Here is a 57671-nt window from a genome sequence, read left to right on the forward strand (position 1 = left end):
GCCGGAGGAATTCCAGGCTTGCACGGCCTGTACGACAAAATCAATGTTATGATCACGGTTGAAGGCGACATCAGCCTGCTCCACGATCTGGACGATTCGCGTTTGCCAGTCGCTGTATTTGGCGCGGTATTCAGCGTCCGCCACCGCCAGTACTCTGACCTTCTGAGAGCCCGTGCTGGCTTTAGTTGAGGCTTTATCCTGATTGACATTGGCATCGAATCGTTTCGTGCCGACCTGCTTACCGTTTTCATCCAGAATTTTTGTATCAACCGTCTGTTCAATCTGAACCGGGCCTTTCAGATCTTTAAAATGATCGGCTTTCGGAAGCGGGTCCGTATACACCGTTTTGGCCGGCTCCGCGTGAGTGTGCGAATGCGTATGGTTTTCGGCTGACGGCAGGCCGGGAATTAATCCGGCGGCCAGTAAAACTGGAAAAACAAGTGAACTGATTTTCATCTTATAACCCCCCTTTTTTGTTAAGAGAAGGTATTCAATGTAACTTCCAATAAACCTCCTAATATAGTATAAAATAGGAAAATATTCTCGCCTCCAGATATGCTGATTGCAGTTGTCCCGATTTTGGGATCAGAATCTTTCAAAAATAAGGTTGATTTTAAGAGAAAGCGATTATAAAATCTAATGGTCGTCAGAAAATTTAACAAATAAAAAGGAGCATATGGAATGGCCTGGGAGCTGCTTAGTGTAATCGGCATCATTGCGTTTGCGGTCAGCGGAGCGATTGTTGCGATGGAAGAGGAGTATGATATTTTAGGCGTGTATATCTTGGGGATTGTAACGGCGTTCGGCGGCGGAGCCATCCGAAACCTGCTGATCGGTGTTCCGGTCTCCGCCTTGTGGGAGCAAGGCGCATTTTTTCAAATCGCTCTCGCATCAGTTACGATTGTCTTTTTATTTCCGAAGCTGCTGTTAAGACATTGGAGTAAATGGGGCAACTTATCCGATGCCATCGGGCTTTCGGCGTTTGCCATCCAAGGCGCTTTGTATGCCGTAAAAATGGGCCATCCGCTCAGTGCAGTGGTTGCGGCCGCGGTGCTGACCGGAAGCGGGGGCGGCATCATACGGGATCTGCTCGCGGGCAGGAAGCCCCTTGTGCTCAAGTCGGAAATTTATGCAGTCTGGGCCGCACTCGGAGGATTAATCGTGGGCCTCGGCTGGGCCGGGAATGCCGCAGGTTTGTATGTGCTGTTCCTAGTGCTTGTGGCATGCCGCATCTGCAGTTATGTTTTCAGGTGGCGCCTGCCGATTCGTTCCTATCATATAGATCAGTAAAAAACCGATTTCATAAAAGAAATCGGTTTTTTTGCATAACGGATAAAAAGACGCCCGATATGATAAGAAAAAGGGTATTTGACTATAATGATGAATAATATGTTTGTGTAAAGAAAGCCGGATTTGTCAGCTTGATGTCGGAGGTGCCGCTGATGGCAAAACGTGATGAAGAATGGAAAGAAGAGCAGGAAAGAATCAATTTTGTCATGAAGGAACTGGATCAGAAACAAACGCGTCTTGAAGCATCATCGGGCGGATTGAAGCAGGATATTGTCGGTTTGAGAAAAACGTTTTGGGATGATGTCACGGTTAATTTGGATGATGCCCATGAAGCGGCGGAAACATTTTCAAGCATTAAACAGCAGGCTGAAATGCTTTCAGAACGTGAACGGACGCATCGGCTTCAATACCGGCAGCTTCAAAAAATCCAAAAGCTGAAAGCCTCTCCTTACTTCGGCCGTGTCGATTTTACGGAAAAAGGGGAGTCCTCTGCCGAGCAGATTTATATCGGGCTGACTTCTTTAATGGATGAAAACAATGAGCATTTTCTCATTTACGATTGGCGTGCGCCCATTTCATCTCTTTACTATCAATATTCCCCGGGAAAAGCCCGCTATGAAGTTCCGGAAGAAACGATAGAAGGGGACATCACACTGAAGCGGCAGTTTATCATTAAAAACGGGACGCTTAAAGCGATGTTTAACACGGATATGACGATTGGTGACGAAATGCTGCAAGAGGTGCTGAGCGGCCATTCCGGCCAGCAGATGAAAAACATCGTGTCAACCATCCAAAAAGAACAGAATGAAATCATTCGTGATGAAAAAAGCAAATATCTCATCGTTCAGGGAGCTGCCGGAAGCGGGAAAACATCCGCGGCGCTTCAGCGGGCCGCTTACTTGCTGTACCGCGGGCGCGGTGTGCTTGACGCCCGTCAGATCGTGCTGTTTTCTCCGAACATTTTATTCAACAGTTACGTTTCCGCCGTATTGCCGGAACTGGGAGAAGAAAATATGGAGCAGGCCACGTTTCAGGAATATATCGCCCGCCGGCTCGGACGAAAGTTTAAATGTGAAAGCCCGTACGAACAGCTCGAATATTGCCTGACTGAGCAGAATCAGGACGCCCTTTCCGTAAGACTCGCAGCCATTGCTTACAAAGCGTCACCAGCTTTTCAGGCCATGATTGACCGTTATGCCGGGTCGCTTTCGGTCTCCGGTCTGATATGTAAACAGATCAGCTTCCGGGGAGACATCCTGATTTCAAAAGAGCGGATTGAAACCTATTTTTATTCGCTTGATAAGCAGCTGCCGATTCCGAACAGAGCGGAGCTGACGGCGGAATGGCTTCTTACGGAAATCAGCGCACTCGAAAAAAAGGAGCGTAAGAAGGAATGGGTACTGCAGGAGAGTGAGCTGCTTGATAAGGAAGATTATGCTGAGGTTTATCAAAAACTTAAGAAGCAAGCTGCGGATGACGAACCTGCATTTGACGACCATCAGCGTGAACAGCGCCTGCTTGGCGCCATTATTGTCCGCAAAGCCTTTAAACCGATTAAACAGGCCGTCAGACAGCTCGGCTTTCTCGATATAAAACGGATGTACCTCCGGCTGTTTTCAGACTGGGGAGCTGATGAAAAGCCCGATCATTGGCAGAGCATCGGGGCTTTAACCCGCAGCGCATTTGCAGAACGGTCGCTCCCATATGAAGATGCTGCTCCGTATCTGTATTTGCAGGACCTGATAGAAGGAAAAAGAATAAACACACAAATGAAGCACGTTTTCATTGATGAAGCGCAGGATTATTCCTCTTTTCAGCTCACGTATATTCAAAGCATCTTCCCGGCTGCAAAAATGACGGTGCTCGGTGATGTCAGCCAGTCGATTTATGCACACACCATTACCGGTCCTTCTTCACTCGCCGGCTGCTTCCGCAATGGCGCAGAAAAGTATGTCAGCCTGAAGAGGACTTACAGATCGACGCGGCAGATTGTTGAATTTACGAAAGCGCTGCTGGCTGAAGGTGATGACATTGAGCCTTTTAACCGGAACGGGGAAAAACCGCGGGTTCTGCGGGCGGATACTGAAAAAGAGCGCCGCGAGCAATTGACTCAAACAATACGGGAGCTCAGGCAAAAAGGCCGGGAGACGATCGCTGTCATCTGCAAAACGGCCGCGGAAGCGGAAAAAGTGTTTCAGACAGTCAGCGCCGGGAGCGGTGTCCGTTTAATCAATAAAGAAAACCAGCCTTTTCAAAAAGGGGTATGCGTCATTCCCGTGTATTTGGCAAAAGGCATTGAGTTTGACGCCGTCATTGTCGCTGACGCCTCTGCTGCTCAGTATAAAAGCGGGCATGACCGCAAGCTGTTATATACGGCCTGCACGCGGGCGATGCATCATCTGACCGTGCTGTCTCGGGGAGAACTCTCTCCTTTTATAAACGAAGTGCCCGCCGGCTTATTCGTGTAAGCCCTTTGCCCAAGTGCAAAGGGCTTTTTATCATTAGTAATCTTAATCATTATCATCATGATTATATATTTTACTTACACACAAACTTTCGGTAAAGTTTCAATTAGAATATTATTTTGACAATTCCTATAGAAATAACGTACGTTACGTTTAATTCCTTGTGAGGTGGATATCGTTGCAACTTCAGGTCATGAACAGTCCGTTTAATCAGGAGCAGGCAGAGCTCCTTAACCGCCTTCTGCCGACCTTGACAGAATCACAGAAAATCTGGCTGAGCGGTTATTTGGCTGCGGCCCGGTCCGAGTCCGGTGAAGCAGCCGCACCCGCTCCCCAGGCTGCGGCAGAAAGCCCGGCAGTCTCGAAAGAAGTGACCGTATTATACGGATCGCAAACGGGAAATGCGGAAGGTCTTGCGAAACAGACGGTAAAGACGCTTGAGGAACGGGGATTCCAAGTCACCGTCGCGTCGATGAACGATTTTAAGCCGAATAATCTGAAAAAAATAAACAATTTACTGATCGTGGTGAGCACGCACGGAGAGGGCGATCCGCCGGATAACGCGCTGGCTTTTCATGAATTTCTTCACGGCAGACGCGCGCCGAAGCTTGAAGCGCTCCGTTTTTCCGTTTTGGCGCTCGGGGACAGCTCGTATGAATTTTTCTGCCAGACGGGCAAAGAGTTCGACGAGCGTCTTAAAGAGCTCGGCGGCACGCAGCTTGCGCCCCGGGTTGATTGCGATCTTGATTATGATGAACCGTTTTCAGAATGGCTTGATGCGGTTATCGGCGGCCTGAACGAAGGTGCGGGAAACCAAACAGCCGAAGCGCCTGCCGAGACGCCTGCTCTCGGTGAATCCGTTTATTCCAGAACGAACCCGTTTCGGGCGGAGGTTCTTGAGAACATCAATCTGAACGGGCGCGGTTCGAATAAAGAAACACGCCATCTGGAGCTTTCGCTTGAAGGATCCGGCCTCGCGTATCAGCCCGGAGACAGCCTCGGCATCTATCCGGAAAATGATCCGGCGCTCGTGGATGAGCTGATCAATGAGCTGAAATGGGACCCGAAACAGGAAGTGGCGGTGAATAAGCAAGGAGAGACCCGTCCGCTGAAAGACGCGCTCACTTCTCATTTTGAAATTACAGTGTTAACAAAACCGCTCTTGCAAAAGGCCGCACAGTTTACGACTGACAAAAAGCTGAGTGAACTTCTGGCCGAAGGAAATGAAGAGCAGGTGAAAGCATACATCAACGGCCGTGACCTGCTTGATCTCGTCCGGGATTTCGGTCCGTGGGAAGCGTCCGCGGAAGACTTTCTTTCCATCCTGCGTAAAATGCCGGCCCGGCTCTATTCGATCGCAAGCAGTTTAGAAGCGAATCCGGAAGAAGTGCATCTGACCATCGGAGCGGTCAGATATGACGCGCACGGCAGAGAACGAAAGGGCGTCTGCAGCATTCTGTGTGCGGAAAGACTCCAGCCGGGAGATACGCTTCCGATTTACATTCAGCACAACCAAAACTTCAAGCTGCCGGAAAACCCGGATACACCAATTATTATGGTCGGACCGGGGACAGGCATCGCGCCGTTCCGTTCCTTTATGCAGGAACGTGAAGAAACCGGTTCTGAAGGGAAAACATGGCTGTTTTTCGGAGATCAGCACTTTGTCACTGATTTTCTGTATCAGACGGAATGGCAAAAATGGCTGCAAAACGGTGTACTCACAAAAATGGACGTCGCTTTTTCCCGGGATTCGGAGGAAAAAGTATATGTGCAGCACCGTATGAAAGAACAAAGCAAAGAGCTGTATGAATGGCTGCAGCAGGGAGCCGCCGTATATATCTGCGGTGATGAACAGCATATGGCGCATGACGTGCACCAGGCGCTTCTCGATATCATTCAGGAAGAAGGCGGCATGAGCCGTGAAAAAGCGGAAAGCTTCCTGGCAGACATGCAGCAGAAAAAACGCTATCAGCGTGACGTATATTGATTTTGGTTTGAAAGGAGCTTATTCAGCATGGTGAACAACATTTTAAAAGCGCCGGAAGGCCCTCCAAGTGATGTTGAGGAAATTAAAGAAAAAAGTGATTATTTGCGCGGCACATTGAAAGAAGTCATGCTTGACCGGATTTCAGCCGGCATCCCGGACGATGACAACCGGCTGATGAAGCATCACGGCAGCTACCTGCAGGATGACCGCGATCTCCGCAATGAACGTCAGAAACAAAAGCTTGAACCGGCTTATCAATTCATGCTGCGCGTCCGGATGCCAGGCGGCGTGTCAACTCCGGAACAATGGCTTGTCATGGATGAACTGGCGCAAAAATACGGAAACAATACATTAAAGCTGACAACGCGCGAAACGTTCCAAATGCACGGAATTTTAAAATGGAACATGAAAAAAACGATTCAGAAAATCAATGAGGCGCTGCTTGATACCATTGCGGCCTGCGGAGATGTCAACCGAAACGTCATGTGCGCTTCAAATCCGTATCAGTCTGAAATCCATGCGGAAGTGTACGAATGGTCGAAAAAACTGAGTGACGACCTTCTTCCGCGCACGAGAGCCTATCATGAAATCTGGCTTGATGAGGAACGGGTGGCGGGCACTCCTGATACGGAAACGGAACCGATGTACGGGCCGCTGTATTTGCCGCGGAAATTTAAAATCGGAATCGCCGTGCCTCCGTCCAATGATATTGATGTCTTTTCTCAAGATCTCGGCTTCATTGCGATTGTAGAAGAAGGCAGACTTATCGGATTCAACGTGGCAATCGGCGGCGGTATGGGAATGACGCACGGTGATACGGCCACTTATCCGCAGCTTTCAAAAGTCATCGGCTTCTGCAAACCGGAGCAGCTGTATGATGTAGCGGAAAAAACCATTACGATTCAGCGTGATTACGGAAATCGTTCCGTCAGAAAGAATGCCAGATTTAAATATACTGTTGACCGTCTCGGTCTGGAAAATGTAAAAGCTGAGCTGGAAAACCGCCTCGGCTGGCAGCTGGATGAGGCGAAACCTTATCATTTTGACCATAACGGCGACCGTTACGGATGGGTGAAAGGCGTAAAAGGAAAATGGCATTTTACGATGTTCATCGAAGGCGGCCGTGTCACGGACTATGAGGATTATAAGCTGATGACGGGATTACGTGAAATCGCCAAAGTCCATACGGGAGATTTCCGTCTCACCTCTAATCAAAACCTGATTATCGGCAATGTGACGAGCGAGAAAAAGAAACAAATCAGCGCATTAATCGAACAATACGGTCTGACAGACGGCCGGCAGCATTCCGCCCTGCGCCGCAGTTCAATGGCTTGCGTCGCGCTTCCGACATGCGGGCTCGCCATGGCCGAAGCGGAGCGGTATCTGCCGAAGCTGATTGATAAAATTGAAGCCATTGTTGACGAAAACGGTCTGCGGGATGAAGAAATCACCATCCGTATGACTGGCTGCCCGAATGGCTGCGCCCGCCATGCGCTCGGCGAAATCGGATTTATCGGAAAAGCGCCGGGAAAATATAATATGTATTTAGGAGCTGCATTTGACGGCAGCCGTTTAAGCAAAATGTACCGGGAAAATATCGGTGAAGAGGAGATTCTCAGTGAGCTCAGCACCATTCTGCCGCGTTATGCGAAAGAGCGCGAGGAAGGCGAACACTTTGGAGATTTCGTCATCCGTGCGGGCATTATTAAAGCGACAACAGACGGAACGAATTTTCACGAATAAGATGAGCTGCTGAAACAATTTACTGAACAGTAAGAACGCAGCCATGCGAAAAGCCTGTTTTCATAGAAAACAGGCTTTTTCTTTTTTTAGAAAAAAAGTAGCCGAAGGCAAAAAAAGTTCCCCGTGAGCACGTTATGAGAAATTTTAAATAAAAACGGGTAATATAAGAGAAGAAAGGTTGTGTGCGGAAAATATACCGGGCCAGCCCGGTAATTGGCTCAGGCCTTTGACAGGGGCCGTGAGAACAGGCAATGATGATTCAATGCAGCAGATGAAGGAGGTCATGCTTTGGACATATTTTTAGTCGTACTCGTACTTTTAACCATCATTGCGATCTCCAATATTATAAATCGGTTTGTCCCCTTTATCCCGGTGCCTCTGATTCAGGTGGCGCTCGGTATCATTGCGGCGTCATTTCCGCAGGGGCTTCATTTTGAACTGAATACCGAATTGTTTTTTGTTTTGTTTATCGCTCCGCTGCTTTTTAACGATGGAAAACGGACGCCGCGTGCGGAACTTTGGAATTTAAGAGCTCCGATTCTGCTTCTCGCACTCGGGCTCGTGTTTGCCACGGTCATTGTCGGCGGTTACACCATTCATTGGATGATTCCGAGCATTCCGCTGGCCGCCGCGTTCGGGCTGGCGGCGATCCTGTCACCGACTGACGTTGTTGCGGTCAGCGCGCTGTCAGGGCGTGTGAAGATGCCAAAAGGCATTCTGCGTCTCCTTGAAGGAGAGGGGCTGATGAATGACGCATCCGGCCTGGTCGCTTTTAAATTTGCGATTGCGGCAGCCGTGACGGGCGCATTTTCGCTGGCGCAAGCCGCGTTCAGCTTTGTCTTGATTTCAGCCGGCGGTTTACTCAGCGGTGTCGTCATTTCTTTTTTGATTATCCGTTTCCGGCTGTTTTTGCGCCGCCTCGGCATGCAGGATGTCACGATGCATATGCTGATTCAAATTCTGACGCCGTTTGTCATTTATCTGGCGGCTGAAGAAATCGGCGTTTCCGGCATTTTAGCGGTTGTGGCCGGCGGCATTACGCATGCGGTGGAGCAGGATCGTCTTGAATCAACGATGGTCAAACTGCAAATCGTCTCTTCAAGTACGTGGAATATTATTTTGTTCATTCTTAACGGTCTTGTTTTCGTCATATTAGGAACGCAAATACCGGATGTGGTTTCTGTTATTTTTAATGATACCGCGTTTAACAATATGATGGTCATCGGGTACATTATCGTCATTACGCTGACGTTAATGATTCTCAGATTTTTGTGGGTGCTGTTTTTTTGGAACGGCAAGTGGTTTTTTAACAAGGATCAGAGCATTTATAAGCCCGGCCTGCGCTCCACGCTGCTGATTTCAGTATCAGGCGTCAGGGGAGCGGTCACGCTTGCGGGTTCCTTTTCCATTCCGTACGTGCTCTCCGACGGCTCACCGTTTCCTGAACGGAATTTGATTCTCTTTTTAGCCGCAGGCGTTATTTTGTGCACATTGGTGCTGGCGACAATCGTACTGCCGATTCTGACTGATAAGCCGGAAGACAATGCGAAAGAGAAGAAAGTCAAATTGCTGACAGCGAGACGGAAGCTGATAAAAGCTGCTTTATCGGCCATCAAAGAAAATATGAATGAGACCAACAAAACGGCTTCTTTTGCGGTCATTGCCGAATACAATGAGAAAATGAAAAATCTCAGGTTTCAGCAGTTCACCGTAAAAAACCGCACGAAAAAAGATGAGCGGAAAGTCCGCGCCCAAGGGATACAGGCTGAACAGGAAGAACTGCTCCGGCTGATTGAGCGGGGCGACATCCCGGAAGAAACGGCTGACAGCCTCCAGGAACGGTTCGATGAGCTGGAAGTGCTGTATACGAATCCGTTTAAAGTCGGCCTATCTAAGAAAAAGCTGAAACGCCTGATGTACTGGATCTTTTTCGGTGAACAAAAAAAGCCGGAAATGTCGATTTTAAATGAAGAAGGCCTCATTCGCGCCACAAGGGTTAAAACGGCAAAAGCGGCGATTGAAAGCCTGAAAAAACACATGACCGAAGAAAATAAAGATGTGACGCTTGCCGTCATTTCCTTTTACAATCACTTGATTTTCAGGCTGGGGCACTCGTATCACGAACAGAATCCGAGCCGCCGTTTTGAAAATCAAAAACTTGAGATCAAACTGCGGGCCGTGCAGGCCATCCGCAACGAAATCCAAACATTATTCGAAGAGCGGGAAATCTCCCGCGACATGTCACATGAGCTTCGCCAATACATCAATGATGTGGAAGCGGCGATGCTTGACGGAGATGAATAAATGAAAAAAGTCCGGCATCTGTGTGCCGGACTTTTTTTGATTACGGACGATGGAATTCGACGTGATCGCCGTCGCGGTCAAACCAGCCTCTGAAGGCCCAGTTGATCCAGCCGCCATCGCCTTTGTTGGTGAAGCTTCCGTCTTCAAACACCCAAATGCCGTATGTGATGCCGTCATAAACGGCGGAACCGTAAAACTGAACGCCGTTAAAATGATCTTCATATTCCTGGCTTAAATTAAACACCATGACATTATATTTTTGTCCTGAAGCGTAGAATGAAGATTCCATTAAGTTTTTGACGAAGCCGTCACGGTTTTGCGCCGACTTAATCGCGTCAGCAATCGAATTGCCGATGCCGAGCAGGTCAACATCAATGTTTAAACCGACATCTTTTGCGGAGACATCTGACTTTTGCTGTGCCATGTTTTGAGGGACCGGGTTTTCTTTTGCGGATACAAAGGACAGAGGAGTCAGGGACAAAGCGGCGCCAAGGGCAACGGACATTGGGATGCGTATACGTTTCATCGTATTTCCTCCTTCGATTGTTTGGTGGCTACATTAGCGATTTACCCGGTCAGTTACCGGGCTAACCGGATTTTTTGAAAAATAGGAAAATAATAACGTTAGTGGTACCTGGGTACTAAAGATGGTTTCTGTTATAACGATGAGCGTATAATTGGTTTCTTACGGCGGAAATGTGAGATAATAATAACCGTTTACATAATGACTAGAAAGGATGGTTCAACGTGGCAAAAAGCTTAAAAGATACTGTAAAGCTTCATAATGGCGTTGAAATGCCGTGGTTCGGCCTTGGCGTATTTAAGGTGGAAAACGGAAGCGTAGCGGCGGACTCTGTCGAAGCGGCAATCAGAAATGGCTACCGCAGCATTGATACGGCGGCAATTTATAAAAATGAAGAGGGCGTCGGCGAAGGCATCAGAGCTGCTGGCGTTGCCAGAGAAGAGCTGTTCATCACGTCAAAAGTGTGGAATGAAGATCAAGGATACGAAACGACCCTTGACGCGTTTGAGAAAAGCCTTGAGCGCCTCGGCCTCGATTACCTCGACCTATACCTCATTCATTGGCCGGGCAAGGATAAATATAAAGACACATGGCGCGCTCTTGAAAAGCTGTACAAAGACGGCAAAATCCGCGCGATCGGTGTCAGCAACTTCCAAGTGCATCACTTAGAAGAACTGCTGAAAGATGCTGAGATCAAGCCGATGGTCAACCAGATAGAATTCCACCCGCGCCTGACTCAAAAAGAAGTAAGAGATTTTTGCAAAGCGCAGGGCATTCAAGTGGAAGCATGGTCTCCATTGATGCAGGGACAGCTCTTGGATAACGAAGTGCTGTCACAAATTGCGGAAAAACATAACAAATCGGTCGCTCAAGTGATTTTGCGCTGGGATCTTCAAAACGAAGTCGTTACCATTCCGAAATCCATTAAAGAGCACCGCATCATAGAAAATGCCGATATTTTTGATTTCGAACTGTCACAGGAAGAAATGGAAAAGATCAGCGCCTTGAACAAAGATGAGCGTGTCGGCCCGAACCCGGACGAGCTTCTGTTCTAAGAAAAAAACAGCCCTTTGCGGGGCTGTTTTTCTTTACATAAATGTCTGTGTCTGCCGTTTTACGCTGAATCTGTATGCGGCTATTAATAACAGGGCGGCGGCGAAGGCTCCCAAAATGATGATGTTCAGCGTCAGGCTTTGGAGCGTGCGGCCGTGCTGCAATTGATCTACCGTATCAAGCACCCAGCGCTGAGGCAGAAATTCGGCGATTGTCTGCACTGTTTTCGGCATAATATTGCCCGGAAAAAAGCAGCCGGCGAGCAAGCATGTCGGCACGACGATCAAATTCAAAAGCGCCGATGCCGAAGCGCTGCTGTTAGAAAAACCGACGGCAATAAAGGCGATCCCGATTGCGCTTAATGCAAACAGCATCATCAGAACGAACAGCTGCCACAGCGGGAATGACGGATGAATATGAAAAGCGGCGCCCATAAAGAGAACGGCGAATAGAATTTGGACGGCCATGATAATGATATTCACCGCCGCGTTTGCCAATACATACTGCTTTGACGTGATCGGCGTTGACAGAAGTCTGTAGTACGTTCTGTTTTCTCTTTCTTTAATCATCAGTTCCGTCAGGTTGCCGGCGGAATAGAGCATAATGATAATGAGATACCCGATGACTGAGTAAGTCATCTCTTTATGATTCGAAGTATCTTGTAAAACAGCGGACTCCGTTTGAATCGGAGAATGCTTGAAATCGGCGTACATCGCCTGAAAGGCTTTCTCATCTCCGCCGGAAGATTTGCCGATTGAGGCGGCGCTGTTTATATAATTGTACAGATAAGAGCTGACATATCCGGTGACCTGGGCGCCTTTCAGCGAGGTCATGCCGATGTGAGCCGGTTTTCCGTCTTTTACACTTTGGGAAAAGCCTTTTTCAAACGTAACCAGCGCTTCCATTTTTCCCGATGCGATCTTGGATGAGGCTGATGCAGCCGTTTCCTCCGAAACTTTCACATGATCCAGTCCTTTTAAAAACGTGACCGTATCCTGTGCTACTTCACCGCCGTCTTGATTGAGAATGCCGATATTGAGCGTTTCGGCTCCGCCGTTGGCATTGGACATGAAGGAGAGAAAGACGCCGATCAGCGGAGCCCCGATATAAAGAATGAGCTGTTTTTTGCTTTTTGTGATTCCTTTGAGCGTGTGTATAAACAGCCACCAGAAGTTTTTCATTTTACAGTCCCTCCCGTCTTTGAAACGTAACCGCGGCAATCAGCAAAAAGAGCGCCGCTAATGTTGTGTTTAAACCAATTGCGGGCCAGGCGGCCGATACGTCATTTGCGTATATGATGTTGTTAATCGCCTTATTGATCCAGGATAAGGGCGACAGGGAGGAAATTCCTCCGCCTTCATATTTATAATAGGCGCCGCCGATAATGGCCATCACTTGAACGATGATGACGGTGATTAATCTGGCGCTTTCTGGTTTTTTGGTCAAATAGCTCAGGCTGAGCCCGAAGCTGACGGCCAAAAGAATTTCAGAGGCGAGAATCAAAAGCACAAGTCCCATGTGGCTGCCCCAATCGGCTTTTAAAATAAATTTGCTGAAGGCGACAACGGCAAGGATTGTCAGTACGTTCACAGCCATAATGCCGAGCATCTTTCCGAGAAAGATATCGCTTTTCCGGAGCGGAGCGGCAATCAGGCGATCGGCTGTGTGGCGTATTCTTTCCCCGCGGAACAAGGTGCTTGCAAAAATCGAGGCGTACAGCCCGATCATCGTCGTCATGGACACCGCGTAAAAATCTTTCGCTTTCGGTTCCTTCGCTTTGTTTAAAGACGTCTGCTTCATATAATCGCTTTTTATTTGTCCGGCGGAAGGTGCCTTATGCGCCTTGTATGCGGCGGCACCTGCTTTGTATTGGTTGGTGAAAGCGGTCAGCATGCCTTCGACGATCGTGCCGTTCATACCGCTCCGGTCATTTGTATAAACTTGAAAACCGCTGTTTTTGACAGTGACGAAAGCATCCGCCTGATTTTCACGAACGTCGTTTTTGCCTTTTGCCGCCGTATCCGCTTTGTGAAAATAGACATGCTCTTTTTTTGCGGCTTTCATAAACTCAGTAAAATGATGAGAAAGCGGTCCGTTTGACTGGTCCGTATATTCGACCTTGATGTGTCCGACCGTCACTTCTGAATCAAAGGCGTTTGATAATGCCGCAGAGAGAATCATCATAAAGACGATCGGAAAAGCAAGCATGAAAATAAAGGTCCGTCTGTCACGGAAACTGATTTTGATTTCTTTCCCGGCGATGTGCAGAATATTCATTTGCAATCCTCCTTTCAGTTGGGTCAGTCGCGCAGGCTTCTGCCTGTCAGAGTGAGAAAAACCGTTTCTAAGTCAGGGGCCTGTTCTTGTAAAGAGCGGATTTCAATTCCTTTGTCCATGAAGTACCGGATCAGGCGGTTTAAATTGTTGACCCCTGTGTCAGAGCTGATTTTCACGCTGTTTTCTTCCAGTGCGGCGGCTCTGACGCCGGGAAGATCCTGAATATCGCCGAGGCTGATGCCGTTTCCGGATGACAGCTCAATGATGACGTCCTTTGTGTCTGTGATAATGGAGGTCAGCTGTTCCTTTGTGCCTTCTGCGATGACTTTCCCGTGGTCAATGATGGCGATGCGCGTGCATATTTCTTCAACTTCCTCCATGTAGTGGCTCGTGTAGATGATCGTGCAGCCCATTTCATTCAGCTTTTTCACTGATTGCAGAATATAATTTCTTGATTGCGGGTCAATGCCGACCGTCGGTTCATCCATGATGATCAATTTCGGCCGGTGGGCAAGGGCGCAGGCGATATTGAGCCGGCGTTTCATTCCGCCGGAAAAATGCTTCGGCAGATATTTATGTTTATCGCTCAAGCCGACGAATGTCAGGGCTTCCTCGACCCGTTCTTTCAAAACCGACCCTCTCAGTCCGTACAGCCCGGCGAAGAACTTCACATTTTCATAGGCGTTTAATTCTTCGTAAATGGCGAGGTCCTGGGGGACGATGCCGATATTCATTTTCACGGCTTTGCTGTGTTTGAAAATATCTTTTCCGAGAAACAGAATGTCTCCGTCAGAAGGTTTTAAAAGGCCTGAGATCATGTTGATGGCCGTGCTTTTTCCGGCTCCGTTTGCGCCGAGAAACCCGAAAATCTCACCTTCTTTTACAGCAAGCGACATTTGGTCAACGGCGGCATAATCGCCGAATTTCTTACTCAGCTGTTTGAGCTCCAAAATGTTCATGTTTCCACCTCTATGTCTTATGATGCTCTAATTATAAAAAAAAGAATGAACGGCCGTTAGTGCAGCTGTTCATTCCTTTGACATGAGAATCCTCATATTTTTCACATGAAAACATTCACTTATTCAATAGGCAGTAATGTCGTGACGGAAAAACCCGCCGTGCCGTCAAAAATGACGGTTCCGTGCAGGGCGGCGGCCCGTTCTTCCATCCCGAGCATGCCGAGGCCTTTTTTAAAGCGGACGGCGCCGTTTCCGTTATCTTTCACTTCCGCTTTCACGGCTTTATTCAGCACTTGAATATCAATGGAAATCTGTGCGGCATCGGCGTATTTCATCGCATTGGTCAAAGCTTCGGTTACGTTTTCCTGAATGACTTTCCAATGCATCTGCGTCAGCCTGTCCAAATCGCCTTGATGCGTAAACGGAACCGGCATGCCGTTTTTAGCCGAAAATTCATCAATAAATATTCTTAATCGGTGAATGCCCATTTGTTCAGCGGGCGGTTTCATATTTTTCAGCGTAATGCGGATATCCTCTATGCCCTCTTTGGAAATCGTAATGGCGTTTTGAAGCAGTTCAGCCGCTTTGTCCGGACGGGAGCCGAGCATCCGCTTCGCCGCTTCCATCTGAATGAGCGCGCCGGTCATGGAGTGGCCGATTTTGTCATGGATGGCTTGGGACAATCTGTTTCTTTCCTCAAGTTTGCCGGTATACTCCGATTGTTTGATATATTCTGTGCTGCTGTGCAGCTGTTTCGTCAGCTTTTCAATGCTTGCCCGCATGCTGTCTGACTGCCCCTCATATGTCTTCAGCCGATCGTTTGACCGGGCGGCCAAAACGAAAATCGCCAGACAGAACAAGGTCATGACGGTATACGTCGGAAGATCGCCGTACGGGATAAATAAAAACGGCAAAAACACGAGCAGGCAGCACACATAGCGGTGAACCGGATATTCGGCAAGAACGGCAAAAATGGCGGGCGGCAGAAGAAACAGAAACGCCGGATGGCCTCCGGCGGAAAGCAAGGCGGTCAATGCCAGCGTCATGAGGGTGATCCCGCGCCTCCAAGCGGTCGGCCTGATCATGCAGACCGCAATGCCCAGACACAGATAAAGCAGCAGAAACAAGACGGCGTACGGCATGTAATGGCGGTCGGCCGATACGAACAAAAAGGCCGTATAAAAAATGACGATCAGTCTGCTCATCAGCATCCAAAAATCCATACCGTTCAACGCTCGTTATCCACCTTCCCGGTGATATAATAAATCGCGATCTGCGTTCTGTGCTCAAGACCCGTTTTCCCTAAAATAGATGAAATATAATTGGCCGTCGTCCCTTCAGAAATGAAAAGCTGTTTTGAAATTTCTCTGTTCGACAGTCCTTTCGCAATAAGCGACATGATGCTGAGCTCTCTTTCAGTAAACTGGCTTTCATCAATCTGATGCGCGGCTTCCGCCGGCCGGAAAAGGCTGTCTTTTATTTTATCCAGCACGGTGTCCTGAAGGATGCTGTGCCCGTTGAAGACGCTTTTGATCGCATCGCGGATCCGTTCCGGCTCGGTATTTTTTAATAAATATCCTTTTGCGCCGTTTTTAATCGCTTCTAAAATATACTCGTCGTCGTCAAATGTCGTCAGGATCATCGGCTTCGTATCCGTTTCCTCCGCGATCCGTTTTGCGGCTTCGACGCCGTTCATCACCGGCATGCGAACGTCCAATAAGGCGATATCGACGGGATTGTGTTTACAATACTCTGCCGCCTCTAATCCGTTTTCCAGCGTTGCCGATACTGTAAATTCCTCATATGTATGCAAAATGATTTTCATTCCTTCTCTGATGAAAGAATTATCATCCGCGATAATGACATTAATTTTCATAACCGCACCCTTTGTGTGTTTTTGTTTCATTATATACCATCCAATTTTAAATCAAAAAGCCTCCCGGCGAAATGTGGTCGGAAGGCGGATCGGTCAAGCCGGTTTTTTCAGTTGGATGAAAAACAGCATCAGAAAAGAAATCATCATAATACAGATCACCCACACCCAAGCGAGTGTTTCATTGCCGGAATCCATCGCGACGTAAATCGCTGTTGGCAGTGTTTGGGTGACGCCCGGGATATTCCCCGCAAACATTAAAGTCGCCCCGAATTCACCGAGCGCCCTTGCGATACTGAGAATGCTTCCGGTCAAAAGGGACGGAAAGGCAAGCGGGACGGAAATGCGGGTAAATACCTGCCATCTGCCGGCTCCGTCTACTTTCGCCGCTCCTTCGATGTCAGGATCAACCGCGGCGAAACCCGTTTTGGCAGACTGATACATAAGCGGGAAGGCGACAATGGCCGAAGCGATTACCGCGGCCCACCACGTGAAAATGACAGGCTGGTGAGTAATCCGCTCGATCGCCCGGCCGATAAAGCTGTGTTTCCCGAAAATGATAATGAGGATGAAGCCGACAACGGTAGGCGGAAGAACGAGCGGGAGCATAAACAGAGTCTCTAAAGCCGTTTTTCCGGGAAATCGCGCTTTCGCCATCCAGGCGCCTGCAAGCGTTCCGAGAATGATGACGGCGATGCCCGAAGCCAAAGCCACCTCAAAAGACAATACGACTGGGGTGAAAAATTCCGAAGCCGTAATGTTACTTGGCAGTAAATCCATATTTCTTAAACACTTTCATCGCTGCATCTGACTGCAGATACTGATAAAACGCTTCTGCTTCTTTACGGTGCTTTGTATCTTTGACGATGCCGACAGGGTACACGATCGGATCGTGTGTTTTCGCCGGTGCTTCATCGGTGATTTTCACCTTTTTCGAAATGAGAGCGTCTGTTTTATAGACAAGCCCGGCATCGACATTTCCGGTTTCAACATAAGAAAGCACCTGGCGGACGTCTTTTGCATAGACGACTTTATCTTTTACCTTGTCCCACAGGGATAATTTAGTCAATGACTGTTTGGCGTATTGCCCGGCCGGAACGGATTCAGGCGTGCCGAGCGCGATTTTTTCCGTGCTGTCTTTTTTCAGGTCATTCAGATGTGTAAGGTGTGCGCTGTTTTTCTCGGGCACGATCATGACCAGATCGTTTTTCAAAAGGTCCGTGCTGTCCTTTTTGTCGATATCGCCGTCATGGACAAGCTTTTCGAATTTATCTTCGGCTGCCGAGAAGAATAAATCAGCTCCCGCGCCTTGGGAAATTTGTTTTTGCAGTGTGCCTGATGATCCGAAGTTGTCTTGGATGGCAACGTTTGAATGTGATTTTTCGTAGTTGGTTTGGATTTCTTCAAGCGCGTCCTGAGCGCTGGCCGCTGCGGAAACGGTCAGCGTTACTTTTTCGTTCTGTCCGCCTTTGGCCGATTGTCCGGATGAGCAGCCCGCAGTTGCGAGGAAAACGGCCATAACCGCAGTTGTGAATAGTGTCGCTTTCTTTTTCAACATTGTGCACCCCTTATAACTGAATATCATTAGATAAAACTAATTATAACGTAATTGTACGTGAGGGTGCGGTTTTTTTTCAATATGTGAACCGTTATAATAAAAACGGAGCGTGATAATATGACAGAAGCCACTTCCTATACAATAGAAGAAGTTGCGGGCCTTTTAAAGGTCTCAAAACTGACAGTATATGATTTGATAAAAAAAGGACTCATTTCGGCGTACAGGGTCGGAAGACAGATGAGGGTCGATGAAGAGGACTTGAAACAATATAAAGCAAACATGAGGATGTCTAAAGAGCCATCAGCAGCCAAGGACGCTGATCCGCCCCGCAGGCCGGAGCCGGAAAAAAGCCAGTCTGTTATCATCAGCGGCCAGGATGTGTCGATGGATCTCCTCAGCAAACAGCTGGAACAAAAGATACAGGCGTCCCCGCTTCGCAAGTACAGCGGCAGCTTAAACAGCTTGATCGAGATGTACCGGGGAGCGTGCGACATCGTCAGTCTGCATCTGTATGATGGGGAGACGGGGGAGTATAACATCCCGTATGTGAAGCGCATTCTTTCAGGAGAGCCGTTTGCGCTCTTTCATGTCGTGCTTCGGCAGGCCGGATTATACGTGAAAAAGGGCAATCCGCTGAACATTCAGGGCTTTCAGGATTTGAGCAGAAAGGATGTCCGTATCGTCAATCGCGAAAAAGGATCAGGCGCGAGGGTGCTGCTGGATGAACAGCTCAGATCATTCGGCATCACGCCGTCTGAGGTTGCCGGCTACCATGACATTGTCACGGATCATTTGTCAGCGGCTTCACAAGTATCGGGAGGAAAAGCGGATGCGGGAATCGGCTCGCAGCATGCGGCGCATATCGCCGGAACGGATTTTATCCCGGTAATCAGGGAGCAGTACGATGTGGTCGTCTTAAAACAAAACCGGGAGCTTGTTCAAAGCGTGCAGGACATTCTCAATTCCGAGGAATTCAAGTCTCAGCTTTCTCAATTATCCGGATATGATACGAAAATGACCGGTCGGCTCATATATGAAACATAAAAAACCCCTCCAATGACGGAGGGGTTTTTTATTGTTTGTAAAACCGCAGCAGGTCGCCGTTTAATATTTTATCGGAGAGCATCAGTTCTTGTTCCGCTTTTTCTTTCTCATCGCTGCATGCGCCCATGTCAGAAAGCGGTTCGCCCGTTTTGCGGTTGTAACACGTATTTTTCGTATAAATATGATCATTCGTGATAAAGCTGCCGTTTCTCAGCACAGCAAACGGAGTCCGCTCTTTGGAAAACAGGTCATTGCCGAACTGAATGCTGCCTTTCGTTTCAATGCCGAGCAGGTGAAGCAGCGTCGGTCTTACATCTACCTGTCCCGCGGCGGAAGCGATCGTTTCCGGCTCACGGTCGGTCACCCCGGGAATATGAATGATAAACGGCACGCGCTGAAGCTGAACCGTATCAAACGGCGTAATTTCTTCTTTTCCCAAGAATTCGGCAAGTCCTTTATTGTGGGCTTCGGATATGCCGTAATGATCTCCCATCAGGACGATCATCGCGTTGTCATACAGCCCTTCTTTTTTCAGCTTGTTGAAAAAGTGTTTTAGCGCCTCATCTTCATAGCGGACCGTCGTCACATAACGGTTTAACAAATCACTGCTAGTGTCCGGTTCCTCAATGAGCTGATCCTGTTTATCAATTTCAAAAGGAAAATGGTTGGTCAAAGTCAGCAGGCTTGCGTAAAACGGCTGCGGAAGCTTCTTTAATTTTTCCGCTGACTGTTCGAGAAATTCCTTGTCCTTCAGGCCCCAGCCCGTTGAGTTTTCCGGTGTCACTTTAAATTCATCCGCGTCGAAAAAACGGTCGATGCCGAATGCCCCGTACATCTCATCCCGGTTCCAAAAGGCCTTATGATTGGCATGCAGAACGGCCGAATAGTACCGATGGTCTTTTAACGTATGGTACAGCGTATTGAACCGGTGGCCGCTTTTTGTGAAAAAAACGGCGCCGCTTGAAGACGGATACAGCGAATTCGCAGTAATAAATTCTGAATCTGAGGTTTTTCCCTGTTCGGTCTGCTGATAAAAATGAGTGAAGTCATAGCTTTTTTTCCGCAGCTTATTCATAAACGGGGTAATCTCCCGCCCGTTGACCCGTTCATCCATCACAAAACGCTGTGTTGATTCAAGCGTGACAAAAATCACATTACGCCCTTTAGCAAGCCCGAATTTTGCATCGGACGGGCGGCTGTAGTCGGCTTGGGTGTAGTTCGCGACCGCCGCGAGACTGTCTTCGTCGGCAAACGCTTTAGCCCCTGCATTCAACGTTTGCGAAATGGTGTCATACAAATGAAAGTGGAACAGGCCGATTCCTTTTACGAGCGCTTCACGATCAAAAGGATGCCTGAACAGCTTCGGCTGCTCGGCCTCAGACAGCGCAAGGTTGCACAGCATGAGGCCGGCTGATGCCCACGCATACGCTTTAACAGTCCGGGCGCCCGCTTTTCCCTTACCGGCTTTATGCTTTCCCGCTAGGTAAAACAGAACCGCAATATCCGCGAATAAAGCGATATACAGCGGGTGAAACAGCTCTTGGACGCTGCTTCCCATATCGCCCATATTGCTTGCCTGAAACAAAACCGGTATGGTGATAAAATCAATATAAAACCCGTAAAACACCGTATTCGCAATTAAAATCCCCGTCAGCATCACATTCGCCGAAAGCAGAAAGATCCGCTGCTTTTTTTCCGTCAGCAGCAGGCCGATGCCGAACAGCGGCACAATAAAGCTCAGCGGGTTAATGAGAAGCAGACATTCCTCAAGAACAGAATTGTTCTGCAGATCAAAACCGAGCTTGTAAACGACGTATGTTTTTATCCACATGAACAGGATGGACAGGCATAAAAACCGATGATTGCTGAAAAAGGATTTCTTCATATGTATGACTCCTCACCCTAAAAGCGAAAGACGCTTTTTGTTTAAGAGATGCGGCCGTGAACCAATTCGTATAAATAATAGCAGGATACAATCGTTAACCCGGCCAGCACAAGCTGCTCCGAAAAGCTCCCCGTCCTCATATAAAGGGGAAGACGGAAGCGGATGGTTGACGGAAACAGCAGTTTAATGCCGTTGACGGTCCATGCGTCAAGCACAAGGTGGCTTGCCATTCCGATCATCAGTCCGGCGGAGATGCTTGGATTCGGGATATAGGCTGCCGTGATGAAAAACATAATTAGCATAAACAGCAGACTGTGTGTAAACGTTCTGTGGCCGAACACCGTGCTTACGATTTTGGACAGAACGGGCAGCGTTCTGCCGATTTTGCTTTTCGTATGGCATATATCGGGAATCAGCGCCCCAAGGGCACCCGCGGAGGTCATAAGGACCGGATCATACCCGTAATAATACGCAATTGCGGAACAAGAAGCGATGCCTCCCATGATGTGTGTTTTTCCTGTCATTTTTCGCTTCTCCTTTTTATTTTTGCCAAAATCCCCTGAATTACAAATATATCAAGAGAATGCATGTTTGATCAACAAACTTTACCTGTTCCGCCAAAAGGAAGGAGGATCGGATTCCGCATATTCTGCCGCGGAAAAAGACACATTATAGGTGTACCTATATTTGATAAAGAGGTGATACAGATGGCTTTCTTTAACAAAGAAAAAGGCAAAAACAGCGATAAAAACAAAAACGTCATTCAAGGTGCGCTTGAGGACGCCGGTGCAGCTCTGAAAGACGATCCGCTTCAAGAAGCTGTTCAAAAGAAAAAAAACAACCGCTGACCATATAAAACGGGTAGGGCGAATGCTCTATCCGTTTTCCGTCTAATTTTTCCCTTTGACAGATCTTTTTATCTCTGATAACCTCTGAGTAGAATTGAATGATAAAAATCCTCACTCTTTCTCGGTGAGGTAGAGGTTGCGCTTGATGATGAGTCGCACATGCCAGGCTGATAAGGGGCCGCAAAACATGTGTTAAAGGCATCAGCGCCGAAGTGTAAAGAAAGCCGATCCTTCTTTATGCTGGGACTGTATCTGAATAAGTGCAGGACTGCCGCGTGCTTTTTCGCGGAGGGCTATCCGGAGATCAAGGGTGTGTGTTTCTTTAAGCATGGACTTTTGTTCAGGCTTTTTTTGTGTGTAAATATGGTCTCGGGGTCTGGTCCGTACGAATGAACAACCAGGAGGTACAGGAATGGAACAGACGAAAAAATGGGGTTTTTGGTTATTAACGGCATTTGTCGTAGGAAATATGGTAGGCTCGGGCATCTTTTCCCTTCCGAGCACGCTCGCAAAAATCGCGAGCCCGTTCGGCGCTACATCGGCATGGCTTTTAACGGGAGCCGGTGTGTTAATGATCGCGCTTGTCTTCGGTCACTTATCCATCCGCAAGCCTGAGCTGACGGCGGGGCCGCAAAGCTATGCGAGAGCGCTGTTCAGCGATCGGAAAAAAGGGAACGCAGCCGGATTCACGATGGTGTGGGGCTACTGGGTGGCGAGCTGGATCAGCAACGTGGCGATCATCACCAGCCTTGCCGGATATTTAACTTCTTTTTTCCCGATTTTAACGGATAAGCGTGAAATGTTTTCAATCGGCGGTCAGGCGGTTACACTTGGCCAGCTGCTGACGTTTGCCGTATGTACGGTTTTATTATGGGGCACTCACACGATTCTAGTCTCCAGCATGAACGGTGCGAGTAAATTAAATTTCGTTACGACGTTTTCAAAAGTATTAGGATTTATCTTCTTTATCATTGCAGGTTTGTTTGTGTTTCAAACGTCGTTTTTCGATCATTTTTATTTTCCGGTTCAAACAGGTCCTCATACGGTTGAGGGAATTGGCGGTCAGGTCCACAATGCGGCGATTTCAACATTATGGGCGTTCGTCGGAATTGAATCGGCAGTCATCTTATCCGGGCGCGCCCGTTCGCAGCGCGACGTGAAACGCGCCACCATTACAGGCTTATTGATTGCGCTCAGCATCTATATCATCGTGACATTGATTACGATGGGCGTGCTTCCGCATGGTAAGCTTGTCGGCTCGGAAAAACCGTTTGTTGACGTATTATACGCGATCGTCGGCAATGCGGGAAGCATCATCATGGCGATTTTGGCGATCCTCTGTCTGTTCGGGACAATGCTCGGCTGGATTCTTCTCGGCTCTGAAGTTCCGTATCAAGCCGCGAAATCAGGAGACTTTCCCGCCGCTTTTGCAAAAACGAATAAACAGGGCAGCCCGGTTGTGTCGTTAATCGTCACGAACGTGATGTCACAGATCTTTATCTTTTCGGTTATTTCCCGGACAATCAGTGACGCGTTTACGTTTCTAACAACGGCGGCGACACTCGCTTACCTGATTCCGTATCTCATATCAGCGTTTTACAGCCTGAAGCTCGTGCTGACGGGTGAAACGTATGACGAAATCAAGGGTTCAAGAGTGAAGGACGGTTTCATCGCCATCCTTGCCTGCATTTATTCTTTTTACGTCATTATTACGGGAACGGCCGATTTAACGACCTTTATTCTCGGGATCGGACTGTTTTTCGTCGGTTTGCTGTTATATCCTTTCGTTTCAAAGAAATTTGCAAACAACAGACAACCCGTATAAAAAAAAAGACATCTCACGTCTGTGGGATGTCTTTTTTGGCGTCAGCGGATTACTTTTTGACGGCGTGTATATAATGAATGGTCTCGAATGCGGTTAAATGGTCAGCGCGCCCGCTGAAAAAACGGTCATTGATAACCGCTGGAGATAAATGTTCATAAATAAGCAGGCCTGATGATTCTAACATTTTTTCAATTTCTTTATAGCTGAAACACGACAGCATCGGTTCTCCGCCTGCCGCAGCCATTTTCACCATGTTCTCCACTCTGTTTGACAGTCCTTTTTCTTCAAAGAGCGACTCATCCGCATAATCAAACACGACAGAGCTGCCGGGCGGGACTTCGGCAAATAATTGTGTAAGCAGGCGGGCCAGATGCTTTTTCGTAAGATAATATGACACACCGAGCAGGCTGAAAAAGGTTTTTTGGCGGGAAAAACCTTCCTGATTCAGACGGCTGAAAGAAAGCGGAGCCGTAAAGTCCATCGGCGCAAAATGAAGACGGCTCGGGATATCGCGCTCAAGACGTGTTAATCTGTTTAATTTGTCTTCCTGTGAAGCGCGGAGATCCACTTCAAAGATGTCTGTGCTGTTTGTCACCTCGGGATGCCTGAAACAGAAAGTATCCAGCCCTGCGCCGAGGATGACATACTGTTTGGCCCCGAGCTTCACTTCATTCAAAAGCACTTCTTCACAATACGCCGCACGGGCTAACGGTGTAGGAGACAGCTGAACTTGAGTCACCCATTTTAAGATGTCATCCGGTTTGCCTTGAAGCTTCCGGGCCATGTCTTTGCTGAAAAATGATATACCTTGAATCAAATGATCGCTGATGTCCGACAGCTCTTTTTCAGATAAAAGATCTTGTGCCAAGAAATCATCAAATATCACCGGTGTGTCGTATTTACTGTGGTACGCCCTTACGAAAGCCGACAGCAGGGAAGTCATACTCGCTTTATTTTCTCTCATATTAAAGATCCTCCGTTATTGACATCAATCTCCGGCCGGGAGAATCTCATTATACATGTTAATCCAAAAATGTAAATTATAGCATAAATAAATTTTTTTGTCAAGTTTTTGGCGTCATAAAAAGCCGCTGTGACAGCGGCTCCCGGGTTACTTTGTTAAGCTTTTTGTGATGTAGTCGAGCTGGCCTTCGAGTGAGATCGGGTCTGAGAAATAGAAGCCGATCGGATCAATGTGATAGACATGGTTTTGCTTGACGGCATCGAGATTCTTCCAGATTGAACTGTCAAGCACGCCTTTGTCGTCACCGCCGGCCTGCCATGGCCCCATAAAGATATAGTCTCCCGCGAAGTCAGGCAGTTTTTCAAGTGAAATGCTGGCGTAGCCCGGCCCTTGATTTATGGCTTTATCCTGCGTCAGTTTTGTGGCTTTCAGCCCGAGTTTGTCATAAATGATGCTTCCGCCGCGGCCGAAGTCTTTACCGAATACATAGATGTCTTTTCCATTTGTCTGCATGATGGAGATGGTTTTTGAGCCGACCGCTTTTTGAACTTTTGTTTTAGCGGCAGCGGTTTTCTTATCCCATTCAGCCAGCCATTTGTCTGCTTTGTCTTCAGTGCCTGTCATTTTCGCAAACTCTTTGAATTGATCAATGTTGCTGAGTTTGTCATATTTAATGGCGATGGTCGGCGCGATTTTTTCCAGTTTTTCAATATCGGCGCCTTGTGTCGTCCAGACAACGATTAAATCAGGCTTTAAGTCAATGATTTTCTCAACAGACGTGCCGTCGCCGATGTTTGTCACACCGTTTGTTTTCCCTTTGTAATAAGGGTTTTTAAATACGTTTTGCGGCGCGCCGACAACATTGATGCCGAGCTGTTTGAAGTCGCCGTAGTAGCCGTCAGCCATGACGACGACACGTTTCGGGTGCTTCGGAATTTTAATATTGCCGTTTTCGGCTTTATAAGTGACGGTTTCTCCTTTTTCAGAAGAGCCTTTCGTGTCTGAAGAATTTCCGCATGCGGCCAAAGCGGCGATGAGCAGCACGGCAATCAGCGCAGCGCCGATTTTCTTGTATGTATGGAACATCTGACATTCCTTCTTTCATAAAAAATAGTGATAAAGAGAATCATTATCAGTGTGATTATATCACTGCTTTTATAGAGAAGCACGCTCTTTTTAAAGAAAAGCTTTCTTTTATGATATGAAATTAGGTCTATTAAAAGAGAAGATAAAAGTGCTATACTGAAACAAGTCATTGATAATCATTATCATTACCATTCTTGTTTTGAGAAAGGAAGAACGAGTGTTGGGTCTATTAAAAAAGAAGCAGACAATGACGGCTCAAGGGGCATCAGGGAGCGAAATCCAGTGGACGGCGCGTTCATTCCGGGCGGCTGTGCTGCTGTGTGCCGGTATTGCGGTTTTATTGATCGGCGCGGCCTTGTCTGTTTCCATCGGAGCTGCCGATATTCATCTGCGGACGGTGTGGGATGCTCTCTTTCACTTTCAGCCGCAAAATACATCTCATCAAATCATACGCGATCTGAGGCTGCCGAGAACTGCCGCCGCCGCGCTCGTCGGGGCTTTTTTAGCTGTGTCCGGGGCGATCATGCAGGGGCTGACGCGGAACCCGCTTGCTGAGCCTTCCATTATGGGCGTGACGTCGGGGTCGGGATTTGCGATCGCTTTGGCATTTGCTTTTTTTCCGGGGCTCTCTGCCGCTGGGCTTGTTTTGTGGTCCTTTATGGGAGCGGGAATCGGGGCGCTCATTGTGTTTGGCATCGGCCTGTTTTCAAAAGGCGGGCTGACACCGGTGAAGCTCGCGCTGGCCGGTACGGCGGTCGGCTATTTCTTAACGGGGCTTTCAAGCGCGATTGCGATCCGTTTTGATGTCGCTCAGGATGTGAAGTTCTGGTATGCCGGAGGAGTCGCGTCCGTGAAATGGGAGGGCGTCCAGCTGCTTTTGGCAGTCGGCGTCATCGGACTTTTGCTCGCATTTCTGATTGCGCGCTCAGTGACGGTGCTGAGCTTGGGTGAGGAGCTTGCGAAAGGGCTCGGGCAGTACACGGCGCTTGTGAAAGTCATCGGAATGGTTGTCGTTGTCCTTTTGACGGGGGCTTCAGTCTCAGTCGCCGGAGCCATTTCTTTTATCGGCTTGGTGATTCCGCACATCACCCGTTTTTTAGTCGGTGTAGATTACAGATGGATTATTCCTTGTTCTGCGGTATTCGGCGCCGTTTTGTTAGTCTTCAGTGACATTGCGGCAAGACTCGTCAATGCGCCGTTTGAAACACCGGTCGGCGCTTTAACGGCCCTTATCGGCGTTCCCTTTTTCTTTTATTTGGCGCGCAGGGAAAGGAGAGGGCTGTAATGAATGTGAAATCGAAAAAACCGCTCGCGGTTATAGCCGTTACGTTTTTGCTCATATGCATTGTCTTTTTTATCAGCTTAAATATGGGTGTGATCCGGATTGCGCCTTTCGATGCGTTACGTGTCTTTTTCGGACAGGGGGATGCCCGGGATCAGCTCGTTTTATTTGAATTCAGACTGCCGCGCATGGTGCTGTCATTACTGGTCGGGGCCGGAATCGCGGTTTCAGGCGCGATTTTTCAAAGCGTGTCTCAAAATGACTTGGCGGAGCCGGGCATTCTCGGTATCAACGCCGGAGCGTCTTTGGCGGTCGTTCTGTTTATCTTCTTTTTCCAAGGGTCCGCTGCTGATTTAAGCATGTTCAGTACATGGCTGCTTCCGGTGAGCGCTTTGGCGGGGGCTTTTCTGGCTGTACTGCTCATCTATGTGCTCGCTTGGAAAAAAGGTGTTTCGCCTGTCCGGCTCATTTTGGTCGGGATCGGCGTTAATGCGGGGTTTAATGCGCTTCTCTTGATTTTTCAGCTGAAAATGGACCCGCGGGACTTCATGCAGGCGCTTGTATGGATTTCCGGTTCGATTTGGAATGCCAATTGGAAAATGGTGCTGTCCATTTTGCCGTGGCTGCTGGTTCTTTTGCCGTTCAGCCTCTATAAAGCGAGGTATTTAAACGTGCTCCAGCTCGGTGACCAGCTGGCGGCGGGACTCGGCACCCGGGTCGAAAAGGAACGGCGCATTCTGCTGTTTTCAGCTGCCGCCTTGGCCGCGTCATGTGTTGCGGCAGCCGGCGGAATCGCTTTTCTCGGATTGATTGCCCCGCATTTGGCCAGAAGGCTTACCGGGCCGCGCCATCAAACGCTTATTCCGGTTTCGGCTTTAATCGGCGCATTTTTATTTCTGCTCGCTGATACGCTGGCGAGAAATGTGCTTGCGCCGTCCGAGGTTCCGGTCGGCTTGGTGATTTCCGTGCTCGGAGCGCCGTATTTTGTCTATTTGCTGATGAAAACGAAATAGAGGAAGGAGACTGCCGCGATGAACTCATTATCGGCGGAACAGCTTACTGTCGGTTATGGAGACCGTCTGATAGCGAAAGAATTGGACATCGCCATACCGAAAGGAAAAATTACAACGCTGATCGGCCCAAACGGATGCGGAAAATCGACGGTTCTTAAGACGATGTCAAGAATCATGAAACCGAAATCCGGCGCCGTTTATTTAAACGGACAGGCGATCATGCAAAAATCCACGAAGGACATCGCCAAGGAAATGGCCATCCTTCCGCAGACGCCTGAAGCGCCGAGCGGGCTGACGGTATACGAACTTGTTTCTTACGGCAGGTTTCCGCATCAGTCCGGAATGGGCCGCTTGAGTGATAAAGACCGTGATATGATCAAGTGGGCGCTTGAAGAGACGGGGATGGCCGAATTTTACGACCGGCCGATCGAAGCGCTTTCCGGAGGACAGCGGCAGCGTGTGTGGATCGCCATGGCGCTCGCTCAGGAAACGGAGCTGCTGCTTCTTGATGAACCGACCACTTATTTAGATCTCGCCCATCAGCTTGAAATTCTGCAGCTGCTGGACAAATTAAACAAAGAGCAGGGGCGCACGATTTTAATGGTTATTCATGATCTGAACCATGCCGCCCGTTTTTCCCATTATATGATTGCGCTGAAAAAAGGGCGCGTCATCAAGGAAGGGACGGCGGAGGAAGTCATGACGCCCGGCATATTGAAAGACGTGTTTCAGATTGACGCACAGATCGTTAAAGATCCGCGCACGAACAAACCCGTCTGCTTGACATATGATTTAATCCGGCATGAAAATGCCACGGTATGACGGTAAAAACGCAGAACCATTTCGGTCTGCGTTTTTTTATTGCGCCCGGGGCTGCTTTTGCCCGGAGACGCATTTATCCAAAACGAAAAAAACCCCCGCCACAATCAGCTCCTCGGTCGTTGACAGCCAAATCTTTTCAATCATTTTATCCGTCGTATACGCAGTCATCCAGAGGAACAGCAGCTGAACGGTGCTGGCTAAAAGAAGAAAAGGCAGCCTGCCCGTCCTAAAAAAAGTAAAGCTATGTATCATCAGCCGCTCAAGCGGTTCAAAACATAAACCGAGAAGAATAAAAAGCACGGAAAAAAGCAGGACGTACGCCATTGATCCGTAGCTCGTCCCGGCTAATGAAAAAACGGTCATCATCACGATGAAATACCCGAATAATACGGCGGCCGCTGCCAGGGCATACCTGAGCACCTGGAGAAAAAACAATTTCGGCCCGTTTTGATTGATCATCTGCTCAGCTCCTTTTTACACAGAGGAGACTTGCAGAGACGGACTCTGCAAGTCGGTGTGTGTCTTCAGCATTTCTTTTTGACGACAGGGTGTTTCTCTTTCGAAAGAATATCCGTAAAGTCTTTGCCCAGATCCAGATGCTGCTGGACGAATTTCTCAGGAAGCATGGCGAGCCATTGGTTCAGAGACACGTCGGCGTAGTGGTCATCCTTGAAGATTTCCAAGAAGACGAGCGGCTCATCCCCCAGATTCTCTACATAATGGCCCATGGCGAACGGAACGTAGCCGACATCTCCGGCCTGATAGTTGAAAGTTCTCGCATGGCCGTCCGAAGCAAACACCGTCATTCGTCCTTTACCGGAAATATAATACTGCCATTCATGTGTATTCGGATGCCAGTGCAGCTCTCTCATTGCGCCCGGTTCGACCACGACAAGCGCTGAAGCGATCGTTTTGGACACTTTGAAATTTGTGGAATCCGCAATATATACTTTGCCGCCGTCCGTTTCAGCAGTCGGACCTTCATCCAGCAGACGGTAGGTGAACGGGTAAGGCACCTCGCCGTTCGGTCCTTCCACAATGTCATCTTTCAGCTTGCCGGGAACAGGTTCTTCAAAGATATATTTTTCTTTCCCCGGCAGTCCGGCAAGGTCTTTTTCTGAAACCCCGAAGTTGCTGGCGATGACATCAAGCGGTGTGTGGGCAAGCCAGTCAGTTACTTGGAACGTGCTGTTTTCTGAGAATGAACCGTCATCAAAGACTAAAAGGAATTCACAGCCTTCTTTCAGCGCCTGAATGGAGTGCGGCAGGCCTGATGGGAAATACCACAGATCTCCTTCTTTCACGTCATCAATAAAACTGCGTCCCTGTTCATCAACAATTGTGACCCGCGCTTTGCCCGTCAGCATATATGCCCATTCCGCTTCTTTATGCCAATGCAGCTCACGGATGGCGCCCGGTTTTAAACGCATGTTGACAGATGCGAGATTTTTAGAAATCGGCAGCTCGCGGACGGTTACCTCACGCGCGTATCCGCCCTTTTCCAGCCGGTTATGCACATCTGAGAAAGAGAATTTCATATTATCCACCGTGCCGTGATCCGTTTCCGGCGGCGTCAGCATATCCGGATTTTGGCGGTCTCTTTCCAGGTTGCGCGGTATCGTGACGGTCGCTCCTTTGTCTCCTCTGATCGGCTGCGGGATATTGCAGTTGTTTTCTTTTGACATGTAAATCGTCTCCTCTCAAGCTTTGGTTTTCAGAAAGAGAATGTGAAAGGCCTTTCGTTTTCCCTTCTGCTTTGTTAAGTGATGCGTCCTGATGAAAAGTCAACTTCGTGTGAAAATTAATTTTTCATTTTCTGGTCTTTCAGCTCCGCCATCAGCTCGATCAGGGCGTCAAACTTCTTCTCAAACCGTGTGAGAAGATACATGGCAATCAGAGCCGGAAAGCCGAGATTGCCGATCTGTCTGACAACTTCTTCTATAAAAACCTGATCCATCACCAGCCACCTCCTGACTTGACCTGCAGTCATGTATATAAGTGAAAGAACGTGCTGCTCTTGTAAACCTGATATCCGGGCGAGAGTCTTTTTTTGTTCCGGCAAAACCGGGACATAAGGAGTGTGAAACCTTAGTCGGAAAGGAGTAGTTTACTTTTTTTTGCTTTCTTTCATTTAATTTAAATAGGAGGCGGTTTTATGGACTATCAAGTTCTTTTACGGTCAAAATGCAAGGAAATCATGAAACATCCGATCGTCAAACATTTCTTGAGTGACCCTAAGCATTACGAGAAATTTAAAAATGTGCTCGAACATTCAGACGAGAAGGATGCAAAATCACTGGACGAACATTTTAAGCAGTTTTATAAGGAAATCCGGATCATCAAATATATGAATTCTATGATCCGGATTTTCTCCATCGACTTTGACAAGCGCATCCGTAAAAATCAGAAGCGCTATCCGCTTACGGTGGATCAGCCGGAAGGAGGTGAAGCGCTTCCCTATGAAATGGGAAAAGACACGTATGAAGAGTTTCTGCGGCAGCAGGGGGATTTGAGCCAGCATGTCCAAAACAGGGATTTATACGAAGCGCTCCAGACGTTAACCGATAAACAAAAAAGCGTGCTGACGAATATTTACCTTCACGGAGCGACAATGAAGGAGATTGCCGAGTCTCTGGGGGAGTCACGGCAGAACATTTCCAATATTCATAAAAAGGGTCTCGACAATCTCAGAAAGCAGCTGGACAAGCAGAAAAAAGGGGGAAAATAAGCAGTGAACGGGCCATTTGACTTCAACAAGGGGAAAACAGATATCGACGAAATGGAACTTTTAATTTCGCGTTTTTCGCCAATGATAAAAAAAAAACTGAGCAATACGTCTTACCAGGAAAGAGAAGATCTGGAACAGGAATTGAAGATTAAAATCGTTGAGAAAGCGGACATGCTGTTATGCCAGGAAGTGCCGGGATTTTGGGAATTTATTCTTCATCTTATAAATGAAAGCTCCTGACAAAGCGGCGGGATGATTAGGATTCCGCTCTGACACCGCGAGAAAAACGAGAGGAGATGTCCGGTCTCGTTTTTCTTTTCTGTTTCCCCACAAGACCTCCGCACTAAAAAAGTACCAAATCTTATCCATATAATGATATGATGAAAAAAACAAAGAGAAAGGAACGTCCAAGGTGGAAAATGCGTCAATTTTAATTGTAGACGATGAGAAGGCGATCGTTGATATGGTCAAGCGCGTTCTCGTCAAAGAAGGCTATCACAACATTAAGACAGCAGGCAGCGCAGAGGAAGCGATTGAGTTTGTTAAACATGAGACAGCGGATCTGCTCGTGCTGGATGTGATGATGGAAGGCATGTCCGGTTTTGAGGCATGCGCCGAAATCCGGAACTATACCGACGCTCCGATCTTTTTTCTGACTGCCCGGTCGTCTGATGCGGATAAGCTGTCAGGATTTGCATTGGGAGCTGACGATTATATAACAAAGCCGTTTAATCCGCTTGAATTGGCGGCGCGGATCAGGGCGACGTTGAAGAGAACCTATAAGCGCGAAGAGAAAACGTACTCATACAGCCATTTTTCCTATTCGCCGCAAAACGCCGAGCTGATCGTCGGGGGCGAGCCCGTCAGCTGCTCCGCACAGCTTCTGCAATTGCTTCAATATTTCTGTGAACATCCTGATGTGGTGCTCTCTAAAGACCAGATCTATGAAAAAGTATGGGGCTATCCGTCTTACGGCGACAACAACACCGTCATGGTTCACATCCGCAAGCTCAGAGAAAAGATTGAAAAAGACCCCAGCAATCCGTCCTATATTGTGACGGTGCGCGGCCTCGGTTATCGGTTTATTCCCGATCAAGGAGAAAAAGGAACCCGCTCATGAGAATGCGCGGAAAATTTCTGCTTCACTTTTTCGGTCAGCTGCTGCTTGTCATCCTGCTGATGTCCGTTTTGGCCGTCGCTTCTTTCTTCTATTTGGATTGGCGTTTCAGCGAAGCGGAAGCCAATGCAGGACTTACTAAAGCGACGGCAGACTCGTTTGAAGCGTGGCTTGATAAAAACGAAGACGGCACATGGGATGTCGATGAATTTTTAAAGATGTCGGTCAGAAAGCAGAAGGGCTGGCTGCAGATCATTAATGACAAAGAAAAAACGGACTACGCGTACAGAGTGCCGAAAGACGTCCCGAGCCATTACAGCAGAAAAGATCTCTTATCCATTTATCAGTATCGGAATTTTGACAACTATAAGCTGAACTACTGGACGGTCACGATTAATGATGAGACCTATCTGATTCTGTTCGGCTGGAAATCCGCCAGTGAGCAGCTTCTCACTTACATCGAGTCCCAGGAGCCATCCCTCGCTTCTCTTTCTCAATATAAAAAAAGCACGGTTGATTATATTAAACGGGAAAAAGGGGCGGTCTACCTTCTCGAAGACAGCGGCAGACTGCTCGGGGATATCAACAGCACAAAAAAAGAGCGGAACACCGTCAATGAGCTTGAATTGCTGAAATACAATTCCAAACCGTGGAATTACAAGCGGGAAATTTCTTTTAAAAGGCTCGATAAAACGAAATGGATGGTCGCTTCTGTGCCGAACCCTGTGTACATTCCCGATCATGAGTTTAACAAGTCATTTCTGAGAAATGTGTTGAAAACCCTCTTCCTCTTGATCGGAGTCTTAGTATTGATGATCTGCATCCTGACCATCTGGTACTCTTTCCGTTTCGGCTGGCCGCTGTTTCATACCATCAAATGGCTCGTCAATTTATCAAAGGGCCGGCTTGAAGAGCCGAAGAACCGCAAAGGACAGCCGGTCAGCAAAAATAAAAAGGGCAAAACAAAGCAGCCGTTCCGCTTTTTCGCTGAGATTTTCGAATCAATGGATCAGCTGACGGACACGCTGAAGCGGGATAAGAAAAACAGAGAAAAAATCCAGGCGACAAGGGAAGAGTGGATCGCCGGGCTGAGCCATGACTTGAAAACCCCGCTGAGCACGATTTACGGCTACAGCATGATGCTTGAATCGAAGCAATACGACTGGACCCCGGAAGAAGTCAAAGAAATGGGGCAGATCGTCCGGGAAAAATCAGAATATATGTCGAAGCTGATTGAGGACTTGAACTTGACATACCGTCTGAAAAACGCCGCCCTCCCGATCGAACGGCGCCTGATCAACATCGTTCCGTTTATCAGAAACGTCACGAACGATTTCACGAAAAACACGTTCTCGGAAGGCTATGACATCGCCTTTGAAACCAAAAAGGAAGACATTCTTTTCGCCATTGATGAAGCATGGTTCCGCCGTATTCTGGAGAATCTGCTGGCAAACGCGGTAAAGCATAATGAGAAAGGGACCGCCATTCGGGTCGTGCTTGAGGAATCAGCAGAACAGCTCATTCTGAAGGTGAAAGATAACGGAAGAGGAATGGACGACGAAACGATTCACCAGCTGTTTAACCGTTATTACCGGGGAACGAATACGAAGGGGCCGTCAGAAGGAACTGGGCTCGGGCTCGCCATTGCCAAGGAGCTGGTTCACCTTCATAACGGAACCATTCATGTCAACAGCAGAATCAGCGCCGGAACGGTGATTACGATTCTTTTTAAGAAAGATTGAGTTTGGACGCCGCTTTGTCGGGAATAACAATAGAAGACTGACAAGCAAAAGAAGAGGTGTTCACACATGGAAGCAGCATTACGAGCAGATACGAGAGCAGTTATAGGAGAAGGCCCTTTATGGGATAAGGACAAGCAATGCCTGTACTGGGTGGATATACTGGGCAGCCAGCTCCATATTTTTACTCCGGCTGACGGAATCAACCGTTCCGTTAAATTCAAATCATTTGTCACGGCTCTGGCCTTGTATTCAAAGGAAGAGCTGGTGATGACGATGAAAGACGGATTTTACCTGTACAATCTCCGGGAAGACACATTGACGAAGATGAAGCAGCCGAAAGATATGCGGGAAGATATCCGTTTTAATGACGCAAAATGCGACCCGTCCGGAAGATTATGGGCGGGGACGACGAGCATGGAAGGCAAAGAAGAGGAGGCTTCGCTGTACCGTCTGAATACGGACGGCAGTCTTGCCAAAATAAAAGACCAGGTCTCCACTTCGAACGGTTTGGATTGGGATCGGGACCGAAACCTGATGTACTATATTGATACTCCGACGCAGGAAATCGTCTGTTATGCATACGATCCTGAAACCGGAGCCGTATCAGATCCGAAAACAGTCTACCGCTTTCCGGAGTCGCAAGGATCTCCCGACGGGATGACCATTGACCGGGACGGAATGCTGTGGGTGGCTCTGTTCGGAGGCGGCCGTGCCGTCCGGATTGACCCGTTTTCGCATAAGGAAATTGCATCTATTGAAGTTCCCGCAAAATACGTCACCTGCTGTGCGTTCGGAGGCAGGGAGCTCAACACATTATACATTACGACCGCGACGGAAAAATTGACGGAAGCCGAAAGACTTGAACAGCCGCATGCGGGCGGCCTGTTTTCCGCAGAGCTTGAGACGGGCGGCTGGGAGCCGGTTCCGTTTGCAGGCATCATGTAAAAAAGCCCTGGCATATGGGAATGGTCCCATTGTGCCGGGCTTTTTTTGTTAAATGGAGCGGATGATGCCGCCTTCAACCCGCTGTGCGGTGCCGTTAATGGCAGATGCCGCAGCTGAAGCGAGAAATACAATCGTATTGGCGACTTCTTCCGGGGTCGCATAGCGCTGGATCAAAGATGTCGGTTCATTCACTTTAAAATAATCCCGAACGAAGCTGTCCGTATCTTCTCCGGCGGCCTTTGCGGCTCCTTCCATGTAAGAAGCGACGCCTTCGGTCCATGTCGGTCCGGGCAGCACGGAGTTTACCGTGACATTCGTGCCTTTTGTCATTTCCGCCATTCCCCGTGACAAGCTGATTAACGCTGTTTTCGTCATTGAATACGGAATCATTTGCGCAAGCGGTTTGACACCGGCTTCACTGGAGATGTTCAAAATCCGTCCGCTGTTTCTTTCAAGCATTTGCGGCAGAAAACGCCGGCACAGGCGCACGGCGCTCATGACATTCACTTCAAAATACCGGGTCCATTCGTCATCAGATACATCCGCGAAGTCCTTTACTTCGAAAAAACCGAGGTTATTAACGAGAATATCGACTTCCCCGATTCCGGCGGCGCGCTTAATCAGGTCATCGGCCTCCTCCTGGCGCGATAAATCTGCGGCGATGCCGTGAACCGTTCCGTAAGCGGAAAGCTCCTCAACCGTCCGTTCAACGGTTTCTTTTTTTCTTCCGTTTACAATCACCTCGGCGCCTTCGGTTAAAAAGCTTTTTGCCGCGGCTTTTCCGATGCCGGAAGTTGATCCTGTGATTAACACGAGTTTTCGTTCAAGCTGTAATTCCATGATGATCCTCCTTTTTACTCGACTGTGTAACAGTATACATGATGAATTTTAGTGTTTACGAATCATTTGCTTTCATGCAAAAAAGGCCGGATATACAAGCCTTCAAGACTTATAGTATAATTACTGCGAAAAAAGGATACGAATGTCAAGAAGACAATCGTTTACCGTAATCAGGGGGAGTTAAAAGAATGAAGAAGATCACTGCCGTCTGGGCGGCGCTCTTTGTCACCGCCGTTGTGACCGCCGGCTGTTCCGGCGCGCAAGAAGAAGGAAGCGCGGCCAAACAAAAAGCCGTTTCAACCGAGGCATTCCCGGTAACTATCAAGGATGCCGCAAATGACAAAGTAACCATGAAGCAGGCGCCCAAAAAAATCGTCTCCCTCATGCCGAGCAATACGGAAATTACATACGCGCTCGGACTGGGAGATAAGGTCGCAGGCGTCACGACAAATGATACATATCCGAAAGAAGCTGTAAAAAAACCGAAAGTCGGAGATATGAATGTAAACGCTGAGAAAGTCATCGCGCTGAAGCCGGATCTCGTGCTGGCCCACGCGTCCTCAATGTCTGCTTCCGCCGATGCGATGAAGCAGTTAAAAGATGCGGGCATCACCGTCTTAACGGTCAATGATGCGCAATCGTTCCAAGACGTGTACAAATCAATCAGTATGATCGGAAAAGCAGCCGGCAAAGAAAAGCAGGCGGACAAGTTGATCAAAAAGATGAAATCCGACCTTTCCGGCATAGAAAAGAAAGCGGCGGCGATTTCTGAAAAAGATGAAAAGAAAGTATTCGTCGAGGTTTCTCCTGACGGCTATACAACGGGAAAGGGCACGTTTATGAACGAAATGCTTGAAGATATACATGCGAAAAACGCCGCCGGCAGCCAGACCGGCTGGGTGCAGCTGACGGATGAAGCGATTGTCAAAATGAATCCGGACGTCATCATTACGACAGACGGCGTAAAGGCCGCTGAAGTGGAAAAACGCGCCGGCTGGGGTGCCGTCAATGCGGTCAAACACCACAACGTCTATTCTGTTGATCCTGACCTTGTCACACGCTCAGGCCCGCGCCTTGTAAAAGGGGTCGAGAAGCTTGCGGAAAGCGTTTATCCTGAAACGTTTAAAAAGTAACCGGCCGCTTGCTTACGCGGTCAGCCTGCTGTTTTTAGCCGTTTGTGCGGCGTTTGGCATTTCAATCGGCAGTCTGCATATTCCTTTATCCGACGTTTTTTGGATCGGGGTCGGCCGGACATCCTCGGCTGACCCTATGAATGTCAATATTATGATGAATATCCGCCTGCCGAGAGTCGTTCTGGCCGCCCTTGTCGGAGCCGCGTTATCCATTGCGGGAGCGGCGTTTCAAGGACTTCTGAAAAATCCGCTCGCCGACCCTTATACACTCGGGGTGTCTTCGGGAGCTTCGGCGGGAGCCGTGATCACCTTATTTTTCGGCTTCCAGATTCCAGTCATCGGCCGGTTCACACTTCCGGTTGTCAGCATCGCCGCAGCCATTGCGGTCATGGCGGCGGTTCTGTTTTTCAGCCGTCTCGTTCATGCGTCGCTGTCTGTTTCGACGCTCATTTTGACAGGCATCATCATGAATTCTTTTCTCGGAGCTCTCATTTCGCTTGTGATCGCTTTAACGGGAAATGACCTGCTCCCGATTGTGCGCTGGCTGTTAGGAAGCGTGTCAATGAGGGGCTGGGGCTATGTCGCGCTGTTTCTGCCTTTTTTTCTGGCCGGGACGGCGCTTCTGCTTATCAATGGCAGAGAATTAAACATTATGACTTATGGAGAAGAAAAGGCAAGGCTGTTAGGCGTCAGTACGGGAAAAAGAAAACTGCTGATGATCGCCGCCGGATCTCTGCTGACGGGAGGAGCGGTTGCCGTATCGGGGACAATCGGATTTGTCGGCCTTGTCATTCCCCATGTGACACGGCTTTTATGGGGAACGGATCATCGCCATTTACTCCCGCTGTCAGCATTGACGGGCGCCGGTTTTCTCATTTTGGCTGATTTGTTTTCCCGCACCGTCATTGAACCTGTCGAATTGCCGATCGGCATTATGACGGCTTTGGCGGGAGCGCCTGTATTTGCCTTGATTCTGCTTCGCCAGCATCATGGAGGGAAACGCTTATGATCAGGGTGAGCGGCCTGTCCGGCGGGTACGGAGGCCGGATGATTGTAGAGGATGTCAGCTTTACCGCCGGAAAGGGTGAATTTGTCGGCATACTCGGTCCGAACGGCTCAGGAAAAACAACGCTGATGAAATTGCTGACGGGGATGCTTTCTCCGTCAAAAGGCGAAGTGCTTGTCGCAGGCAGGCCCGTGGGCAGATACAAGCCGCGGGAGCTTGCGAAAATCATGGCCGTTTTGCCGCAGCATACGGAGCAAGCCTTTTCATTTACCGTGAAGGAAACGGTGTCTTTCGGCAGATACCCGTATCAAAAGGGGCTCTTCAGACAGATGGATCAACATGACGAAGACATTGTCCGGGAAGCGATGGAAATGACCGGCATCGACCGATATGCGCAGCAACCCGTCCGCAATCTGAGCGGCGGGGAGCGGCAGCGCGTCTTTCTGGCGCAGGCGCTGGCTCAGCAGCCTGAGGTGCTGTGTCTGGATGAGCCGACGACATTTCTTGATCTCAAATATCAAAAAGACCTGCTTGATACGGTGAAGCGGCTGACGAGAGAAAGCGGCCTGACGGTCATCAGTATTTTTCACGACCTCAACGCCGCAGGACAATACTGTGATCAGCTCCTGATGATGAAAGACGGACGAGCTTTTTCGAAGCAGACGCCGGATCAGGCTTTGAAAAAAGAAACGATTGAAGACATTTACGGCATCACCGTCAGTGCTGTCGGCCAAAAAGCGTCACCGAAACCGCTGATCGCCTTCATGCCGGAAGTGCGGGAGGAAAGAGAGTCCGCCAGCGTTCCGTTCGCCTCTTTGATAAACAAAAGCGGAAATACCGTAACGCTTCAAACAGACCGTCCGTTCAGAATGTTGTCAACCGCATCTGACGGCTCAGGCTTTTCGTGGAGCCGCCGGCTTACCGGATCAGCGGCGGCTGGTTTTGTCTGCCGGACGTTTGATTCGATAACGATTGCCGTGACCGCCAGGCACACCGTTTGGGTACTCATCAGCGGCCGCTTATCTGAACAAGGATTTGTACGGCTGTTAACGGCAGCAACGGAAGCGAGAATGCAGGCTCTTTCCGGCAGACAGGCAAACGGCGACATTGTCATTTGTGCCTTGCAGACAGGAAAGGTAATGGACGTCCGCCATGCGGAAAAAGCTGTGAGAAGAGGAACCGCGGCATGTGTAAAAGCGGCGGAAAAAGGAGGAACAGAACGATGAAGCTGTATACGAAAACCGGCGATAAAGGACAGACAAGCCTGATCGGCGGCAGAACGGATAAAGACAGTCTGCGGGTTGAGAGCTACGGGACGATCGATGAGCTGAACAGCTTTATCGGGCTTGCGCTTGCGGAGCTTGATGATTGTGAGAATTGCGGTGATCTGAAAGCCGAACTCAGAAACATTCAGCATGAGCTGTTTGACTGCGGCGCCGACTTGGCGACTGTCACGGAGAATAAGAGCTATACATTAAGAGAGAAATCTATTACCGTACTGGAAGACTGCATAGACCGTTATACCGCTGAAGCGCCTCCGCTTGAAAAATTTATTCTTCCGGGCGGGCATAAGGCGGCTGCTCAGCTTCACATTGCCAGGACCGTCACAAGACGGGCGGAGCGTCTCATCGTGAAACTGGGCAGAACAGAAGAGATAAATGACACGGTGATGTGTTACTTGAACCGCCTGTCTGATTATTTTTTCGCGGCGGCAAGAGCAGTCAACGCAAGACATGGCGTGAAAGATATAGAGTATGAAAGAAGCGCCGCAGTATTCCGTGAAGATGAATAACGTTTTGATTCAGCCGGCGAGAGGAAGCCGGCTGTTTTTAACGGCGATATCCATCAATTGAACCCTTATTGCCAGAAGGAAAATGTATCTTATGCATTATTGACTGAAAAATTAAAAAATGAGATATTATAAGAAACATTGTAAAAAAATGGGGGATTTGATAGATGGATACAAATCATAAGAGCGAGAGCATCTGGAATAAAAATTTCACCTTTCTGTTTATCTCAAGGCTTGTTAAATTGTCGGGAGACGGTTTTGCCTTTAATTCCATTCTCTGGTTTTTGATTTTTGACGGTGAAGGGGCGATCGGCACGGCGCTGTTAATTGCGGTTACGTTCCTTCCGGAGGCGATGCTGGCGCCGATTACCGGGCCTTTTATGAAGCAGCATACGCTGAAATTCTGGATGTATTTTTCAGACCTCACGCGCGCGGCGGTCGTGTTAATCATTCCGGTCTGTTATTTTAACGGTTTTTCTCCTTTATGGTTTGTGATGCTTCTCATGATTGTGCATTCAGCCACCGGAGCTGCTTATAATCCTGCATCTATCTCTTTAATCCCCAATATTGTCGGAGAAAACAGCCTGCAGAAAGCGAATGCGGTCATCCAGTCATCAGGCCAGATCGTCAGGCTTGCCGCCATTACGCTGAGCGGGGTGTTTTTAACATTTATCAGTCCCGCCTATTCTTTGTTTATCGCACTTATATTCTATCTTCTATCAGGTTTTCTCGTACTCTTTATGTCATACCAAGTTCAGCATGACAAACAGGATACCGCCGCCGTCAGACAGCGCGGGACGTATTTCGGAAGGCTTAAACGGGGTTTTGTGCTCGTCAGAAAACACCAGATTTTATACCCGCTCGCCATCTATTGTATTTTCATGAACTTTGCGGCCGCTCCGTGGGAGGCGCTTTCCGCCGTTTACGTCGCCGAAGATTTACATATGCCGCCGATCATTTACTCGCTTCTGAAAGCGACAGGCACGGGCGGAGCTTTTTTAATGGGTTTTATTTTGGCTAAGGTGAAGGTGAACAAATACGGTCTCCTGTTTGTGTCAGCGGGAATCATAGAAGGGGCGGCATTTTTCATCACCGGCATCAACACGTTTCTGCCGCTCGTCTTCCTTGCGGCGTTTGCGTTCGGATCGGCCGTCAGCGCCATAAATGTGCCGGAGTATACCATTATTCAAACGTCTGTGGACCATGATGATCAGCCGCAGGTCTATGCCGTCATCCATATGATCTCCAACATATCCATTCCGCTCGGTGCGGTTCTTTGCGGGTATGCGGCTAACGCCTTCGGTCCCGGAAAAGTCATTGCCGCCGGCGGTCTTGTTGAAGTCCTGTCAGGTCTCGGGATATTGTTCTTTACGAAGCTTGCCAAAGCGGAACGCACTGATCTCATCAAGGAAAAAGAAGCGAGCATCAGAATATAGCATTCTTGTAAAACGCCCTGCGCCGTCCGGTGCAGCGGCGTTTTTTTGTCGTAAGGGTCGGGGGGCTTATACGACTCCGGTCTGATATGAAAATCAATCTCTGATTCGTTTTGCCGGCCGGGGGATTTGTTTATAGTAAAGACAAGGAAATCGAAAGGAGGATCTGCATGAATATAAATGTAAAAACGGCAGGCGGCTTTCTGCTGATTGTGTTCGGACTTTCTGTCTTTTTCGGAGGAGGCCACTTCGCGTTTATCATCCCGCTGGCGATCGGAGGCCTGATGCTTTACTGGGGAATCAAACGTTTCTCAAATGGCAGCGCCGTATCCGGTATCATCGCGGGCGTCATCGGAGCTATGATTCTTGTCGGCTCTCTTCCATTTATCGTTGCCATCGGACTGGCCGGCGCCATGGTGTATGGCGGATGGAAAATGATGAAGCAGGGCGGCTCAGACACCGCTTCCCGCCAGTATGAACCCGAAGCGGCATCACCGGGCTACCAATCCGGCTTTGACTCTGAATGGGAAGAATTTTTGAAGAAAAAATAAGGAGGAAGACAAAATGGTCTTAAAAAGAATAAGAGATATGTTCGTCGCATCTGTTAACGAAGGGCTTGATAAATTAGAAAATCCGAAAGTCATGCTGAATCAATATGTGCGTGATATGGAAGGTGACATCGCCAAGGCGAAACAAACGATCGTCAAACAGCACACGATCGTCCATCAGTTTAAGAAAAAACAGGAGGACGCTTCCGAAACGGCGGCAAAGCGGAAAAATCAGGCTCAGCTTGCTTTTGACGCCGGGGAAGAGGAGCTTGCGAAAAAGGCTTTGACTGAAATGAAATACCTTGAGGGAAAAGCGGCCGAACATGAAAAAGCGTACGAGCAGGCGAAAACACAGCTGGCCGAGCTGAAAGAACAGCTGGAAACCCTGGAAACGCGTCTTCGCGACGTAAAGGATAAAAAACAGGCGCTCATCGCCCGCGCCAACGCAGCAAAAGCGAAGGAACATATGAATGCTTCTTTTGACAAGATTGACAGCGAAAGCGCCTACAGAGAGTTTCTCCGAATGGAAAACCGCATTGAAGAAATGGAAGTCCGCGTCAAATACGGCACTTCAGCTGAGGCGAATACAGAACACAGCCGCTCGCAATATTCGGACGAGGTCGAAGCTGAGCTTGAAAAAATGCGCTCGCTTTCTCTGGAGAAAACAGAGCATCAAAAAGCGGCTCATGAATAATGTGCACAAGGGAAGGTCGGCGCTTTTACGCCTCTTCCCTATACGCACGTATCAATTATCCGGCTTTTCCTTTATAATAAAATGAATGAAAAAGGATGGAACGTAATGAAGCGTAAGATTGCCAAAGGGCTGATGGCGGCGTCCGTTTTGATCTGCTGTCTGTTTTTGGTGAAAGAAGTGTTTGCCGGGCGTTTGTTTTCGCTGTACGAAACAGAATCGGTATCGGCAAGCGTGCCGCCTCATGCCGTCAAAAGCCTGTCCGTTTCGTCGGAACAGACGGATGTGAAAATCATTGCGGAAGAGCGGAATGACATCGCGGCAAACATGACCGGACCGGCGGGGAAAATGTTTGTCCAAAGCAGGGGGAAAACCCTCAATCTCAAAGCGAAAGAGAAACGATTCCAATTTTTGAATCTCTTTCAGCGTCCTCTGCTGATTGTCCGCATCCCGTATGAGTATCATCAGGACATCACCGTCCAAACATCAGGCGGCAGCATTTCCGTTGACGGAAACAAGGGGCTGTCTCTTGCGCATCTCGGCGTCCGTTCTGTAAGCGGGAACATATCGCTGAAGCATGTGAAGACGGATGTGTTTAAAGCGAAAGGGCTGTCGGGCGATCTCGAAGCAGCCGATCTTGCGGCTGAAACGGCGGAAGTCCGCTCATCCTCAGGACATACCGGGCTTCATCATGTGACGGGAGCCCTTGACGTGAGGGTCGCTTCCGGCAGTGTCGACGCCTCGCTTGAGACGGCGAAGGCTCCCGTATCCGTCAGGCTTGCGAGCGGCAGCGCAGCCATCAGCCTGCCGAAAGACGGGGATTTTACAGTAAACGCCGAAACGGCAAGCGGAAGGATTCAGCCGTCCTATTCCTTTGAGAAAACGAGTAAGGAAGGCGGGACCTTCACCGGCATGAAAGGCAGCGGCGCCAGGCCGATAGATATAAAAGTGACGAGCGGCAATATTGCACTGCAATAGACAAGGAAAGGAGGGGCAAGCAGCTGACATGGCAAAAAAACAGATTCTCGGACTTATCATCGCCTTATTAGGCGTCAGCATGTTTTTACGTATTATCGGCATCGGCGACTTCCTGTTTTGGCCGCTCTTTTTTCTGATCACAGGCTATATTTTTAATAAATACTCCCGCGGCTGGCTCGGCTCCGTCCTGTATATCTTTGCCGCTTTTTTATTTTTGAGAAACCTGTTCAGCGCCACCTTCAGCCTGTTCGGCTATGCCTTCGCCGCCTTTCTCATTTACGCGGGCTACAGGCTCCTGAAAGGAAAGCGCGTATTTGAGCATAAAGAAAAGAAAATCAGCCTTGAAAAAGAAGAACAGCCAAAGCCTGCCGTCCAGCCGGAAAGCAGACAGCCGGATCTCCGGAGCTTTTTTATCGGCGAGCTGCGCATGATGAAGGACCCGTTTGAGCTGAATGATTTAAATGTTTCCGGGTTTATCGGTGATGTGAAAATTGATCTATCCAAGGCGATGATACCTGAAGGAGAAAGCACGATGACAATCAGCGGTGTCATCGGCAATGTTGATGTGTACGTCCCGTCCGATATCGAAGTGTCCGTCAGTTCATCAGCTTTTATCGGCGATATGAATCTGCTCGGTTCTAAGAAAAGCGGCATGAGCACGAATCTGTATAAAGTGTCTTCTGAGTACGGCGACTCGCCGCGGCGGATTAAAATATCAATTTCTCTATTCATCGGCGATGTGGATGTGAAGTATTTATGAGGAAAAAATTACTCGCCAATATTCAGTGGCGCGCCATGCTGATGACCGCGGGGCTCAGTCTGCTCCTTTGCGCGGTGTTTATTGCGCTGATGCTGTTATATTACGGGCTTGATCCGATGCTTTTGTTTTCTTCCGGCTGGTTCGGTATTCCGTTTGTGGTCATCCTGCTTTTGGCGTCCCTTTCGGCCGGACTGATTTCCGGTTATGTATACGGCGGCCGTCTGAAAACAAGAATGGATACACTGATTGAAGCGGTTTTGAAATTTGAAAACGGCAATTTCGCTTATCGGGTGCCGCCGCTCGGTGATGATGAAATCGGTCTGGCGGCAGACCAGCTCAACGAAATGGCCAAGCGGGTCGAGCTGCAGGTCACATCGCTGCAAAAGCTTTCCAACGAGCGGGCGGAATGGCAGGACCAAATGAAAAAATCGGTCATCACTGAAGAACGCCAGCGGCTGGCGCGCGATCTGCATGATGCCGTCAGCCAGCAGCTCTTTGCCATCTCTATGATGACATCCGCCGTCTTAGAGCAGGTGAAAGATGCGGATGACAAAATCGTCAAACGGATTCGCATGGTTGAACATATGGCGGGGGAAGCGCAAAACGAAATGAGGGCGCTGCTATTGCATCTGCGGCCCGTCACGTTAGAAGGAAAAGGTTTGAAAGAAGGGCTGATTGAGCTGTTAAAAGAGTTCAAAGCGAAGCAGCCGCTTGATATTGAGTGGGATATCAGCGACACGGGTGTGTCAAAAGGCGTTGAAGATCATCTGTTCCGAATCGTACAAGAGGCGCTTTCTAACGTTTTCAGGCATTCAAAGGCGACCAAGGTCACCGTCAGACTCGGCGCGAAACATCAAAAACTTCAGCTTAAGGTCATTGATAACGGGGCGGGTTTTACAATGGATCAAGTCAAAGCCTCCTCTTACGGTCTGCATTCCATCAAGGAAAGAGCGAGCGAAATCGGCGGCATAGCGGAAATTATCTCAGTGAAGGGAAAAGGCACGCAGATCGACGTGAAAGTCCCGATTTACGAGAAAACAAAAGGAGAGAACGACAGTGATTCGAGTGTTACTGATTGATGATCATGAAATGGTCAGGATGGGTCTGGCCGCGTTTTTAGAAGCGCAGCCGGACATTGAAGTCGCCGGTGAAGCATCAGACGGACAGCAGGGCGTTGATCTGGCCGCCGCGCTTTTGCCGGATGTGATTTTAATGGATCTTGTCATGGACGGCATGGACGGCATCGAAGCGACGAGACAGATCTGCGCCAAACTCGATGACCCGAAAATCATCGTGCTGACGAGCTTTATTGATGACGATAAAGTGTACCCGGTAATCGAAGCGGGAGCGCTCAGCTATTTGCTGAAAACGTCCAAGGCGGCGGAAATAGCCGAAGCCATCAGAGCGGCTGCCAAGGGCGAACCGAAGCTTGAATCGAAGGTGGCGGGAAAAGTGCTGTCAAGGCTGCGCCATTCAGAGAACCAGCTTCCGCATGAAACGCTGACGAAGAGAGAATTGGAAATCCTCTGTCTCGTCGCGGAAGGCAAGACGAATAAAGAGATTGGGGAAGAGCTGTTCATAACGATTAAAACGGTGAAAACCCACATCACGAATATATTGTCAAAGCTTGATGTCAGTGACCGCACGCAGGCCGCCGTATATGCCCACCGCAATCATCTCGTGAAATGAAAAAAGGAGAGCGGCGCTATGCACACTCTCCCCGCAGGACAGGTCATTGGGACATTCCTTTTGTTCCGAAATCTCTGACGGCGACTTTGACTTTGTATTCAATATCTGATTCACTGAAATGACGGTCCCAGTCAGAGGCCACCTTTTGCCACTTATCGGGGTAATGAATGCGGACCTGGTCGCCTAACCCGGTAATATCCACTTTTAAATCATGCTGCAGATAATCGATGAATGTCATGACATCCGAATGGATGCTTCGTTTTACCGCGTTTTTGATTTCATTTATATAGGACTCCTTGAAGGAATCTTCTTTCGGGTTCCAATCCTCAGACAGGCGGCCTTCAACAAACCGGGTGACGATAAACTTGAATTTTCCGTTTTTATATTGTGTTTTTACATCATATTTGCTTGAAAATACCTCGAAGGATAAATAATAATTGTCATGCTTTGCAAACGTGACGCCCCCTTTTACCGTCCCTGTGAACAGGTTCATATTCTGGACTTGTAAAGGCGTTAAATTCGCATACCAGAATTTATTTTTTATAATGGTAGCGCCCCAGATTTCCAGTCTGCTGCCCACTTTGCGCACTTGAGGAAGGGCAAAGGTTTCGCCCTTGGCGATTCTCTCGGATATTTCCCCCAATGTCACAGGCTCCATCATCCGGATGGTGACGGCATTATTTTCCGTTAAGTCATAGATGGTATTTGACGCAGGCTCCCCCTGGTCGCTGACATTGAAAATATCTTTCGTTTTATCCGGCACCGTCATCACATTGCAGCTTCTTCTCGTTCCGTTGTCCCTGACAAACTGGTTCATTAATGCGTCAAACGGGATGTTGTCCTTTAACAGCGCTTCGGAAAACAGCATGATGCGCAAGTGCTGGGAGAAAGCGGGGTGATTTTTTAACGATGCCGTCCTTAAGGCTTGGTGAACGGTTTCTCCGGAAGTGGAAGTCACCTTTGTCGGATTGCTTGATGTCGACTGCTGGGAACTTGCTTTTTGCGGGATCAGAATCTGCTGCGTCACTTCCACGTTTTCTTCCTCAGGTTTATCGAGCCCGACGCCGATAACGAGGCTCAAGTCTTCTATATTACGGCTGTCCCAGCACCCCGTCAAAAGCAATGAGCAAAGAAAGATTACGATGTATTTCTTCATTGCGCTTTTTTCACCTTCCTTTTCACAGCGACGACTGCAAACATCAGTAAAGGCAGCAAAAAGAAACCTAAGAAGATATAGCCGAGAATATCACTGAACATCATCAGCTTGTTCGCGTCCTTTGGCATCAATGACCCCAAGAATGTCGCAATCCCTACGAAGATGATGCCTTTTTTCTGCTTCAGCCCGAAAATTTTATGAAGGCCAGATGTCGCGAAATATCCGTACGATACATAGGTGGCGAAAAATTGGATAATCCAGACAACAAGTAAAAAGGACTCGAACCGTTCGATAAAAAGCCCTTTGATTTCAAATGATTGAAAGAGCGCGATCGTAGGCCAGATCATTGTTTTGACATCCTGGGTGGTTAAGGCGCCGACGACGAGCACGTAGGTAATGATGTATAAAATAATCGGGATGCCAAAGCCAATGGCCGACATGCGGAACGTGTGCTGTTTATTTTTAAGGTACTCTGGGAGAAACAGCATAATTTCAATGCCCAAGAAGGAAACAGAAACGACGGTCAAAGAGGCCATAACGGGAGAAAATCCCTGGCCGAGCACCGGCCGCAAGTTGTCTATATCAAATATTTTAAAGCTGAAGGAAAACACCGTCAGCAAAATAATAATCGTAATCATTAAATAGAAAGGAAAGAGCCTGCCGATATCACTCATGCCGCCGATAATCAAATAAACGGAACAGGCGATAAAGATAATCAGCATGACCGGCACGGGGGTTTTTTCCAATAAAAAGAACTTGACCATTTCCGCCATCGCACGGGCTTCGAAGCTGGCGACTCCTATAAAATAGAGACAGATCACCAGGTTGACGATATTGCCCGCCCATTTGCCGAGACCTTCATTCATATAATCAAAAAACGATCCGTATTGATGCTTTTTCATAATGAGCGTATTGAGATAAATCAAAAAGATAAAGATGACGCCTTCCAGACATAATGCGATCCAGCCGTCCGGCGAATTTGCCCTCGCTGACAGCGACCGCGGCATGGTGAGGAGCCCCGCCCCGAGCATCGTGTTGGCAATCAATGCCGTCCCTTGATAGCTTGTAAGTTTATTGTGAGTTGTTTTCTGGCTCATTTACGTTTTTCGCCTCTTTTGGTTGATTTTTAATAGGGAGACGGAGAATGGAATCGCTTGCGTTTTTTAAGCTGAAAAACCCATTCGGCGAGAAATATGGAGAACCGAAGCTTCGCTGTCTCGATAAATGGGTGTATATCGCCAGCATAAATAAAATCATGCCGTACAGCCCGAATGCTGCCGCAGCAAACATTGAAATGAAACGGAGCACACGGAATGAAAGCCCCATTCCGTACTGCGGCACCGTGAATGAAGCGAGCGCGACAATGCTGACCACGATGACCATGATGGAGCTGACAATATTCGCTTCAACGGCCGCCTGGCCGATGACGACTCCGCCCACCAATCCGATCGTCTGGCCGAGCGGGTTAGGGAGCCTCAAACCCGCTTCTCTCAGCAGTTCTATCGTAATTTCCATCACCATTGCTTCAATGATGGGCGGAAAGGGAACGTTTTCTCTGTTCGCCGAGATAGTGACTGCAAGCGGCGTCGGCAGAAGCCCTTGGTGAAACGAGACGAGGGCGATATAAATGGCTGAAAAAAACAGTGTGATAAAAATAGACGTAAACCGCAGCGCCCGAATGAGCGAGGCGGAAATCCACCGTTCATAATAATCGTCGGGAGACTGCATTAACATTCCTAAAGAAGCCGGAACCACCAGCGCAAACGGTGAGTTGTCGACAAGGATGGCGACGCGGCCGTTAAACAAGGCGGAGGAGACTTTATCAGGCCGTTCCGTATTTTGTATTTGCGGAAACGGCGAATACTTATTATCCTCAATAAGCTCTTCAAGCGTCCCGGAATCCTGAATGTCGTCCAGCTTCACTTCGCTGAGGCGTTTTAAAACATCGCTGACGACAGACGGGTCAGCCTCATCATCTATGTACATGACAGTGGCGTATTTTAACTTGCTTTCTCCGAGCGGAACCTTTTTCGTTTTCAGCTTCGGATGGTTCGTCCGCTGCCTGATCATGGCGACGTTTGTATCAGAATCCTCTATGAAAGCGACCTTAGGCCCTCTTACAACCTTTTCGGAGGTAGGTTCTGTCACGCTTCTTTTTTCTCTTTTTCCCGTGGAAAGAATGTATACGTTATCAAGGCCGTTAATAAACACGGCGCATTTCCCCCGCAGAATGGAAGTGACGGCTTCTTTCGCCGCAGTGACGGGACGGGCGTCAATCTGTTCAAGACGCTTCGTCACTGCCTCCAGCGTCAGGGTGTCTTCTCCCTGCAGCAGCGTTTCAATCGCTTCTTTTATTTTGTCTTCATCGTTCATTTCACTCAGATACATATAATAAAAAACAAGCCCGTTCGGAAGCATTTTTTTATTTTGAACCAGGTCATCGTTCGGCTCTAGGTGGGGCAGCACCATAGCCAGATTTATGTGTATGTATTCCTTGAATTCCGATTGCGCCATCAACTGTCACCCGCCTTCCATTCCTTAATTGAGGTTATCTTTTCCTGTTAAAAAAATGATATACTATGATAAAGTAATTAATGGTACAAGTTTTTTTATGAAAGCGGAGGAGAGATGTGGCACAAGTCAGACTGGCAGGAAATGCCGAAGAAATAGAACAGCTCATCAAATCATTTGAAGCGCATTACGAAGTGGCTTACACGTCGAAGGAATACCGAAAAACAAATCCGAAGTACAAATACTCTAAGGATTCGCGCGTCTATCTTGAGCTGAAATTAAAAACGGCCAAGACCGAAAAATAAAAAGGGTTTCATCGGTTACTGGCGAATAATACTCAGGGTGAAGCAACTGTTATGGAGGGATACATAAATGGACTACAGAATTGAAAAAGACACCATGGGAGAAGTTAAAGTTCCGGCAGATAAATTTTGGGGCGCTCAGACACAGCGCAGCAAAGAGAACTTCAAAATCGGTTCAGAAAAAATGCCTCAGCGTATTGTGAAGGCGTTTGCAATTTTAAAAAGGAGCACGGCGATCGCTAACGAACGCCTCGGCAATTTAGAGTCTGAAAAAGCACAGGCGATTGCCGCTGTATGTGATGACGTATTAAACGGCAAATACGACGATAACTTTCCGCTCGTTGTCTGGCAGACGGGAAGCGGCACACAAAGCAACATGAATATGAACGAAGTGGTGGCCAACCGCGCGACTGCTTTATTGAAAGAAAAAAATTCTGATCTGAAGATTCATCCGAATGATGACGTCAACCGCAGCCAAAGCTCAAACGATACATTCCCGACGGCGATGCACGTTGCGGCGGTCCTTGCCGTATATGAGCAGCTCGTTCCGGCCCTTGATCAGCTGCGCGAGACACTTGACGAAAAAGCGAAAGCGTATCAAGACATTGTGAAAATCGGACGCACGCATTTGCAGGACGCGACTCCGCTGACACTCGGACAGGAAATCAGCGGCTGGGTATACATGCTTGACCGTTCTAAAGAAATGATTCTTGAGTCAACGGAAAAAATCCGCGCGCTTGCGATCGGCGGCACGGCAGTCGGTACGGGAATCAACGCCCATCCGCAGTTCGGTGAATTCGTCGCGGAAGAAATCACAAAAGTAACGGGGCAGACGTTCAAAAGCTCGCCTAACAAATTCCATGCGCTGACAAGCCATGATGAAATCACTCACGTTCACGGTGCCTTAAAAGCATTGGCTGCCGACCTGATGAAGATTGCCAACGATGTCAGATGGCTGGCAAGCGGCCCGCGCTGCGGAATCGGCGAAATCGTCATTCCTGAAAATGAGCCGGGAAGCTCTATCATGCCGGGCAAAGTCAACCCGACGCAAAGTGAGGCGCTGACAATGATCGCCGCGCAAGTGATGGGAAATGACGCGACAATCGGATTTGCGGCCAGCCAAGGAAACTTCGAGCTGAACGTCTTCAAGCCGGTTATCATTTATAACTTCCTGCAGACAGTGCAGCTTCTCAGTGACGGAATGAATTCCTTCCATGACAAATGCGCTGTCGGTATTGAGCCGAACCAGGAAACCATTCAGGAAAACCTTTCTAACTCATTAATGCTTGTTACGGCGCTTAACCCGCACATCGGTTATGAAAACGCCGCAAAAATCGCCAAGCTTGCCCATAAAGAAGGCCTGACGCTGAAAGAAGCGGCATTACAGCTGAACCTTCTGACGGAAGAACAATTTAATGAAATGGTGCGTCCGGAAGATATGGTGCACCCGAAAGCATAAACAGAAAGAACGGCTGCAGTCATTGCGGCCGTTCTTCTAAATAAATTGCTGTTTCAGTAAAAATCTGAGCTGTTCTGCATCTTCAGCCAGCAGGTCGGATTCCTTCAAATTCAGAATCATTCCTTTGATGATTGCCGGTTTCGGCGACTTTTTCTTCATTTCCGCTTCAAGAATATCCAAGCTCTCGGTGTATTCAGATGCTTGCGGCTTGTCCATCGTGCTGATGCGCGCACGGAGGGTCTGCAAGATTGATTGGCTTAAAGGATCGGGCTTCCCGTTATGAAGAGGCCCAAACAGTGAGCTTGCCTCATCAAGAGAAATAAACGCTTCATCATGTCTGTCCGCCATTCCGTTTACGATGTCATCAATTCTGTGAATCACGGTATTTGCGAGAAGCGCAGGCTGTACAGACCGGCCGGTCAGAATGAGATATTCAAGATACATCTGACTGATTCCTTCTATTAAAAAACAAAGCTCGGCGGTGTATGGTTCGGCTTTTTCTCCGTAAATAGCAAGAAGACTGTCGATATGAAACTGCAGGATCGACCGGCGGATTCTCTTTCCGCACTGGGCCACTTCTTCGGTATAAGGAAGTGAACCGTCTTTCATCTGCACGGTAATAAAATCTTTATGGGCGAGAATCGATTCATAAAACACCGCAAGCTGTTTTTGATAAGCGGCTCTCGGGCTGTCACCCTCTGTTTGGATCGTCGTGATTCGGGTAAACGTCTTATCATAGTAGTAATTCAGCATGGACAGAAGCAGTGCTTCTTTGGAAGGAAAATGAAGATAAAAAGCGCCTTTTGAGATTTTGCATTCATCGGCGATTTCCTGAACCGATGTTGATTTGTACCCTTTTCGGGCAAACAGTTTAATTGCTGCTTCAATAATCAGCTTTTCTTTTTCCTTCAATGGTTCCACCCTTTCGGAGCCAGGAGGCTGGCTTGTGCTTCACGTGTGTGACTATATGGTCATATTGATATTCTGTAAATTTAACCTGATTGTAACTTGTTTTTTTGTCTTGTTTTATTTATATTATAAAGTGAGCTGACCGAATGGTCAAAGTTCTGGCGAAAGGGTGAATCTGAAAATGAAAGAATTAGATGAAATGATCAGCCGCTTGCGAAACAGAGGAATTAAAGTCGAAAAGGTGAAATATCCGAAAAAGACGATTTGTGAAAAGAAATGGGTTCATCAATGCCAAAAACCGCTGAAAACAAACTACAGAGATTTTAACGGCTACTCCTTCACATAAAAAAAGACTGCAATGAAACACTACAGTCTACTTTGGTATGATAATCCGATAGATTACACCCGATTGGTCATTTTCAATTGAAATTGATGCTTTATGCAGGGTTAAAATCCGTTTTACGATGCTGAGTCCTATGCCGAACTCGCCTTTCTTCCCTTTATTAAAAGGCTCGTACAAGCTGGATAGCATCTCATCCTCAATCGGAGGCCCGTCATTTTTAACCGTCATGACAATCTGCTGCTGATTTTGGCTGATCCGAATGTGAATCGCCGTTTCTGCATAGCGGATTTGATTTTCAAGAATGTTTTCGAGGAGCTTGCCCCATTGTTCCGGATCACCGGGCATCATCAATACATCTTCTGTTTCAAAGGTCCACGATAATTCCTTCCGGGCCCATTTGAGCCGCTCAACGACTTCTTCCGTGACTTTCACAAGGTCAAATGTCTCATGGTGCACCCGCTGCTTCATTAAATAATCAAGCTTCGTTAAATATAATAAATCCTTAATTTTCTTCTCAAGCTTTTCTGCTTCGCCTTCAATGACATCAATTGTGTTTTTCAGGTCCCCCTTAGGAAAAATCCCGTCCTTTATTGATTGAGTATAGCCCCTTATCACCATGACAGGCGTTTTTAAATCATGAGAGATATTTTGCAGGAGCGTTCTTTCCGTTTCATCCTTTTGCACCAGCTTGCTCCGCATGTCTTCAATGGTGTGGCCTAATTTTCCGATTTCATCTTTTCTGTCGACGATGACCGGATCATCCCAGTCCTGTTCGGAAATCCGTTTGACATGCTTTTCTAAGGAGACGAGCGGACGCGAGAGATATTTGGCAAGCCAAATCGCCGGAATCCAGCTTAACAAAATGACGCCGGCAAGGATAAAGAGCAGCTGCTTAAACAGGGTGTATGACAGATCATCACGGTAAGAATCAAGCGCATATGACAGCATCATCGCATCCTGACCGTTAATGGTGAGGCCTTTTTTAATGACGAAAAACACTTTTTCCCCGCCGATGTCCGCGCTGTATCGTTTCGTGACGCTGTGCTGGCGGCCCGCGAGCTTGTACACCTTATGGATAAAGGAAGAAGAAAAGTAGTTTAAATCTTTGTCGCTGGCAGATTCCTCCCGTTCCGGCAATAGAACGTGCTGAACGGATCGGAAAGTCGTCGGAGCGGTCGCGTCCTCACTGTAATATCCCCGCTCGATCGACCCGGGCAGCCGGTACTCCGTCAGCACATGCTGTTCATTTTCAATGGTCGTGTACGTTTCATCCGTGAAAAAATCCCGCAGCGTATTTGAGAACAGCACGAGCAGCAGAATCGAGATGGCTAAAAGGATACCCGAGATGACCACCCATATTTGAAAAGCAAGCGGCTTATTTTTCATGATGTCATCATCCTGTAGCCGAATCCGTAAATGGTTTCAACCTTTAAGCCGGGCATTTTTTTCCGCAGCCTCCGCACAAGATCATCGACCACCCGGTCAGTGCCGAAATAGTCATGGCCCCATATTTTCAGCAGAATATCTTCCCTGGAAAAGGGGTGTCCTTTATGGTGAAGAAATAAAAGCAGCAGATCAAATTCCTTAGACGTCAAATTGACCAGGCTGCCGGTTTCATCATAAACCTCTCTGGCATCTTCGATCACATTGTAGGTGGAAACGGTGAGGCCGGTTTTTTTGGGAGCGGGCTGTTCTTTATACACAAGCTCCAGCAGTTTCTGAACCCGTATAATGAGCTCTCTCGGCAAAAAAGGCTTGGCGATATAATCATTGCTTCCAAGCTCTAACCCGAGAACTCTGTCAATATCGGCATCCCGGGCGGAAATGAAAATGACCGGCACATCGGGATCTTTTTCTTTTATTTCTTTTATTAATGTATAGCCGTCCGTATCCGGCAGCATGATGTCAAGAATCCACAGGTGGGGAGACGGCTGCATCTGCTTTCTGGCTTCTTCGCCTTTTGTGAAAGATGTAATGTTCCAGCCTTCATTCTCTAAATATTTTGTGAGCAGTTCATTCAGATTGTCCTCATCTTCAACTAGATAAATGGTGTATGACAAGGCAGTTCACATCCTTTCAACGTCATTATACTAGTTTTAACACACTCAGGCCGCATTTTCATAATTTCACATATTCTTTTCATTTTTATCCCACAATGTTTGTTTATGATGTGTATAAGGGAAGAAAGGAAGAAAAAAAGCGGGGAAGATAACATGTTCAAACACATTTTGTTTTGGAGCTTTGCTTTTCTCCTTATTATTGGGACAATAGAACTTGTACATGCGATGAATATGTAATGAATAGAATGAGAACATACTGAAGGAGTGTGCGTGAATATGAACGATCAGCGAGATGACGGCATCAGCCGCGATCAGTCAGATCTTTCACATACGGAGCAAAACGGCAATGAACAGCAGCGGATCAGCCATCAGGAGCCCGAGCTGCTTGAAGGCCCCGTCTCGAAAGAAGCGGAAAAAGAGGCGGCCGCCGGTACGGAATTTGAAAAAACGGCTGCCGTGAAAAAAGAAAAAAAACGGAGAGCCGCTTGGCTGAGCCCGATTTTAGGCGGCATTATCGGCGGCGGCCTCGTGCTTGGCATTGTGCCGAATCTGCCGGGTGAGCAGCATAAGGCAGAATCTGTTTCTGATACGGCGAAACAAGTTCAGTCTGCGAATTTTACGTCAACGCCTTTGAAAAATACCTCAAGTGTGGCGGATATGGTAGAAGATTTGGAGCCTGCGATTGTCGGAGTGTCCAACTATCAAGCGTCGCAAAGCGGCCAATTCGGACTTGACGGCGGTTCAAACTCTGAAACGGAGAGCGGCACGGGGTCAGGCGTCATTTTCAAAAAAGACGGCCAAAAAGCGTACATCATCACAAACAACCATGTCGTAGAAGGAGCAAACAAGCTGTCGGTCACTCTTTATAACGGGAAAACCGAAACGGCAAAGCTTGTCGGAAAGGATGCCATCAGTGACCTGGCCGTACTGGAAATCAGCTCGTCCAATGTCAAAAAAGCGGCCAGCTTCGGCGATTCTTCACAGCTGCGCATTGCCGATAAGGTAATCGCCATCGGCAACCCGCTCGGCCAGCAGTTTTCCGGCACCGTCACACAAGGTGTGATCAGCGGACTGAACAGAACGGTAGACGCCGACACTTCCCAAGGCACGGTGGAAATGAACGTGATTCAGACGGATGCGGCGATTAATCCCGGTAACAGCGGCGGGCCGTTAATCAATTCAAGCGGCCAGGTTATCGGAATCAACAGTATGAAAGTCAGTGAAAATGGCGTGGAATCACTCGGCTTCGCCATTCCGAGCAACGATGTGGAACCGATTGTCGACCAGCTGCTTGCAAAAGGAAAAGTCGAGCGTCCGTTTTTAGGCGTGCAGATGATTGATATGTCGCAAGTGCCGGAAACCTATCAGGAAAACACGCTCGGATTGTTCGGCGACCAGCTGTCTAAGGGCGTTTACGTAAAAGAAGTGCAGTCCGGCTCACCGGCTGCGAAAGCGGGCATCAAGTCAAATGACGTCATTGTAAAATTGAACGGCAAAGATGTCGGCAGCAGCGCCGATATCAGACAGATTCTGTATAACCAGCTGAAAATCGGCGATAAAACGACTGTTCAAGTTCTCAGAGGCGGCAGCAAAAAGACGCTGAATATCACATTAACGAAACAAACTGAAAGCGCAAGCTGAACGCATAAAAAAAGCTGAACCTCCGCCTGAGGTTCAGCTTTTTTCGTCATTCTCCTAAGTAGGCTGACAGCATCCACACATGCTTGTCCGCTTCTTCAACTAATCCGACAAACAAATCGGCTGTTGATGGGTCATTTTGTTCCTCGGCGATGCCGATGACAAATTTTGATTCGCGGCTGATCTGTTTGTAGTCTTGAACGAGTGATTCCACCATTTCAGAAGCCGTCTTTTCCTGTCCTTCATCCGTAATGGAAGCTTGTTCAAGATAGCTGTGAAAAGTCGCCGCGGGCTGTCCGCCGATGGCCAGAAGACGCTCTGCGATGGCATCTGCCGTTTCTGCCGCTTCGTTATACAGTTCTTCAAACTTTTCATGCAGCGTAAAGAAATGAGGGCCTTTTACATACCAATGGAAGCGGTGCAGTTTAGAGTAAAGGATAAACCAGTTTGATAATTGGGTGTTCATTGATTTCTCAACTAGATTTTCAGTTTTTTTCGCGTTTTGTGTATTCATATTATCGTCCTCCCTGTGATCTGTTAATTTAATTATATCACGTATCAAATAAAAATCAATACTAAATTATAATAATTATAATTTATGTTTCTTTGAACAGCTTTTTCTTTATGATCGATTCCCAGACGGGCCAAGAGAAGAGTGAGCGGCAAGCCAATGTCAGCTTAATGCCTCTGCCGATCGGATACCGCAGTTTCTTCAGGCGTTTCTTCTGTGCCAATTGATAAATCAGCTCCGCCACGTCATTGGGATCGCCGCTTTTGGATGCGCTCGCTTTGACGTAAGCTTCAATTTGCTGATAATAGCGGTAATAAAGCGAATCTTTGCCGGGTGCCGTAAGATGATTGGAGAGAGACGTCTCCCAGATAGACGTTTTATAGGAGCCCGGTTCTATTAAAGCGGCATCGATTCCTAAAGGCAGAAGCTCAAGACGCAGACATTCTGTAAACCCTTCAATCGCGAATTTGGAAGAAGTGTACGGAGAAAGAGCCGGAGAGGCGGTCAGTCCGCTGATGCTGCTGATGTTGATGATTTTCGCTCCGCCGTGTTTTCTCATATAAGGGAGCACTGTTTTGGTGA

The 57671-nt window shown here is 48.2% G+C and carries 57 protein-coding genes and 1 riboswitch (2 of these 58 running past the window's edge); of the genes, 32 read left to right on the forward strand and 25 right to left on the reverse strand.

All coding sequences use genetic code 11. The annotated features are described in order from the left end of the window. Positions 1-456, reverse strand: the 5' portion of a protein-coding gene (locus Y79_RS0112205) for a zinc-dependent metalloprotease (RefSeq protein WP_013353604.1). Its footprint begins 345 nt before the window's first position; 456 of the gene's 801 nt are visible here — the first part of the coding sequence; the start codon lies at positions 454-456; its stop codon lies off the left edge, out of view. A gap of 225 nt (positions 457-681) precedes the next feature. Between Y79_RS0112205 and Y79_RS0112210 the strand changes: the two genes are divergently transcribed. The 5 genes from Y79_RS0112210 (at position 682) to Y79_RS0112235 (ending at position 9789) form a co-directional block, all read left to right on the forward strand. Beyond that, positions 682-1290, forward strand: coding sequence for a trimeric intracellular cation channel family protein (locus Y79_RS0112210; protein ID WP_016937932.1), 609 nt, complete (start codon positions 682-684; stop codon positions 1288-1290). Positions 1291-1442: 152 nt separating this feature from the next. Beyond that, entirely contained in the window at positions 1443-3758 is a 2316-nt protein-coding gene (gene helD, locus Y79_RS0112215; RefSeq protein WP_016937933.1) for an RNA polymerase recycling motor HelD, read from the forward strand. Positions 3759-3933: 175 nt separating this feature from the next. After that, complete coding sequence (locus Y79_RS0112220; protein WP_016937934.1) at positions 3934-5742, forward strand: assimilatory sulfite reductase (NADPH) flavoprotein subunit; 1809 nt, start codon at positions 3934-3936, stop codon at positions 5740-5742. Between the two features lie 27 nt (positions 5743-5769). Then, positions 5770-7485, forward strand: a complete 1716-nt coding sequence (gene cysI, locus Y79_RS0112225; RefSeq protein WP_016937935.1) for an assimilatory sulfite reductase (NADPH) hemoprotein subunit — start codon at positions 5770-5772, stop codon at positions 7483-7485. A 288-nt stretch (positions 7486-7773) separates the two neighbouring features. Beyond that, positions 7774-9789: a Na+/H+ antiporter gene (locus tag Y79_RS0112235; protein ID WP_016937937.1), complete on the forward strand. Its 2016-nt coding sequence runs from the start codon at positions 7774-7776 to the stop codon at positions 9787-9789. 40 nt (positions 9790-9829) lie between these two features. On the opposite strand, the gene Y79_RS0112240 is transcribed toward Y79_RS0112235, so the two are convergent. Next, entirely contained in the window at positions 9830-10315 is a 486-nt protein-coding gene (locus Y79_RS0112240; RefSeq protein ID WP_016937938.1) for a hypothetical protein, read from the reverse strand. Positions 10316-10536: 221 nt separating this feature from the next. Between Y79_RS0112240 and Y79_RS0112245 the strand changes: the two genes are divergently transcribed. Beyond that, positions 10537-11367 carry an aldo/keto reductase gene (locus Y79_RS0112245; RefSeq protein WP_007410023.1) on the forward strand — a complete coding sequence of 277 codons (831 nt, stop codon included), beginning with the start codon at positions 10537-10539 and terminating at the stop codon, positions 11365-11367. Between the two features lie 33 nt (positions 11368-11400). Here Y79_RS0112245 and Y79_RS0112250 read toward each other — a convergent pair whose 3' ends face one another. The 7 genes from Y79_RS0112250 to modA all read right to left on the reverse strand — a co-directional run bounded on the left by Y79_RS0112250 (position 11401) and on the right by modA (position 18032). After that, the gene (locus tag Y79_RS0112250) at positions 11401-12546 is read right to left on the reverse strand and encodes an ABC transporter permease (RefSeq protein ID WP_016937939.1); all 1146 of its coding nucleotides are present in this window, start codon (positions 12544-12546) and stop codon (positions 11401-11403) included. 1 nt (position 12547) lies between these two features. After that, positions 12548-13642, reverse strand: coding sequence for an ABC transporter permease (locus Y79_RS0112255; protein ID WP_016937940.1), 1095 nt, complete (start codon positions 13640-13642; stop codon positions 12548-12550). A 23-nt stretch (positions 13643-13665) separates the two neighbouring features. Then, positions 13666-14601, reverse strand: a complete 936-nt coding sequence (locus Y79_RS0112260; protein WP_016937941.1) for an ABC transporter ATP-binding protein — start codon at positions 14599-14601, stop codon at positions 13666-13668. Between the two features lie 119 nt (positions 14602-14720). Then, the gene (locus Y79_RS0112265) at positions 14721-15824 is read right to left on the reverse strand and encodes a sensor histidine kinase (RefSeq protein ID WP_029575310.1); all 1104 of its coding nucleotides are present in this window, start codon (positions 15822-15824) and stop codon (positions 14721-14723) included. Positions 15825-15829: 5 nt separating this feature from the next. Further along, a complete protein-coding gene (locus tag Y79_RS0112270; protein WP_029575311.1) occupies positions 15830-16477 on the reverse strand; it encodes a response regulator transcription factor in 648 nt (215 codons plus the stop codon). A 93-nt stretch (positions 16478-16570) separates the two neighbouring features. After that, entirely contained in the window at positions 16571-17254 is a 684-nt protein-coding gene (gene modB, locus Y79_RS0112275) for a molybdate ABC transporter permease subunit (protein ID WP_016937944.1), read from the reverse strand. Continuing rightward, complete coding sequence (gene modA, locus Y79_RS0112280; protein WP_016937945.1) at positions 17235-18032, reverse strand: molybdate ABC transporter substrate-binding protein; 798 nt, start codon at positions 18030-18032, stop codon at positions 17235-17237. Before modA ends, modB begins: the two co-directional genes overlap by 20 nt. A 117-nt stretch (positions 18033-18149) precedes the next feature. Here modA and Y79_RS0112285 point away from each other — a divergent pair, with 117 nt between their 5' ends. Then, the gene (locus Y79_RS0112285; RefSeq protein ID WP_016937946.1) at positions 18150-19076 is read left to right on the forward strand and encodes a substrate-binding domain-containing protein; all 927 of its coding nucleotides are present in this window, start codon (positions 18150-18152) and stop codon (positions 19074-19076) included. A 28-nt stretch (positions 19077-19104) separates the two neighbouring features. Here Y79_RS0112285 and Y79_RS0112290 read toward each other — a convergent pair whose 3' ends face one another. Both Y79_RS0112290 and Y79_RS0112295 read right to left on the reverse strand, forming a co-directional pair. Beyond that, a complete protein-coding gene (locus tag Y79_RS0112290) occupies positions 19105-20961 on the reverse strand; it encodes an LTA synthase family protein (RefSeq protein ID WP_016937947.1) in 1857 nt (618 codons plus the stop codon). A gap of 41 nt (positions 20962-21002) precedes the next feature. Next, positions 21003-21485, reverse strand: coding sequence for a metal-dependent hydrolase (locus Y79_RS0112295; RefSeq protein ID WP_016937948.1), 483 nt, complete (start codon positions 21483-21485; stop codon positions 21003-21005). A gap of 183 nt (positions 21486-21668) precedes the next feature. Here Y79_RS0112295 and sspJ point away from each other — a divergent pair, with 183 nt between their 5' ends. Beyond that, a complete protein-coding gene (gene sspJ / locus Y79_RS0112305) occupies positions 21669-21809 on the forward strand; it encodes a small acid-soluble spore protein SspJ (protein WP_007410034.1) in 141 nt (46 codons plus the stop codon). Positions 21810-21931: 122 nt separating this feature from the next. Beyond that, a riboswitch (Lysine riboswitch) is annotated at positions 21932-22113 on the forward strand. A 108-nt stretch (positions 22114-22221) separates the two neighbouring features. Beyond that, a complete protein-coding gene (locus Y79_RS0112310) occupies positions 22222-23634 on the forward strand; it encodes an amino acid permease (RefSeq protein WP_016937949.1) in 1413 nt (470 codons plus the stop codon). 49 nt (positions 23635-23683) lie between these two features. Here the strand turns inward: Y79_RS0112310 and Y79_RS0112315 are convergent, their stop codons facing one another. After that, complete coding sequence (locus tag Y79_RS0112315) at positions 23684-24598, reverse strand: class I SAM-dependent methyltransferase (protein WP_016937950.1); 915 nt, start codon at positions 24596-24598, stop codon at positions 23684-23686. 147 nt (positions 24599-24745) lie between these two features. After that, positions 24746-25684, reverse strand: coding sequence for an iron-hydroxamate ABC transporter substrate-binding protein (locus tag Y79_RS0112320; protein ID WP_016937951.1), 939 nt, complete (start codon positions 25682-25684; stop codon positions 24746-24748). A 247-nt stretch (positions 25685-25931) separates the two neighbouring features. Here Y79_RS0112320 and Y79_RS0112325 point away from each other — a divergent pair, with 247 nt between their 5' ends. The 3 genes from Y79_RS0112325 to Y79_RS0112335 are packed head-to-tail and all read left to right on the forward strand — an operon-like array spanning position 25932 to position 28801. After that, complete coding sequence (locus Y79_RS0112325; RefSeq protein WP_173363133.1) at positions 25932-26969, forward strand: FecCD family ABC transporter permease; 1038 nt, start codon at positions 25932-25934, stop codon at positions 26967-26969. Further along, entirely contained in the window at positions 26969-27979 is a 1011-nt protein-coding gene (locus Y79_RS0112330) for a FecCD family ABC transporter permease (RefSeq protein ID WP_016937953.1), read from the forward strand. Before Y79_RS0112325 ends, Y79_RS0112330 begins: the two co-directional genes overlap by 1 nt. Positions 27980-27997: 18 nt before the next feature. Then, a complete protein-coding gene (locus tag Y79_RS0112335) occupies positions 27998-28801 on the forward strand; it encodes an ABC transporter ATP-binding protein (protein WP_012118422.1) in 804 nt (267 codons plus the stop codon). A gap of 36 nt (positions 28802-28837) precedes the next feature. On the opposite strand, the gene Y79_RS0112340 is transcribed toward Y79_RS0112335, so the two are convergent. The 3 genes from Y79_RS0112340 to Y79_RS1000000120900 form a co-directional block, all read right to left on the reverse strand. Next, complete coding sequence (locus Y79_RS0112340; RefSeq protein ID WP_016937954.1) at positions 28838-29260, reverse strand: regulatory YrvL family protein; 423 nt, start codon at positions 29258-29260, stop codon at positions 28838-28840. Positions 29261-29325: 65 nt separating this feature from the next. Further along, positions 29326-30486 (reverse strand): oxalate decarboxylase family bicupin, encoded by a 1161-nt coding sequence (locus Y79_RS0112345; protein ID WP_016937955.1) that lies wholly within the window; start codon positions 30484-30486, stop codon positions 29326-29328. Positions 30487-30602: 116 nt separating this feature from the next. Next, positions 30603-30758 carry a YvrJ family protein gene (locus Y79_RS1000000120900; RefSeq protein WP_016937956.1) on the reverse strand — a complete coding sequence of 52 codons (156 nt, stop codon included), beginning with the start codon at positions 30756-30758 and terminating at the stop codon, positions 30603-30605. Between the two features lie 240 nt (positions 30759-30998). Between Y79_RS1000000120900 and Y79_RS0112355 the strand changes: the two genes are divergently transcribed. The 5 genes from Y79_RS0112355 (at position 30999) to Y79_RS0112375 (ending at position 35333) form a co-directional block, all read left to right on the forward strand. After that, a complete protein-coding gene (locus Y79_RS0112355; RefSeq protein ID WP_155816748.1) occupies positions 30999-31529 on the forward strand; it encodes a sigma-70 family RNA polymerase sigma factor in 531 nt (176 codons plus the stop codon). A 3-nt stretch (positions 31530-31532) separates the two neighbouring features. Further along, complete coding sequence (rsoA, locus tag Y79_RS0112360; protein ID WP_016937958.1) at positions 31533-31769, forward strand: sigma-O factor regulator RsoA; 237 nt, start codon at positions 31533-31535, stop codon at positions 31767-31769. A gap of 172 nt (positions 31770-31941) precedes the next feature. Continuing rightward, a complete protein-coding gene (locus tag Y79_RS0112365; RefSeq protein ID WP_016937959.1) occupies positions 31942-32649 on the forward strand; it encodes a response regulator transcription factor in 708 nt (235 codons plus the stop codon). Continuing rightward, entirely contained in the window at positions 32646-34388 is a 1743-nt protein-coding gene (locus Y79_RS0112370; RefSeq protein ID WP_016937960.1) for a HAMP domain-containing sensor histidine kinase, read from the forward strand. The genes Y79_RS0112365 and Y79_RS0112370 overlap by 4 nt, the downstream gene beginning before the upstream one ends. A 66-nt stretch (positions 34389-34454) precedes the next feature. Beyond that, complete coding sequence (locus tag Y79_RS0112375) at positions 34455-35333, forward strand: SMP-30/gluconolactonase/LRE family protein (protein ID WP_016937961.1); 879 nt, start codon at positions 34455-34457, stop codon at positions 35331-35333. Between the two features lie 48 nt (positions 35334-35381). Here the strand turns inward: Y79_RS0112375 and Y79_RS0112380 are convergent, their stop codons facing one another. After that, positions 35382-36173, reverse strand: a complete 792-nt coding sequence (locus tag Y79_RS0112380; protein ID WP_016937962.1) for an SDR family NAD(P)-dependent oxidoreductase — start codon at positions 36171-36173, stop codon at positions 35382-35384. Between the two features lie 188 nt (positions 36174-36361). Between Y79_RS0112380 and Y79_RS0112385 the strand changes: the two genes are divergently transcribed. From Y79_RS0112385 to liaR, 11 genes are all read left to right on the forward strand, one after another. Then, on the forward strand, positions 36362-37306 hold the full coding sequence (locus Y79_RS0112385) for an ABC transporter substrate-binding protein (RefSeq protein WP_016937963.1): 945 nt from the start codon (positions 36362-36364) through the stop codon (positions 37304-37306). Beyond that, complete coding sequence (locus tag Y79_RS0112390) at positions 37269-38315, forward strand: FecCD family ABC transporter permease (RefSeq protein ID WP_016937964.1); 1047 nt, start codon at positions 37269-37271, stop codon at positions 38313-38315. The genes Y79_RS0112385 and Y79_RS0112390 overlap by 38 nt, the downstream gene beginning before the upstream one ends. Then, positions 38312-39538, forward strand: coding sequence for an ABC transporter ATP-binding protein (locus Y79_RS0112395; RefSeq protein WP_016937965.1), 1227 nt, complete (start codon positions 38312-38314; stop codon positions 39536-39538). Before Y79_RS0112390 ends, Y79_RS0112395 begins: the two co-directional genes overlap by 4 nt. After that, a complete protein-coding gene (locus Y79_RS0112400; protein WP_016937966.1) occupies positions 39535-40104 on the forward strand; it encodes a cob(I)yrinic acid a,c-diamide adenosyltransferase in 570 nt (189 codons plus the stop codon). Before Y79_RS0112395 ends, Y79_RS0112400 begins: the two co-directional genes overlap by 4 nt. Positions 40105-40268: 164 nt before the next feature. Further along, on the forward strand, positions 40269-41537 hold the full coding sequence (locus Y79_RS0112405; RefSeq protein WP_016937967.1) for an MFS transporter: 1269 nt from the start codon (positions 40269-40271) through the stop codon (positions 41535-41537). A 167-nt stretch (positions 41538-41704) separates the two neighbouring features. Then, positions 41705-42085 (forward strand): protein liaI, encoded by a 381-nt coding sequence (locus tag Y79_RS0112410; RefSeq protein ID WP_016937968.1) that lies wholly within the window; start codon positions 41705-41707, stop codon positions 42083-42085. Between the two features lie 13 nt (positions 42086-42098). After that, a complete protein-coding gene (gene liaH / locus Y79_RS0112415; RefSeq protein WP_016937969.1) occupies positions 42099-42776 on the forward strand; it encodes a stress responsive protein LiaH in 678 nt (225 codons plus the stop codon). Between the two features lie 105 nt (positions 42777-42881). Next, positions 42882-43751 (forward strand): LiaG family protein, encoded by an 870-nt coding sequence (gene liaG, locus Y79_RS0112420; RefSeq protein WP_016937970.1) that lies wholly within the window; start codon positions 42882-42884, stop codon positions 43749-43751. Between the two features lie 28 nt (positions 43752-43779). After that, a complete protein-coding gene (gene liaF / locus Y79_RS0112425; RefSeq protein WP_016937971.1) occupies positions 43780-44511 on the forward strand; it encodes a cell wall-active antibiotics response protein LiaF in 732 nt (243 codons plus the stop codon). Beyond that, the gene (gene liaS / locus Y79_RS0112430) at positions 44508-45590 is read left to right on the forward strand and encodes a two-component system sensor histidine kinase LiaS (RefSeq protein ID WP_016937972.1); all 1083 of its coding nucleotides are present in this window, start codon (positions 44508-44510) and stop codon (positions 45588-45590) included. Before liaF ends, liaS begins: the two co-directional genes overlap by 4 nt. Further along, positions 45568-46200 carry a two-component system response regulator LiaR gene (gene liaR, locus Y79_RS0112435; protein ID WP_016937973.1) on the forward strand — a complete coding sequence of 211 codons (633 nt, stop codon included), beginning with the start codon at positions 45568-45570 and terminating at the stop codon, positions 46198-46200. The genes liaS and liaR overlap by 23 nt, the downstream gene beginning before the upstream one ends. 43 nt (positions 46201-46243) lie before the next feature. Here liaR and Y79_RS0112440 read toward each other — a convergent pair whose 3' ends face one another. The 3 genes from Y79_RS0112440 to Y79_RS0112450 are packed head-to-tail and all read right to left on the reverse strand — an operon-like array spanning position 46244 to position 49870. Continuing rightward, entirely contained in the window at positions 46244-47356 is a 1113-nt protein-coding gene (locus Y79_RS0112440; protein ID WP_016937974.1) for a Ger(x)C family spore germination protein, read from the reverse strand. Further along, positions 47353-48453: a spore germination protein gene (locus tag Y79_RS0112445; RefSeq protein WP_016937975.1), complete on the reverse strand. Its 1101-nt coding sequence runs from the start codon at positions 48451-48453 to the stop codon at positions 47353-47355. Before Y79_RS0112445 ends, Y79_RS0112440 begins: the two co-directional genes overlap by 4 nt. Next, complete coding sequence (locus tag Y79_RS0112450) at positions 48428-49870, reverse strand: spore germination receptor protein GerAA (protein WP_016937976.1); 1443 nt, start codon at positions 49868-49870, stop codon at positions 48428-48430. The genes Y79_RS0112445 and Y79_RS0112450 overlap by 26 nt, the downstream gene beginning before the upstream one ends. Before the next feature lie 116 nt (positions 49871-49986). Between Y79_RS0112450 and Y79_RS0112455 the strand changes: the two genes are divergently transcribed. Next, positions 49987-50172 carry a YvzF family protein gene (locus tag Y79_RS0112455; protein WP_016937977.1) on the forward strand — a complete coding sequence of 62 codons (186 nt, stop codon included), beginning with the start codon at positions 49987-49989 and terminating at the stop codon, positions 50170-50172. A gap of 67 nt (positions 50173-50239) precedes the next feature. Then, a complete protein-coding gene (fumC, locus tag Y79_RS0112460) occupies positions 50240-51628 on the forward strand; it encodes a class II fumarate hydratase (protein WP_016937978.1) in 1389 nt (462 codons plus the stop codon). 36 nt (positions 51629-51664) lie between these two features. On the opposite strand, the gene Y79_RS0112465 is transcribed toward fumC, so the two are convergent. Then, entirely contained in the window at positions 51665-52540 is an 876-nt protein-coding gene (locus tag Y79_RS0112465) for a TetR/AcrR family transcriptional regulator (protein WP_016937979.1), read from the reverse strand. Between the two features lie 178 nt (positions 52541-52718). Here Y79_RS0112465 and spxO point away from each other — a divergent pair, with 178 nt between their 5' ends. Beyond that, entirely contained in the window at positions 52719-52883 is a 165-nt protein-coding gene (gene spxO, locus Y79_RS1000000121285) for an anti-adapter protein SpxO (protein WP_007410067.1), read from the forward strand. 27 nt (positions 52884-52910) lie between these two features. On the opposite strand, the gene cssS is transcribed toward spxO, so the two are convergent. Then, a complete protein-coding gene (cssS, locus tag Y79_RS0112475; protein WP_016937980.1) occupies positions 52911-54266 on the reverse strand; it encodes a two-component system sensor histidine kinase CssS in 1356 nt (451 codons plus the stop codon). Next, on the reverse strand, positions 54263-54940 hold the full coding sequence (gene cssR / locus Y79_RS0112480) for a two-component system response regulator CssR (protein ID WP_016937981.1): 678 nt from the start codon (positions 54938-54940) through the stop codon (positions 54263-54265). The genes cssS and cssR overlap by 4 nt, the downstream gene beginning before the upstream one ends. Before the next feature lie 276 nt (positions 54941-55216). On the opposite strand from cssR, the gene Y79_RS0112485 reads away from it, so the two are divergent. Beyond that, positions 55217-56581, forward strand: coding sequence for a S1C family serine protease (locus tag Y79_RS0112485; protein ID WP_016937982.1), 1365 nt, complete (start codon positions 55217-55219; stop codon positions 56579-56581). A gap of 46 nt (positions 56582-56627) precedes the next feature. Here Y79_RS0112485 and Y79_RS0112490 read toward each other — a convergent pair whose 3' ends face one another. Next, on the reverse strand, positions 56628-57092 hold the full coding sequence (locus tag Y79_RS0112490) for a Dps family protein (RefSeq protein WP_016937983.1): 465 nt from the start codon (positions 57090-57092) through the stop codon (positions 56628-56630). Between the two features lie 82 nt (positions 57093-57174). Beyond that, positions 57175-57671, reverse strand: the 3' portion of a protein-coding gene (locus Y79_RS0112495; RefSeq protein ID WP_016937984.1) for an oxidoreductase. 352 nt of this gene lie beyond the right edge of the window; the window shows 497 of its 849 coding nt (coding positions 353-849); the start codon falls outside the window, past its right edge; it ends in the stop codon at positions 57175-57177.

Origin of the sequence: Bacillus siamensis KCTC 13613, assembly GCF_000262045.1 — a bacterium.
Classification (GTDB): Bacteria; Bacillota; Bacilli; order Bacillales; family Bacillaceae; genus Bacillus; species Bacillus siamensis.

What these genes read in the sequence shown, in the direction of transcription:
- Y79_RS0112310 (WP_016937949.1), top strand. Translation starts at nt 22,222, where the DNA reads ATGGAACAGACGAAAAAATGGGGTTTTTGGTTATTAACGGCATTTGTC.
- cssS (WP_016937980.1), bottom strand. Translation starts at nt 54,266, where the DNA reads ATGAAAAATAAGCCGCTTGCTTTTCAAATATGGGTGGTCATCTCGGGT.
- liaG (WP_016937970.1), top strand. Translation starts at nt 42,882, where the DNA reads ATGAAGCGTAAGATTGCCAAAGGGCTGATGGCGGCGTCCGTTTTGATC.
- Y79_RS0112410 (WP_016937968.1), top strand. Translation starts at nt 41,705, where the DNA reads ATGAATATAAATGTAAAAACGGCAGGCGGCTTTCTGCTGATTGTGTTC.
- helD (WP_016937933.1), top strand. Translation starts at nt 1,443, where the DNA reads ATGGCAAAACGTGATGAAGAATGGAAAGAAGAGCAGGAAAGAATCAAT.
- sspJ (WP_007410034.1), top strand. Translation starts at nt 21,669, where the DNA reads ATGGCTTTCTTTAACAAAGAAAAAGGCAAAAACAGCGATAAAAACAAA.
- spxO (WP_007410067.1), top strand. Translation starts at nt 52,719, where the DNA reads ATGAAAGAATTAGATGAAATGATCAGCCGCTTGCGAAACAGAGGAATT.
- Y79_RS0112320 (WP_016937951.1), bottom strand. Translation starts at nt 25,684, where the DNA reads ATGTTCCATACATACAAGAAAATCGGCGCTGCGCTGATTGCCGTGCTG.
- Y79_RS0112445 (WP_016937975.1), bottom strand. Translation starts at nt 48,453, where the DNA reads ATGAGCCAGAAAACAACTCACAATAAACTTACAAGCTATCAAGGGACG.
- Y79_RS0112385 (WP_016937963.1), top strand. Translation starts at nt 36,362, where the DNA reads ATGAAGAAGATCACTGCCGTCTGGGCGGCGCTCTTTGTCACCGCCGTT.
- Y79_RS0112405 (WP_016937967.1), top strand. Translation starts at nt 40,269, where the DNA reads ATGGATACAAATCATAAGAGCGAGAGCATCTGGAATAAAAATTTCACC.
- Y79_RS0112285 (WP_016937946.1), top strand. Translation starts at nt 18,150, where the DNA reads ATGACAGAAGCCACTTCCTATACAATAGAAGAAGTTGCGGGCCTTTTA.
- Y79_RS0112240 (WP_016937938.1), bottom strand. Translation starts at nt 10,315, where the DNA reads ATGAAACGTATACGCATCCCAATGTCCGTTGCCCTTGGCGCCGCTTTG.
- Y79_RS0112290 (WP_016937947.1), bottom strand. Translation starts at nt 20,961, where the DNA reads ATGAAGAAATCCTTTTTCAGCAATCATCGGTTTTTATGCCTGTCCATC.
- Y79_RS0112250 (WP_016937939.1), bottom strand. Translation starts at nt 12,546, where the DNA reads ATGAAAAACTTCTGGTGGCTGTTTATACACACGCTCAAAGGAATCACA.
- liaH (WP_016937969.1), top strand. Translation starts at nt 42,099, where the DNA reads ATGGTCTTAAAAAGAATAAGAGATATGTTCGTCGCATCTGTTAACGAA.
- Y79_RS0112330 (WP_016937953.1), top strand. Translation starts at nt 26,969, where the DNA reads ATGAATGTGAAATCGAAAAAACCGCTCGCGGTTATAGCCGTTACGTTT.
- Y79_RS0112490 (WP_016937983.1), bottom strand. Translation starts at nt 57,092, where the DNA reads ATGAATACACAAAACGCGAAAAAAACTGAAAATCTAGTTGAGAAATCA.
- Y79_RS0112210 (WP_016937932.1), top strand. Translation starts at nt 682, where the DNA reads ATGGCCTGGGAGCTGCTTAGTGTAATCGGCATCATTGCGTTTGCGGTC.
- Y79_RS0112315 (WP_016937950.1), bottom strand. Translation starts at nt 24,598, where the DNA reads ATGAGAGAAAATAAAGCGAGTATGACTTCCCTGCTGTCGGCTTTCGTA.
- Y79_RS0112340 (WP_016937954.1), bottom strand. Translation starts at nt 29,260, where the DNA reads ATGATCAATCAAAACGGGCCGAAATTGTTTTTTCTCCAGGTGCTCAGG.
- Y79_RS0112295 (WP_016937948.1), bottom strand. Translation starts at nt 21,485, where the DNA reads ATGACAGGAAAAACACACATCATGGGAGGCATCGCTTCTTGTTCCGCA.
- Y79_RS0112335 (WP_012118422.1), top strand. Translation starts at nt 27,998, where the DNA reads ATGAACTCATTATCGGCGGAACAGCTTACTGTCGGTTATGGAGACCGT.
- Y79_RS0112325 (WP_173363133.1), top strand. Translation starts at nt 25,932, where the DNA reads ATGACGGCTCAAGGGGCATCAGGGAGCGAAATCCAGTGGACGGCGCGT.
- modB (WP_016937944.1), bottom strand. Translation starts at nt 17,254, where the DNA reads ATGGATTTACTGCCAAGTAACATTACGGCTTCGGAATTTTTCACCCCA.
- Y79_RS0112485 (WP_016937982.1), top strand. Translation starts at nt 55,217, where the DNA reads ATGAACGATCAGCGAGATGACGGCATCAGCCGCGATCAGTCAGATCTT.
- liaS (WP_016937972.1), top strand. Translation starts at nt 44,508, where the DNA reads ATGAGGAAAAAATTACTCGCCAATATTCAGTGGCGCGCCATGCTGATG.
- Y79_RS0112370 (WP_016937960.1), top strand. Translation starts at nt 32,646, where the DNA reads ATGAGAATGCGCGGAAAATTTCTGCTTCACTTTTTCGGTCAGCTGCTG.
- Y79_RS0112355 (WP_155816748.1), top strand. Translation starts at nt 30,999, where the DNA reads ATGAAACATCCGATCGTCAAACATTTCTTGAGTGACCCTAAGCATTAC.
- cysI (WP_016937935.1), top strand. Translation starts at nt 5,770, where the DNA reads ATGGTGAACAACATTTTAAAAGCGCCGGAAGGCCCTCCAAGTGATGTT.
- Y79_RS0112380 (WP_016937962.1), bottom strand. Translation starts at nt 36,173, where the DNA reads ATGGAATTACAGCTTGAACGAAAACTCGTGTTAATCACAGGATCAACT.
- modA (WP_016937945.1), bottom strand. Translation starts at nt 18,032, where the DNA reads ATGTTGAAAAAGAAAGCGACACTATTCACAACTGCGGTTATGGCCGTT.
- Y79_RS0112400 (WP_016937966.1), top strand. Translation starts at nt 39,535, where the DNA reads ATGAAGCTGTATACGAAAACCGGCGATAAAGGACAGACAAGCCTGATC.
- Y79_RS0112255 (WP_016937940.1), bottom strand. Translation starts at nt 13,642, where the DNA reads ATGAATATTCTGCACATCGCCGGGAAAGAAATCAAAATCAGTTTCCGT.
- fumC (WP_016937978.1), top strand. Translation starts at nt 50,240, where the DNA reads ATGGACTACAGAATTGAAAAAGACACCATGGGAGAAGTTAAAGTTCCG.
- Y79_RS0112265 (WP_029575310.1), bottom strand. Translation starts at nt 15,824, where the DNA reads ATGGATTTTTGGATGCTGATGAGCAGACTGATCGTCATTTTTTATACG.
- liaF (WP_016937971.1), top strand. Translation starts at nt 43,780, where the DNA reads ATGGCAAAAAAACAGATTCTCGGACTTATCATCGCCTTATTAGGCGTC.
- Y79_RS0112260 (WP_016937941.1), bottom strand. Translation starts at nt 14,601, where the DNA reads ATGAACATTTTGGAGCTCAAACAGCTGAGTAAGAAATTCGGCGATTAT.
- Y79_RS0112440 (WP_016937974.1), bottom strand. Translation starts at nt 47,356, where the DNA reads ATGAAGAAATACATCGTAATCTTTCTTTGCTCATTGCTTTTGACGGGG.
- Y79_RS0112395 (WP_016937965.1), top strand. Translation starts at nt 38,312, where the DNA reads ATGATCAGGGTGAGCGGCCTGTCCGGCGGGTACGGAGGCCGGATGATT.
- Y79_RS0112450 (WP_016937976.1), bottom strand. Translation starts at nt 49,870, where the DNA reads ATGGCGCAATCGGAATTCAAGGAATACATACACATAAATCTGGCTATG.
- Y79_RS0112375 (WP_016937961.1), top strand. Translation starts at nt 34,455, where the DNA reads ATGGAAGCAGCATTACGAGCAGATACGAGAGCAGTTATAGGAGAAGGC.
- Y79_RS0112270 (WP_029575311.1), bottom strand. Translation starts at nt 16,477, where the DNA reads ATGAAAATTAATGTCATTATCGCGGATGATAATTCTTTCATCAGAGAA.
- Y79_RS0112345 (WP_016937955.1), bottom strand. Translation starts at nt 30,486, where the DNA reads ATGTCAAAAGAAAACAACTGCAATATCCCGCAGCCGATCAGAGGAGAC.
- Y79_RS1000000120900 (WP_016937956.1), bottom strand. Translation starts at nt 30,758, where the DNA reads ATGGATCAGGTTTTTATAGAAGAAGTTGTCAGACAGATCGGCAATCTC.